Consider the following 42436-nt stretch of genomic DNA (forward strand, 5'->3'; position numbering starts at 1 on the left):
CCACCCCTCACATCCCCCGCACCGCCCCCGCCAGCCGCGTCCCCGCCGCCGCCCGCGGCCCGTTGTCGGGGACGGGGCGCCGCCGCGGATGCACCGCGTTCGTCAGCAGCACCAGGAACGTGTCCGTTGCCGGGTCCAGCACCAGTGACGTACCCGTGAAGCCCGTATGCCCCGCCGCCCCTCGCCCCGCCAACTCCCCCATGAACCAAGGCTGGTCGAGCGCGAAGCCCAGGCCCGGTGGGATGAACAGCAGCTCGACGTAGTCGGGGCCGAGAATGCGGGCCGTACCGTACGAGCCGCCCGCGAGCAGTGTGCGGCAGAAGACCGCCAGGTCGCGGGCCGTCGAGAAGAGGCCGGCGTGGCCGGCGACGCCGCCGACGGCCCAGGCGTTCTCGTCGTGGACCACGCCGCGCAGCATGCCGCGGTCCGCCTTGGCCCAGGGTCTTCGCTGGTCCTCGGTGGCCGCCGCGCCCGGGCACGGCCCGAAACCGGTCGCCCTCATCCCGAGTGGCCGGGTGATCCCCTCCCGTACGAGGACGTCGAGCGGGCGCCCGGTGATCCGCTCCAGGACGTGCTGGAGGAGGAGCATGTTGAGGTCGGAGTACACGTACGCCTCGCCGGGCTCCGACACCGGCTCCTCCGCCCGCAGCAGCTCGAGCCGTGCCGCGTCGCTGCGGCAGTCGTACAGCGGGAGTTCGGGGCGTAACCCGGAGGTGTGGGTGAGTAACTGCCGTACGGTGACGCCGTGTTCGGCCGCGGCCGTGAAGTCCGGGAGGTACGCCGCCACGCGCGCGTCGATGCCGAGCGTGCCGCGTTCCAGCTGCTGGACGGCGGCGACGCTGGTGAAGAGTTTGGTGAGGGACGCGAGGTCGAAGGGCGTGTGCACACTCGCCGGCACCCATGCGCTGTGCGGCAGTTCGAGGCCGCGGCCGGTGTCCTCGTCGTAGGCGGCGTAGCGCACCGCCCAGCCCGCCGCCTCCTCGACGGCGATCACAGGACCGCGTCCGGCGATCACCACGGCGCCGGCGGCCCAGGGCGGATCCCCGCTGGTGAGTTCGCGGACCTCCCGTACGAGTTGAGCCAGTTCATCGGGATCGAGCCCGGCACGTTCCGGTGTGCCGGGGCGCAGTCTCGGTGCGCTCAGCTGTCTGCTCCCTTTTTCTCGGCTGCGCTCGAAAAGGGGGAACCCCCACCCTTCGCGTCCGCGCGTCGCTGCCAGGGACGGCACAGTCCCATGAAGCAGCCCACGGCCACCAGTGCGCAGGCCAGTTGGACGACGGCCATCGGGACAGCCGTGTGTTCCCCGGCGATGCCCACGAGGGGTGTGGCGATCGCGCCGACGAGGAAGGAGGAGGTGCCGAGCAGGGCGGACGCGGAGCCCGCGGCGTGCGGGGTGCGCATCAGGGCGAGCGCGTTGGTGTTGGGCAGGCACAGGCTCATCGCGGACATCAGCACGAACAGGCCGACGGAGATCGGTACGAGGCCCACCTCGCCGAAGACTCCCGCCGCCATCAGCAGCAGCGCGGCCGACGCGGCGGTGATGATCACGAGTCCGGCCATGAGCACCTTGTCGAGGCTGACCCGGCCGACGAGGACCTTGCCGTTGATCTGGCCGACCAGCACGAGGCCGACCGAGTTGACGCCGAAGAGGATGCTGAACGTCTGCGGAGAGGCGCCGTAGATCTCCTGGATCACGAACGGCGAGGCCGAGACGTACGCGAAGAGCGCGGCGAAGGCGAAGCCGCCGGTGAGCATGTAGCCGGTGAAGACGCGGTCCGCGAGCAGTCCGCGCATGGTGCGCAGGGCCTCCGCGACGCCGCCGCTGTGGCGTTGTTCGGGCGCGAGCGTCTCGGGCAGGAAACGCCAGACGACGACGGTCAGTACGACGCCGACGGCCGCCAGGATGTAGAAGACGCCCCGCCAGTCGGTGATCCGCAGCACCTGCCCGCCGATGAGCGGCGCGACGATCGGGGCGACTCCGGAGATCAGCATGAGCGTGGAGAAGAACCGCGCCATGTCCACGCCGTCGTACAGATCGCGTACGACGGCCCGCGCGATGACGATCCCGGCCGCGCCCGCGAGCCCCTGGAGCAGCCGGAAGGCGACGAGGAGTTCGATGGTGGGCGCGAACGCGCAGACGGCGGTGGCGACGATGTAGATCAGCAGCCCCACCATCAACGGCCGCCTGCGTCCCCACTTGTCGCTCATCGGCCCGACGACCAGCTGCCCGAGCGCCATCCCCGCGAGGCACGCGGTCAGCGTCAACTGCACGGTGGCCGCGGGCGCGTGCAGCGAGTCGGTGACCTCCGGGAGTGCCGGGAGGTACATGTCCATGGACAGCGGCGGTACGGCGGTGAGGCCACCGAGGATGAGCGTGACGAGCAGACCTACGGAGCGGCGGGCGCCCGGCGACCGCACGTCTGGCTTCACACTCGATGGGGGGACAGGGGGCACGTCCGCGGCGGTCACTCCCGTGACCGAAGCGATCACCGCACCCGGCATGTGACCCTTTCCGCCCTCCTGGCTGCTCTGCCCGTCCTCGTCCCGTCTTGTACCGCCCTGCTCGGGCATGTGCCCCTCCCTGTCGGTTGAACCTTCCACCTATGCTCTCAGCTCGGACAAGCTGGCGAATCACAGATTCATGGAGCGAGGGTTCGGGGATGGCGGAAGTGGCGGCAGAACGCGTGCGCTGGGGTGTGCTGGCGACCGGAGGGATCGCGGCGGCGTTCACGGCGGATCTGGTGGATCTGCCGGACGCGGAGGTCGTGGCGGTGGCCTCGCGGACGGAGGAGTCGGCGAAGGCGTTCGCGGACCGGTTCGGGATACCCAGGGCGTACGGCGACTGGGGCGCCCTCGCGCAGGACGAGGACGTGGATGTGGTGTATGTCGCGACGCCGCACTCGGCGCACCGGGCCGCGGCCGGGCTGTGCCTGGAGGCGGGGCGCAACGTGCTGTGCGAGAAGGCGTTCACGCTCAACTCGCGTGAGGCCGAGGAGCTGGTCGCCCTCGCGAAGGAGCGCGGCAGCTTCCTGATGGAGGCCATGTGGATGTACTGCAATCCGCTGATCCGGCGCCTCAAGGAGCTCATCGACGACGGCGCCATCGGTGAAGTCAGCACGGTGCAGGCCGACTTCGGCCTTTCTGGCCCCTTCCCGCCCACTCACCGGCTGCGTGACCCGGCGCAGGGTGGTGGCGCGCTGCTCGATCTGGGCGTCTATCCGGTGTCGTTCGCGCAGTTGCTGCTCGGGGAGCCCTCGGAGGTGATGGCGAGAGCGGTGCTCTCCGACGAGAGCGTTGATCTCCAGACGGGAATGCTGCTCTCCTGGGAGAGCGGCGCTCTCGCTTCGCTGCACTGCTCCCTCGTCGGCGGCACGTCCACCTCCGCCTCGGTCACCGGGTCCGAGGGCCGTATCGACATCCCGTACGGCTTCTTCCACGCCGACCGCTTCGTACTGCACCGCGACGGCCGCGACCCGGAGGAGTTCACCGCCGCCGACGCGACACGGGCCGGCCTCAAACACGAGGCCGTCGAGGTCATGCGCTGCCTGCGCGCGGGCGAGACCGAGTCGCCGCTCGTCCCGTTGGACGGCACCCTCGCGGTGATGCGGACGCTGGATGCGGTACGGGACCGCATCGGCGTGACCTATCCAGGAGAGACCAGCTGAAGGGGCGCCCTTATAAAGGAGGCCGCAGGCCTTCCTTTAGGGGCGCGGGGAACTGCGCGACCAGCCACGACGAACCCGCGGCTTCGAACCACCGGCAGTTCCCCATCCCTCCCAGCACCTACGCCGGCTTGAGGCCCTGATCGCCCACCTCGGTAACAAAAGACGCGGCGGTCGTGATCGCCGCCCCTGGCGTCGTCACTGCGGACACCGTCTTGAAGTCCACGTTCGCCGCGCCCTGGCCAAGGGCAACGGTCACATACCCCCGCTGCCCGTTGTAGTGCTTCATGTGCGGGTTGGCGGCCAGGTAGCCCGCCCAGTTCGGCGGCTGGGCGGCGCCGTTCTGCCCGCTGGAGATCGACGTAGTAACGATCTCCGTCCCCATCGTGCGGGAGCCCTGGTTGTCGAAGTCGCGCTTGATGTCGAAGCCGTACGACACATGGACATCGCCGGTGAGCACCATCAGGTTCTCCACACCGGCCGCCTCGGCACCCTTGAGGAGCCGCTCGCGGGAGGCCGGGTAGCCGTCCCAGGAGTCCATGCTGCGGGTGGTGTTGCCGGGGGTGGCGTGGTTGCGGCGGGCGAAGACGACCTGCTGCGGGAGGACGTTCCACAGCGCGTTCGACTGCTGCCAGCCGTCGGTCAGCCAGCGCTCCTGCTCCAGGCCGGGCAGCGTCTGCGACTCGGCCTCGGACTCGGGCGTCGGCGTCTTCCAGCCGTCGCCGTTGGCCTGGTTGGTGCGGTACTGCCGGGTGTCGAGGATGTCGAACTGCGCGAGCCGGCCCCAGCGCAGCCGCCGGTAGAGCCGCATGTCGGGACCCTGCGGCTGCTGCGGACGGCGCAGCGGCTGGTTCTCCCAGTACGCGCGGTACGCGGCGGCGCGGCGCAGCAGGAACTCCTCCGGCGGTACGTCGTTCTCGGGGGTGTCGTCCGCGTAGTTGTTCTCGGTCTCGTGGTCGTCCCAGGTGACCACGAAGGGGTGCGCGGCGTGCGCGGCCCGCAGGTCCGGGTCGGACTTGTAGAGGGCGTACCGCAGCCGGTAGTCCTCCAGCGTGACCGTCTCGCGGTTGAAGATGTCGGGCAGCGTGCGGTCCGTGTAATTGCGGGCGCCGCCGACGGAGTTGACGGCGTACTCGTAGAGGTAGTCACCGAGGTGGAAAACGATGTCGACGTCGTCCTCGGCCAGGTGCTGGTACGCGGTCCAGTAGCCGTCGTGGTACGCCTGGCAGGACACGGCGGCCAGCGTCAGTTCGGCGACGCGGGCGCCGGTCGCGGGCGCGGTGCGCGTACGGCCGGTCTCGCTGACCCAACGGCCCGTACGGAAGCGGTAGTAGAAGGTGCGGTCGGGGTCGAGGCCGGTCACCTCGACATGCACGGCGTGGTGGAACTCGGGGTGCGCGGCGGTGGTTCCGCGTCTGGCGATCCGGCGGAACTTGGCGTCGTGGGCCAACTCCCACTGCACGGGGACGCGTTGCCGGGGCAGTCCGGAGTCGGCCTCGAACGGGGCCGGCGCGAGGCGTGTCCACAGCAGTACGGAGCCGGGCTGCGGGTCGCCGGAGCCGACGCCGAGGGTGAAGGGGTCGTCGGCGATCTTCGCCGCGTCGAGTTCGGCGGCGCCGGCCACGCCCGCGGTCGGCAGGTTGGTGGCGAAGGCGAGCGCGGCGGCGGCGCCGGTGACGGTGAGAAAGCGGCGCCGGCCGAGGTGACGGGCTGCGGCGCGGAGCTCGGGGGCGTGCCGCGAAACGCTTTCCTGCGACGGTAGTTGACGGGCTGCGGGTGTCATCTGGCCCTCCCCTGACGGTTGTTGTACGACGCATTGGAGTGGCCGGGGTCGACGGCAACCCGTCGTGTACACAACAGAGGGGTGTCGGGAGGATGAGTTCCGGATGCCGGGCCCTCCCGTACGCTGCGGGCCCATGAACGACAAGAAAACGAAGATCGCACTGGTCACCGGGGCGGGCTCCGGCATCGGCCGCGCCGTGACCGTGGAACTCCTGCGCACCGGCTGGTCCGTGGCGCTCGCGGGCCGCCGCGCACAGACCCTGGAGGAGACGGCGGCCCTGGCGGACACCCAGGCGGAAAACGGTGCCTCCCTCTGCGTACGCGCCGACGTCTCACGGCCCGACGACGTGGCCGGACTCTTCACCGCCGTACGGGAGCGCTTCGGGCGGCTCGACCTGCTCTTCAACAACGCCGGTACGTTCGGCCCTGGCGGCGTCCCGTTCGAGGAACTCCCCTACGACGCCTGGCGCCACGTGGTCGGTACGAATATCGACGGCGCGTTCCTGTGCGCGCAGGCGGCGTACCGGCAGATGAAGGAGCAGGACCCGCAGGGCGGCCGGATCATCAACAACGGTTCGATCTCGGCGCACACGCCGCGCCCGCACTCGGCGGCGTACACGGCGACCAAGCACGCGCTGACAGGTCTCACCAAGTCACTGTCCCTGGACGGCCGTCCGTACCGGATCGCCTGCGGTCAGATCGACATCGGCAACGCGGCCACCGACATGACCGAACGCATGCAGACGGGGGCCCTGCAGGCGAACGGCGAGGTGGTTCCGGAACCCGTGATGGACGTCGCGGACGTGGCCCGGACGGTGCGGCACATGGCGGAGCTGCCGCTGGAGGCGAACGTGCAGTTCGCGACGGTGCTCGCGACGACGATGCCGTTCATCGGCCGCGGCTGAGCGCGCCGGAACCTGCACAAACGGAAGCTGCACAAACGGAAGTTTTACGTCCGGTGCATTTCTGCCGGTGGAGAGATTATGCTCAACTCACCTCCACCGGAGCTTCACATTTGGAGCACAAGACTTCCTCGGCCACACTCAAAGGGGAGGCGGCAGCCGTTCCGGGATACGGGTGGGGTGGGAGGGGGCCCCGCGTGGGATCGCGGGATGACCCGGGCCGCGGAACGGCTGCCGCACAACGAACACCGATGCCCCGTCACGAGACGGGTCGGGCTCAGCGGGTCAGGATTTCGTCGATCTCGGTCAACTGCTCTGTGATGAACGGACCTTGGACGAGTGCCCCGGCATTCTCCCCGGGAGGCGGGCTTCCCGTGCCCCGGTCATATGACATTGACGGCATCTAGGAAGCGGGCGGCAAGCTCGGTGTCGCCGGTGACCGTCACGTCGCGGTCGCGCCAGGACGAGCGCTGCGTGCCCCAGTCGGGGAAGGTCAGCGCGGGGGCGGTGACGTGCGCGGCGACCGCGCCGTCGGAGGGAGCCAGGCCGCCCGCCTCGTCGAACCACCAGGTCCCGCCTCCGGGGCCGGTGAGAGTCAGTGCGACACGGGCGTCGAGCCCGGCGACCGGCGCCTTGGCGACCTGGTTGCTCAGTACGGCGATCATCCAGGTCAGGACCGCGCGCATCCGGTCCGCATCGGTGGGCGGCACGGGCCGGCCGAGCGCTGGGGCCATGTCGTGGCGCAGGTGGGTGTGGTGGTCGAAGACGAGCGCGCCGCCGATCATCAGACCCAGGGGGTGGCGGCCGAGGTCGGCCAACTGTGCCCGTACTCGGGTGGCGGGTGTGCGTCTGACGACGTCGAGGAGCGTGGTGGCTCGCCGACCGGCGCGCCGGTACTCGGCCATCACCTTGGCGCGGCTCCAGTCCCGCCGCCGGTCGACGGGGTCCTCGTTCGCCTGCTCGAGGCTGGCGGCGAAGCTCGTGCGCAGCCCGGCGGGTGTGTAGAGGCTCCGCGCCGTCGCACCGATGTGGGCGACGACGTCGGCGATGCGCCATCCGGCTGCGGCGCTGGGCGCGGTCCATTCGTCGTCGGTGAGGCTGCTGGTGAAGTCCAGCATCTCGGTGCGTTCGGCGCGCAGGGCGGCGGCCATGTTGCGCAGGTCGGCGGGGGGCAGGCGCTTGCTCATGGCGTTGTCTTCTCTGGTGGTGAGGCGGGGCGGCGGATGGCCTGTACGGCCGCGTCGTACAGGTCGAACTGGTCGGCCTGTCCGCCCAGGCGCATCCACTCTTCTGTGGCGGCCTGGAGGCAGGTGATCGCCGCGGCCGCGATCGCGCGCGCCTGCAGGGCGCGGTGGTCGGAGTCGGGCAGTCGCGGCTCGATCAGCGGTGCGAACAGGTCCTGCCAGCGAGCCTGCTTCTCGGCGTGGCCGGCGCGCAGGGATTCGTTGCCGAACAGCAGCGTGGTCATCTCGAGCCGGCGCTCGGCGGTGAGGTCGATCTCCTCGAGTACCTGGAACGCCGCACGCAGCGACGTCCACGGGTCTTCGTCGGCCGGGCGCTCGGCGAGCCGCGCGGCGATCAACTCCCCCTGCTCGGACAGGCCGTTGAGCGCGAGGTCCTCCTTGTTGCGGAAGTAGTTGAACAGGGTCCGTTTGGAGACGCCCGCCGCGGCGGCGATCTCCTCGAGTGTCGTGTCGTCGTACCCCTTGGCCGCGAACAGTTCGACGGCGGTTTTGGTGAGGAGCGCGCGAACCACCGAGCGGGTCTGTTCCCGGAGGGGTGCCGGTTTCTGAGCCATGCACCGATGGTACATCTCTTCTCGAGATGCAGCTACTTGCACTCAGTGCAAGAGAGTGCGTAGAGTGCAGCCATGAGCAAAATCGACTATCGCCGCCAGACCGTCATCGTCACCGGAGCCAGCTCCGGACTCGGCGCGGAATTCGCCCGCCAACTGGCCCGTCGCGGCGCGGATCTCGTACTCGTCGCCCGCCGCGCGGACCGGCTCAAGGACCTGGCCGACGAACTCACCCGCGCCCACGGCGTCACGGTGACCGTCGTCGCCCGCGACCTCGGCCGGCCCGACGCCGGCCGCACGCTGCGCGCCGAACTCGAATCCCGCGGCATCCACGCCACCGGCCTGGTCAACAACGCCGGCTTCGGCACCCACAACGCCCTCACCGACGAGGACCCGGACCGCCTGCAGAGCATGATCGCGCTGAACGTCAGCGCGCTGGTCGACCTCAGCCGCGCCTACATCGACCCGCTGACCTCCACCGACACCGGCATCCTGATCAACGTCGCCAGCCTGCTGGGCTTCCAGCCGACCCCGTACCTGAGCGTCTACGGCGCCACCAAGGCCTTCGTCCTCAGCTTCACCGAATCGCTGTGGGAAGAAAACCGTGGCACCGGCCTGCGCGTCCTCGCCGTGTGCCCCGGCGCCACGAAGACCGAGTTCTACGACGCCGCCGGCAGCGAGACGGCCGACTACGGCGCGAAGCGAGTCACCGCCGACCACGTCGTCAAGATGGCCCTGGACACGCTCGACCGCCGCTCCGCGCCCCCGTCGGTGATCACCAACGGCCGCCCGCTCGCCCTCGCCGGCAAGATCCTGCCGCGCCGCCTGATCGTCCGGTTCATGGGCCGCATGGCCCGCCCCTAGCCGGCACTGCTCCTCCGCCCCCCGGCCCAGCAGTCGCCCCCCATTAGCAGCGGTCGCCCTCACCCGCAGCAAAGGACCACCATCGTGACCATCACAGAAGTCACCCCACAGCCCACCGACGCGGAGCGCTTCGGTCACATCCTCGCCGTTCAGCGCGCCGCCTACCGCCGCGACGGAGCGCCCTCACCGGCGGCGCGGCGCAGCGACCTGAGCAGGTTCAAGGCGGCGCTGATCGCCCGGCGCAGCGCCATCGAGGAGGCGATCAACGCCGACTTCGGAAACCGCTCGCGCCACGAGACCGCGATGATGGAGCTCGGCGGCGTCGTCCAGGGCATCGACTACCTTCAGCGCAATCTCCGCCGGTTCATGCGCCCGACCGGCCGCCACACCGCCTGGCACATGCGTTTCGGCACCAACCGCATCGAGTACCAGCCGCTCGGCGTGGTCGGGGTCATCTCACCGTGGAACTATCCCGTCAACCTCTCCCTGATGCCGGTCGTCACCGCGATCGCCGCCGGCAACCGCGTCATGCTCAAACCGTCGAAGTTCACCCCGGCGACGAACACCGTGCTCGCGTCGATGCTGAGCGAGCTCTTCCCGCAAGAGCAGGTCACGATCGTCAGCGGCGACGGTGCCGCGTTCTCCTCGCTGCCCTTCGACCATCTCGTCTTCACCGGAAGCACCGAGGTCGGACGAGCCGTGATGAAGGCGGCGAGCGAGCACCTCGTCCCCGTCACGCTGGAGTTGGGCGGCAAGTCCCCGACCATCGTCGCCAAGGGACACGTAACCGACCGGACCGTGTCCGACATCGTCTTCGGCAAACTCCTCAGCGGCGGGCAGACCTGCATAGCCCCCGACTACGCCCTGGTGCACGAATCCGAGATCGACACCTTCATCGACAGCTACGACCAACTCGTGAAGGCCGCCTACCCCGACGGTCCGAACAGCAAGGACTACACCTCGATCATCAACGACAAGCAGTACGCGATCCTCACCGACCTGATCGAGGACGCCCGTAGCCGCGGGGCACGGATCATCGAGGTCGGCCACCGGCCGGGCGAGGCCGCCCACCGCCCGCACACCCTCGCACCGACCGTCGTGCTCGGCGTCACCGACGAGATGCGGATCGCCCACGAGGAGATCTTCGGCCCCATCCTGCCGATCTTCCCCTACCGCGACACCGACGAGGCCATCGACCACGTCAACGCCCGGCCACGACCGCTCGCGCTCTACTACTTCGGCAGCAACGACGCGGACCGGCGCAAGGTCCTCGACCGCACGACCTCCGGCAACGTCACCGTCAACGGCACCATCATGCACGTCGGACAGGACGACCTTCCCTTCGGCGGCGTCGGCGCGAGCGGGATGGGCCAGTACCACGGCGTCGAGGGCTTCCGGACGCTCAGCCACCCCAAGGGCATCTACGTGCAAGGCCGCTTCAACGCCGCCCGCCTCCTGTACGCCCCCTTCAGCAAGCGCACCGACGCTCTGCTCAACTTCTTCCTTCGATGACCGGCGGGTCACTTGTTCCCTGGTGTCCGAGCCAGGACTACGGGGGTGCGTCCCGGGCCCATGGCACGCTGGCCGCCATGAGTGATCACGACACAGCGGCAGCCTCGGCCACGTACGACGACATGTGGGACACGGTGGGCCGCCTCCAGGAGTGGCTCGTACGTGCGCAGCCCTCGCGTCCCCCTCAAGAGGCCCTGCTCCTGCGGATGTTGAAGCTCTCCGAGGAGGTCGGCGAGGTCGCCGAGGCGGTCATCGGTGCCACCGGCCAGAACCCGCGCAAGGGTACGAGCCACACCTGGGACGACGTCCAGGCGGAGCTGTGCGACGTGATCATCACGGCGGCCGTCGCGCTGCGCACGCTGACACCCGACGCTCGTGAGGTCTTCACGAGCCACTTGGAGCAGGTGCGGAAGCGTTCGCTCGGGTCGGGGCAGCTCCCCTGACGTCCGCCCTCAAAAGTTGATCATGTGTCCGGCGAGCCCGTGGACCGCCTCCTTGACCGCCTCGCCGAGCGTCGGGTGGGCGTGGACGTTGCGGGCCACCTCGTGGACGGTCAGGTCCCACTGCTGGGCGAGGGTCAGTTCGGGGAGGAGTTCGGTGACGTCGGGGCCGATGAGGTGGCCGCCGAGGAGTTCGCCGTACTTCGCGTCGCTGATCAGCTTCACGAAACCGGTCGCGTCGCCCAGGCCGTGCGACTTGCCGTTCGCGGTGAAGGGGAACTTGGCCACCTGGACGTCGTAACCCTGCTCGCGGGCCTGTGCCTCGGTGTAGCCGAAGCTGGCGATCTGCGGCTGGCAGTAGGTGGCACGCGGAATCATCACGTACTCCAGCTCCATGGTCTCCGCGTCCGCGATGGTCTCGGCGGCGACGATGCCCATCGCCTCGGCGGCGTGCGCGAGCATCAGCTTGGCGGTGACGTCGCCGATGGCGTAGATGTGCGGGACGGAGGTGCGGCAGCGGCCGTCGACGTCGATGGCGCCGCGGTCCGTGACCCGTACGCCCGTCTTGTCCAGGCCGTAGCCCTCGATGTTCGGGGCGAAGCCGATCGCCTGGAGGACCTTGTCAGCCTCCAGGACCTGCTGGCTGCCGTCCTTGGCGGTCACCGTGACGCGGACCTGGGGGCCGGACTCGTCGATCGCGTCGACGCGGGTGGAGGTGAGCACGTCGATGCCCAACTTGCGGTACTGCTTGGCAAGTTCGGTGGAGACCTCGGTGTCCTCCAGCGGCGTCATACGGTCCAGGAACTCGACGATCGTGACCTTCACGCCGTAGTTGTGCAGCACGTAGGCGAACTCGACGCCGATCGCGCCGGCGCCCGCGATCACGATGGAGGCCGGCAGGTCCTCGGCGAGGATCTGCTCCTCGTACGTCACCACGCGGGAGGTGCGGCGGGTGCCGGGCAGGAGCTTCGGAGTCGCGCCGGTGGCGATGATGCAGTGGTCGAAGGCGATGGTGCGGGTGTTGCCGTCGTAGTCGGCCACCTGGAGGGTGTGCGCGTCGAGGAAGGTGCCGCGACCGCTGAGTTCCGTGATCTTGTTCTTCTTCATCAGGTAGTGGACGCCCTTGACGCGGCCGTCCGCCACCTTGCGGCTGCGGCGGAAGGCCTCGCCGTAGTCGAAGGAGACCTGCCCGTCGATCTTGATGCCGAAGGTCTTCGCCTCGCGCGTGACGATGTGCGCGAGTTCGGCGTTGCGCAGCAGGGCCTTGCTGGGGATGCAGCCCACGTTCAGACAGACGCCGCCCCAGTACTTCTCCTCGATCACCGCGACGCGCTTGCCCAGTTGGGCGGCGCGGATGGCGGCGACGTAGCCGCCGGGGCCCGCTCCGAGTACGACGACGTCGAAGCGCTCGCCCTGCTCGTCCATGGCGTTTCCTTCCGATGAGGGGTGGCGACCGGGCACCTCGCCGCGACCGCCCTCAGCCTCAAACAGCATGCGCCATGGGGGGCGATGGCCCGTCACCCTGGTCACCCGTACGGCGCAAACGCCCGGTAGGACCACCCCCACCCACGGTCACCTACAACCCTCCCCCGGCCGGAGGCGCAGCCACCCCGTAAGAAAAGATCACGCCCGGGTTCGACGGGGCCTGGTTGAGGACCCAGAGGCCGATCAGGGTGGCGAGGGTGAAGACCACCGCTATCAGGACGGCCAGGACCAGGCGGCGGCGGCGTTCGCGGCGGAGCCAGTCGCCGCGGGCCGTGCGGTAGGCGTCGGGGGCGGCCTGGACACCGCCGGCCAGCGTTCCGAGCGCTTCGCGCAGCGCCTGCTCCGTACGATCGACTTCGTTCATCGCCGGGCCTCCATCGCCTGGGTCAGGGCGGCGATACCGCGCGAGGTGTGGGTCTTGACCGATCCGGGGGAGATTCCCATCGCGGCGGCTATCTCGCTCTCCTTCAGTCCGAGCCAGTGCCGCAGCACCAGCGCTTCCCGCTGCCGGGCGGGCAGTTGCTGCAGGGCGTCGATCAGTACGCGCTGGTCGTCGCGGAGCAGCGCCGTGCTCTCGGCGGAGGCGACGACGTCGCTCGGCGGCTGCTGGACGTGCTTGCGGGCGACCTGGAGGTGGCGGATGCGCATACGGGTCAGATTGCACACCGTGGAGCGCAGATACGCCTCCGCCGCCTCGGCATCCCTGAGGCGCCGCCACTTCCGGTAGATCTGGTAGTACGCCTCGGCCACCACGTTCTCCGGGTCGTCCGCGCCGAGCAGTACGGCCAGGCGCAGCATCGAGGCGTAGTGCAGCTCGAAGAGGCGGGCCAGGGCGGCCTCCCGCTCGAGGTCGGCCGGATCGCTCACGGGTGGGGACAGCACCTCGTCGGCAGTCGGGTCGCCGGTCGGCGGGGATGCCGTCGTCTCGCCGGTGGCGGCGGACTGCGGGATGTGATCGGTCGCGGCGGGCCGCGGGACGCGGGGATCCGGGATACGGGGATCGGTGACGGCGGCCGGAGCGGCCTGCGGCGCCGGCAGTCGCGTGTGCTGTCTGCGTCTCACGGGTTGCTCGCTCCCGTCTCGGGGCGCCGCCTGACGGTCAGGCGGGACGGTAGGTCGGTGAGGTCGGCGCCACGCGGAACGCCGAAGCGTTCGAGGGCCGCGGTGCCGGCCACGGCGACGGTCAGGTTGAGCAGCAGGGCGACGAGCCCGGCGTAGATCTCCAGCGGCTGATCGCCGCCGCCGAACGGCACGATGGACGAGAAGCCCTCGCGGACCACCAGGAAGGTGCCGGCCACCATGCCCACGGCCCACCCGGCCAGCAGCGCCCGCGGATGCAGCCGGCCCGTGAAGAGCCCTATGGCCACCGCTGGAAATATCTGCAGGATCCATACGCCGCCGAGGAGTTGGAGGTTGATGGCGTCCTGGTCGCGCAGCCCGAACACGAACGCCACCGCCCCCACCTTCGCGGTGACCGAGACCGCCTTGGCGATGCGCACCTGTCGTTTGGGCGTGGCGGTGGGGTGGACGTACTCGACGTACACATTGCGTACGAAGCAGGTGGCGGCCGCGATCGACATCACGGCCGCCGGGACCAGCGCCCCCACGGTGATCGCCCCGAAGACGAGTCCCGCCAGCGGGCCCGGCATCAGCCGGTCGACCAGCATCGGTACGGCGGTCTCGGCGCCGCCCTCGGGCGCCCGTACCCCCGCCGCGAGTGCCGCGATACCGAGGAGGCCGAAGAGGGCGAGCAGTCCCGTCCAGGCGGGCAGCGCCACGGAGACCTTGCGCAGGGTGCGCGGGCCGTCGGCGGCGAACCCGGCGGTGAGGACGTGCGGATACATCAGCAGGGCCAGCGCCGAACCGAAGGCGAGCGTGGCGTAGGCGGGCTGCTGCTCGGGGGAAAGGAGCAGGGCGGAGTCCGTCACGCCGGTGCCGCCGAGCCGTCGCGCCGCGCCCTCGAAGACCGCGCCGGGTCCGCCGAGCCGGGCGAGGACCAGCCAGCACACGGCGGTGAGCGAGACGAAGACGGCCACCGCCTTGAACGCGGAGATGACGGTCGGCGCCCGCAGCCCGTGCCGGTACGTCGCCACCGCGAGCCCCGCGAAGAGCGCGATCAGCACGAGATCGCCGCCCGCGCCCCGCGGATAGACACCGCCGGCGGTGAGCACCGCGCGGATGCCCAGCAGTTGCAGCGCGAGGTAGGGCATCGTCGCGAGGATCCCGGTCAGCGCCACCACCAGGGCGAGCGGCGGCGAACCGTACCGTCCGCGCACGAAGTCGGCGACGGTGATGTAGCCGTGCCGGCGGGCCACCGCCCACAGGCGGGTCAGCAGGACGAAGGCGAGCGGGCAGACGATCACCGTGTAGGGCACGGCGAAGAAGGCGGGCGCTCCGTTCCCGTACGCCAGTCCCGGTACGGCGGTGAAGGTGTACGCGGTGAAGATCGTGCCGCCGAGCAGCATCCAGGTCCAGACGGGACCCAGGCTCCGGTCGGCCAGTGCCCAGCCCTCCAGGGACGGCAGCCGGTCGGTGGGACGCAGCCGACGCGCGGTGACGGCGAGAAGCGACGCTCCGCCGATCACGGCGAGGAACGTCGCGGTCATGGCGCCGTCCGCCATGGGTCACCGTCCTTGGTGTGCCTGAGGTCCTATGGCCTGTCCGCCGGACAGGCCATAGCCCGAGCCCTTGCCGGAGAGTTGCGCGGGCAGTCCGTCCGGTTGACACGGTTGACGGAAAACCGGCGGGAAATCTTCTGGAAATTCTCTGTCAACCAGTTCCGGCCGGCGGGCAACTCTTGCACAGACCGACAGCCAGCGGGAGGGGAGCGCAGGTCATGACATCCAGTGGTCAGCACCGGCTACGGCGCGTCGCGATCGCCGTACTGCTTCTCGCGCCCGCCGCGGGACTGCTGTGGGTCCCCTTGTACGCCGGGGCGGACCCGCGGCTCGCGGGGACGCCGTTCTTCTACTGGTACCAGCTCGCCTGGGTGCCGGGGTGCGCCCTGTGCCTGCTCGCCGCGTACGCGCTGACCAGGCACGACCGCGACGACCGGCACGATCCCTGAGCCACTTTCCCGCCACTTCCCCACCGCGTACCGCCCGGCACCACCACCCAGTAGCGCCGCACACGATCACCCCGTAGCGCCGCACACCATCACCCAGCACCACGGCCAGGAGCCGCCATGCCTACGTCAGCCATGCCCGAATCCGCTCCCCCGGCACCGGAAAGCCCACCCCCCTCCGGATCCGCCCGGCCCCGTATGACCCCACGCTCCATCCTCCTGTGGACCACCGTCGCCCTGGTCGGCGCCGTCTGCTGGGGCGTCCTCGCCCTCTCCCGGGGCGAGGAGATCTCCGCCGTCTGGCTGGTGCTGGCCGCCCTCGGCTCGTACGCCATCGCCTACCGCTTCTACGCCCGCTTCGTCGCCCGGCGCGTACTGAAGCCGGACGACCGACGGGCCACTCCCGCCGAACGCCTCGAGGACGGCGTCGACTTCCAGCCCACCGACCGCCGGGTGCTGCTGGGCCACCACTTCGCGGCGATCGCCGGGGCCGGACCACTGGTGGGGCCCGTACTCGCGGCGCAGATGGGCTATCTGCCCGGCACGATCTGGATCGTGGCCGGCGTGATCTTCGCCGGGGCGGTGCAGGACATGGTGGTGCTGTTCCTGTCGATGCGGCGGGACGGGAAGTCGCTCGGGCAGATGGCCCGTGACGAGATCGGCCGGGCGGGCGGGGCAGCGGCCCTGATCGCGGTCTTCGCCATCATGATCATCCTGCTCGGTGTGCTGGCCCTGGTCGTCGTCAACGCCCTCGCGCACTCCCCCTGGGGCACGTTCTCGGTCGCCATGACCATCCCCATCGCCCTGTTCATGGGCTTCTGGATGCACGTCATCCGCCCCGGCCGGGTCGTCGAGACCAGCCTGATCGGTGTGGCGCTGCTGCTGCTCGCGATCATCGGCGGCAGCTGGATCCAGGAGTCCTCGCTGGCCGACACCTTCACCCTGAGCCCGACGACCCTGGTGTTCTGCCTGGTCGGGTACGGCTTCGTCGCCTCCGTGCTCCCCGTGTGGATGCTGCTCGCGCCGCGCGACTACCTGTCCACCTTCATGAAGATCGGCACCATCGCGCTGCTCGCGGTCGGAGTCGTCGTGGCCACACCCGTCATGCGTGCGGAAGCGGTCAGTGACTTCGCGTCCTCGGGCGCGGGCCCGGTCTTCGCGGGCTCCCTCTTCCCCTTCCTGTTCATCACCATCGCCTGCGGCGCGCTGTCCGGCTTCCATGCGCTGGTCGCCTCCGGGACGACGCCGAAGCTGATCCAGAAGGAGTCGCAGGTCCGGATGATCGGCTACGGCGCCATGCTGATGGAGTCGTTCGTCGCGATCATGGCGCTGATCGCCGCGGCCACCCTCGAACCCGGCCTGTACTACGCGATGAACGCGCCCGCCGGGCTCCTCGGTACGACGGCCGAGTCCGCCTCGCAGGCGGTGGCGAACCTCGGCTTCACCATCAGCCCTGACCAGTTGACGCAGGCGGCGAAGGACGTCGAGGAGTCGACGCTCATCGCCCGTACCGGCGGTGCGCCCACCCTCGCGGTCGGTATGTCGGAGATCTTCTCCGGGGTCTTCGGCGGGGCCGGGATGAAGGCCTTCTGGTACCACTTCGCGATCATGTTCGAGGCGCTGTTCATCCTGACGACGGTCGACGCGGGCACCCGGGTCGGACGCTTCATGCTCCAGGACATGCTCGGCAACGTCTGGAAGCCGATCGGCCGGGTCAACTGGAAGCCGGGCATCTGGCTGTGCAGCGGCCTCGTCGTGGCCGCGTGGGGCTACTTCCTCTACACCGGTGCCACCGACCCCCTCGGCGGAATCAACCAGCTCTTCCCGCTCTTCGGCATCGCCAACCAGCTGCTCGCCGCCATCGCCCTCACCGTCTGCACCACCGTGCTGATCAAGTCCGGGCGGCTGCGCTGGGCCTGGGTCACCGCGATCCCGCTGGCCTGGGTGGTCGCGGTCACCTTCGTCGCCGGCTGGCAGAAGATCTTCTCCGACGACCCGCGGATCGGCTTCTTCGCCCAGCGCGACCGGTACGCCGACGGCATCGACGCCGGCGAGGTCATCGCCCCCGCCAAGACCCTCGACGACATGCACACCGTGGTCACCAACTCCACAGTCGACGGCGTCCTGATCGCCGTGTTCCTGCTGCTGGTCGCCGTGGTGATCGTCAACGCAGCGGTGGTCTGCGTACGGGCCATCCGCTCTCCGGGGTCGTTGGCGACGACGGAGGCGCCGTACGTCGAGTCCCGTATCGACATCCCCGAGCAGGCCGGCGAACCGCTGGTGGGAGCCCGTTCATGAACGCCCCGTCCATGAACGCCCGGCCCTGGGCGCGGACCGCGCGTTGGGTGCGCTGGTATCTGCGCGAGCTGACCGGTGAGTCGGAGTACGACCGCTACTGCGAGCGCCACCGCCGCCGGCACCCCCACGCTCCGCCGCCCAGCCGACGGGAGTACGAGGTCCTGCGGACGCACCACCGGGAGAACCATCCGCAGAGCCGCTGCTGCTGAATGCGCGGACCGCACCCCGTGTGCGGTCCGCGGACTGCGGGACGACGACCGGACCGCGGAACGGGCAACCGGACCGCGGGACCGGCAACCGGACCGCGGGGCGGGCGCGCCTCCCAGCCCTGACGCCGCCGCCCGCCCCGCACCGCAACCACTTCCTGTCCCCGACTCCGCCTGCCCACCGAGCCGTCCGCGAGACCGAGATGCTGAGACGCCGCCCCTCCCTGCTGATCCGGCCCGAACTCGACGACCACCCACTGCACGCCATCCTGGCCGAACTGCGCCCCGCCCAGCAGCTCCACGGCCTCGGCGCGGGCCGTATCCGCCCACTCTGGGAGCCGGTCGCCGACCTGCTGCGCGCCACCGGGCGCGACTGGGACCGCCGGGTGCACCGGATCTCCGTACTGGCGGGGAGCCTGCCCGCGGCGGTCTCGCAGCGGTGGGTCACCGACCGGCCCGGTGACGGGGACGCCCTGGTCCTGCGGGCGTTCGCCCTGTCGGAGCGTGCCCCGGACGAAGGGCCGGCCGCCGCCCGGCGGGCCGAGCAGGCCTGCCTTCGAGCCGCGCAGGCCTGTCCCGAGGACCCCACGCCCTGGCTGGCGCTGCTGTCCCTGCTGCAGTCCTTCGCGGCTCCTCCCAAGGACGCCGTGCCCGTGTGGACCGAGGCCGTCAACCGCGCCCCGTGGAACAGGACCGCCTATCACCGGCTGCTGCGCTATCTGTCCCCGCGCGGACACGGGACGGTCCCCGACATGATGGACTTCGCCCAGCAGGGCGCCGCCCGCGCACCGTATGGGTCACCCCTGGTCCTGCTGCCCGTGGCGGCCCGCGTGGAACTCGTCGCCCACCGTCAGCGGCAGGACCCCCTCGTCGCGTTCGGGGCGAGCGGCCACTGGAACGACCCACGGGCGGCCGAGGAGGTCGACACGGCCTTGACCGGCTGGTTCCACACCGCCGCCGCACCGCACGCGGAAGCCGTCACCGACCTCAACGTCCTCGCCTTCGCCCTGACCCGCACCCACCGGCCGGCCGAGGCCACCGCCGTCTTCCACCGCATCGGCCGCCATATGACACACCACCCGTGGGACCTGCTGCCGGACCCGGAGCGCACGTTCCTCTACTGGCGGGATCGAGAGGCCGGCCGCCGCCGGACGTGAAGGGCCGTGAACCGACGGGCCGGCGTGGGACGGGAGACTCCCGCCAGAGCGGCCTGTTGTGCAAAACGTTTTGGATATCTAGCTTGTGCGCCATGAGTGAGCGCCATGAGTGAGAGAGCGCCCGCGTCGGCGGGCGGCCTGCTGGTGTCCGGCTGCGATGTGCTGCGTGTTCCGCCGGAGGGCGAGTGCGAGATCCTGCGGGCGCAGGACATCGTCGTGACGGACGGTCTCATCGAGGACGTACGGCCGACCGGTACCGCCGGCGCGAAGGGCGGAGCGGGCACGCGGGAGGTGATCGACGGGCGTGGTCTGCTGGCCGTCCCCGGCCTGGTCAACGCGCACACGCACAGCGCCATGGTGCTGATGCGCGGCGCGGCCGAGGACGTGACGGTCGAGGGCTGGTTCAACGACCGCGTCTGGCCGATGGAGAGCAACCTCACCCCCGCCGACGTACGGACCGGCGCCCGGCTTGCCTGTGCCGAGATGATCCGCTCGGGTGTCACGACCTTCGCCGACCACTACTTCTTCCCCGAGCAGATCGCCGAGGCGGTCGCCGAGACCGGTCTGCGGGCCGACATCGCGCCCACCTACTTCAGCAGCCGGGGCCGGGAAGCCCTGGAAGCGACCGTGGAGTTCGCGGAGCGGTGGCACGGCGGAGCCGAGGGCCGGGTGACCGTGTCACTCGGGCCGCACGCCCCGTACACCGTGGACGACGAGGACCTGCGGATCCTGAGCGAGCACGCCCGGCGCCTTGGCCTGCGCATGCACATTCACGCCGCCGAACACCTGGAGCAGACCCGGTCCAGCCTGGAGCGGCGCGGCCTGACACCCATGCGAGTGCTGTACGAGACGGGGGTGCTGGAGGCCGGAGCACTGATCGCGCACGGTTGCGGGATCGTCGAGCAGGATCTTCCGCTGCTGGCCGAGTACGCCGGCACGACCGCGGTGGCCTGCTGCCCCAAGGTGTACCTGAAGCACGCGCTGTCCCCGCTCACTCCGGTCCGCGAACTGCTCGGCGCCGGCGTCACGGTGGCGGTCGGTACGGACGGCGCCGCCGGTCACAACACGCTCGACGTGTGGGAGGCGCTGCGGCTGGTCGCCCTCACCCAGAAGCAGGCCGTGCGGGACGCGACCTGGATGACCGTCTCCGACACCCTGCGCCTTGCCCTGCGCGGCGGGGCCCGCGCGCTCGGCCTGCAGGACCGCATCGGGGCGCTGGAGCCGGGCATGCGCGCCGACATCGTCCTCACCGACCTGACCGGGCTCCACTGCCGCCCGCTGCACGACCCCCGTGCCGCGCTGGTCTACAGCGCCCGTGCCAGTGACGTGCGGACGGTGGTCGTCGACGGCCGGGTGCTGATGCGGGACGGCAGGCTGCTCACCGTGGACGAGCCCGCGCTGCTCGCCGAGGCCGACGCCCGGGTGGCCCGGATCCTGGACACGTCCCACGGACGGGCGGTGCAGCACTATGACCCATGAGTCCTACGGGGCCTACGAGTCCCACGGGCCCGGCCGCCGGTCGGCCGTCCGCAGACCCGCGTCCATCAAGGACGTCGCCGCGGCGGCCGGGGTCAGCGCCACCACCGTCTCCCATGTCCTCAGCGGCAACCGGCCGGTCAACGAACAGACCGCCGCCCGGGTCCGCAGCGTCGTCAACCGGCTCGGGTACGTCCCGGCCTCGCTCGCCCGCAGCCTCCAGGCCGGTTCCACCTCGGTGATCGGCCTGCTCATCCCCGACATCAGCAACACCTTCTTCGCCGAACTCGCCAAGGGCGCCGAGGACGCCGCCCACGACCTGGGCTACGGACTGATCCTGTGCAACACCGAGTTCGACGCCGACCGCGAGGACCGCTACCTCGGCATGATCCGCAGCCGGTTCATCGACGGCATGGTGTACGCCTCGGGGTCCCCGCCGTCCCGGCGGCGGCTGGAAGCCCTGATGGGCAAGTTCCCGATCGCGCTGGCCGACGAGGAGGTCGAAGGGCTCGAGCGCGCCCTCATCGCGACCGCCGACCATGAGGCGGGCGGGCGGCTCGTCGGCGAGCACCTGCGGGCGCTCGGCCACCGCCGGGCCCTGATGCTGACCGGTCCACGCGCCCTGAAGAGCGGCGTCGCCCGGGCGAACGGCTTCGTGCGGGCCTTCCGCGGCGAAGTCGTCGAACGCGCCGGTGACTTCAAGGAAGGCTCCGGCTACCGCCTCGTCGCCGAACTCGTCCAGGAGGGTGGTCTCCACGGGGACTGCACGGCCGTCTTCGCGGCCAACGACCTCATGGCGTTCGGAGCCCTCACCGCGCTCAGGGAGGCGGGGCTGTCGGTTCCGGGGGACATCTCCGTGGTCGGCTTCGACGACATCCGGGCGGCCTCGCTGGCCCATCCGCCCCTGACCACCGTCCACCAGCCGGCCTACGACGTGGGCCGCACCGCCACCGCGCAACTGCTCCAGTACGTCACCCGGGGCGAGGTCCCGCCCGCCTCCCGCCACACCCTTCCCGTCGAGCTCAAGGTACGGGGCAGCACGGCGCCCATCGCCCGCTGACCTCAGGCCTTTTGCCTCGAGTTGCTCCGAGCTGCTCCGAGTTGCCCCGAGACCTTTTGCCCCGCGCTCCCCGAAAAGGCGGTTCGCCATGCCCAGAGTCCTCGTCGTCGGCGAGTCCTGGTTCACGTACACGGTCCATCAGAAGGGCTTCGACGCCTTCCACACCTCCGAATACACCGAAGGGGGAGGCGTCTTCCTCGACGCGCTCCGTTCCCGGGGCCATGAGGTGACGTACGTCCCCTCGCACGAGATCCCCACCCGGGTGCCGGCTTCCGCCGACGGATTCGACGCGTACGACGTCGTGGTCATCAGCGATGTGGGCGCCAACAGCTTCCAGCTTCCACCCGAGACCTTCAGCCGCTCCGTGCCCTCCCCCGACCGCTCGGAGCTGGTGCGCGCCTTCGTGGAGCGAGGCGGCGGGGTGCTGATGATCGGCGGCTATCTCACCTTCAGCGGCATCGACGCCCGCGCGCGCTGGGGGCGCTCTCCGCTCGCTGCCGCCCTGCCGGTGCTGATCGCGGACCGCGACGACCGCGTGGAACTCCCGTCCGGTGCCGTGCCCGAGGTGGTCGGCAAGCATGGAATCGTACGAGGACTTGAGCGTTCCTGGCCCGCACTGCTGGGCCTCAACGAGGTCACGGCCCGGCCGGAGGCGTCGCTGCTGGCCGAGTGCGCCGGGCATCCGCTGCTCGTGGTCGGTGACCACGGGGCGGGCAGGTCGGCGGCGTTCACCTCCGACGTGGCACCGCACTGGGCACCACCATCGTTCCTGGCCTGGGACGGCTACGCCGAACTCTGGGACCGCCTGGTGCACTGGCTCGCCGGAGCGGAACTGTGACGCCGGTCCCGGCCTCCGGGCCCCTGCCCGACTCCGGCTCCGGCTCCGGGCCAGTACCGCACCAGCCCGGCCCCGGCTCCCCACCTGCGCCACACCAGCCCGACTCCGAGCCCCTGCCCGGCTCCGGACCTGTGCCTGGCTCCGGGCCAGTGGCGCACCGGGCCGGCTCCGACTCCGGACCTGCGCCACACCAGCAAGGCTCCGGCGCCGGGCCTATGCCCGGGCACGCGCGCTCGCCCAAGCCTGGACCCGCGTCCGGGCTCGCGTCCTCGCATCCGGCCGACCCCGCGCCCTTGCCGACATCCTCGCCCGCGCCCTTGCCCGCGCCCGGGCAGAGGCAGGAGCGCGGGCCGGGCGCCGGCGTCGGCACCCCGCACATCGCCGCCGCCCCGGGCGACTTCGCTCCGCTGGTGCTGATGCCGGGCGACCCGCGCCGGGCCCGGCGGATCGCCGAGACGTTCCTTCAGGACGCCCGGCTGGTCACCGACGTGCGCGGCATCCTCGGCTACACCGGAACCCACCAGGGCGAGCCGATGTCGGTCCTCGCCTCCGGCATGGGCATTCCCTCCGTCTCCATCTACGCGACCGAACTGTTCCGCCACTACGGCGTCCGCCGGATCGTCCGGGTCGGTACGGCCGGTGCGATCACGGAGTCGGTCGCGGTACGGGACGTGGTGATCGCCTCCGCCGCGCACACCGACTCCAGCCTCAGCCGCATCCTGGTGGACGGCGTGACCCTGTCGCTGGCTCCGTCCTACCGGCTGCTCCACGCGGCGGCGGAGGCCGCCCGGCAGCGGGGGCGGTCCGGTGGGGAAGCGGTCCACATCGGCCCGGTGTTCACCAGCGACCACTTCTACCTCGACCGTCCCGCCGTCTTCGACGCCCTGGAACGCAGGGGCACGCTCGCGGTCGAGATGGAGGCGGCGGGACTGTACGCCGTGGCGTCCGCGGAGGGCGGCGAGGCCCTCGCCGTGCTGACCGTCTCCGACCACCTCCGCACCGGTGACGTCCTCACCGCCGAGGAACGCGAGACGGACTTCGACCGGGCGCTGCGCATCGCCGCCACCGCGCTGCTCGCCGATGCCTGAAATTCCCACACCGGAAATCAAACAGAAACCGGGCAACGTAGCCAAAACGTTTTGCACTTCCTACTGTCAACGCAGCCGCTCACTCAGCAAGAAAATGATCAGGAGATCCATGATGCGATACGGAAGAAGCGCCGCCCTCGCGGTGACGGGCATGCTCGCATTGACCGCGTGCGGAGGATCGGACGGGGACGATTCCGGAGCGGCCGCCTCCGACAAGCCGCGCATCAAATTGGTGATCAATGGCGGGCTGGGTGACAAGTCGTTCTTCGACTCCGCCTACGAGGGGCTGAAGAAGGCCGAGAAGGACCTGGGCTACGAGCTCAAGGTGGTCGAGCTGGGTTCCGACCGCACCAAGTGGGAGCCCGGATTCGAGGACGCCGCCTCGGCCGACGACTACGACATCCTGGCGGCCGGCACCTTCGACGTCACCGACTACATCGGCGAACTCGCCCCGGAATTCCCGGACAAGAAGTTCTGGGTGTTCGACGCCCCCGTCGACTACAGCGGCAAGAACGGCACCTGTTCCAACAAGTGCGAGAACGTCTACTCCGTCACCTTCAAGCAGAACGAGGGAGGTTATCTCGCCGGGTTCCTCGCCGAGAGGCTGGTGGCCGAAAAAGCCTTGAAGGGAACCGAATCCCAGAACAAGGTCGGCGTCGTCGGCGGCGTGAAGATCCCGGTCATCGAGGACTTCGTCGTCGGCTTCAAGGCGGGCTTCAAGGCCGCCGGCGGAAAGAACTCCGACGTCCTCGTCCAATACGTGGGCGGCGACAAGCCGTTCGGCGACCCCGCCAAGGGCAAGGAGATCAGCACCTCCATGTACGGCCAGGGCGCCGCACTCGTGTGGCCGGTCGCCGGACTCTCCGGGCTCGGCACCTTCGAGTCGGCGGTCACCGCCAAGCGGTACACCTTCGGCGTGGACTCCAACCAGTACCAGACGCTCACCGACCAGGCGCAGAAGGACACCGTCGTCACCTCCATCCTCAAGAACGTCGGCAACGCCCTGGTCAAGGCCGCGGAGGCGGACCAGAAGGGCTCCCTGAAGTACGGCGCCGTCGACACCGTCGGCCTCGCCGAGGACGCCGTCGGCTATGTGAACGACGAACACTTCCGGGAGTTGGTGCCCGAGAAGATCCGTACCGAGGTCCAGGAAGCCGCCGACAAGGTCAAGTCCGGCTCCGTCACGGTCCCCAGCGCCTTCTAGCCGAACGGCCTTCACGATGAACGAGCCATGGGGCAAGGACGGTCCGGCCGTCGCCGCCCGTGCGGTCACCAAGACCTACGCCAACGGGGTGCGCGCGGTGCGCGGCGTGGACCTGGAGGTCCCACCGGGCGAGATCCGGGCGGTCGTGGGTGAGAACGGCGCGGGCAAGTCGACACTGATGAAGCTGTTCTACGGTCTCGAGCAGCCCTCCTCGGGCGAGATCCTGATCGGCGGACGGCCCCGGACCTTGCGCGGCCCGGCCTCGGCGATCGCCCTGGGCGTGGGCATGGTGCACCAGAACCTCATGCTGGTGCCCTCCTTCACCGTCGCCCAGAACGTCGTCCTCGGCGTCGAACCGGGCCGTCGCGGTCTGGTCGACCCGAAGGCGGCCGTGGAGACGACCGCCCGGCTCGCGGCGGAGGCGGGGCTCTCCGTCGACCCCGGGGCGCGCGTCGACGAGGTGTCGGTCGGGATGCGGCAGCGCGCCGAGATCCTCAAGGCGCTCCACCGGCAGGCGAAGGTGCTGATCCTGGACGAGCCGACCGCCGTGCTCACCCCGCAGGAGACCGAGGACCTGTTCGCGGCGGTGCGACGGCTGCGCGACGGCGGGATGACCGTGCTGTTCATCTCGCACAAGCTGCGCGAGGTACGGGAGATCAGCGACCAGGTCAGCGTGATGCGCGCCGGCTCCCTGGTGGGGACGGTCGCCACCGCCGACGCCACCGAGCGGTCCCTCGCCTCCATGATGGTCGGCCGCGACCTGTCCCTGGACGTGGACCGCTCTCCCGCCCGTACGGCGCAAGTCACCCTCCGGGTACGGAATCTCGGGTACGAGACACCGGTCGGCCAGTCCCTGCACGGCCTGGACTTCGACGTGGCCGCCGGGGAGATCGTCGGCGTGGCCGGTATCGAGGGCAACGGCCAGAGCGAACTCGCCGAGATCCTCGCCGGGTTGCGCCGCCCCACCGAGGGCACGGTCCACGTCGGCGGCACCGACACGGCCGGGCTCGACGTGGCCGGGCACCGCAGGGCCGGCATCGGCTACGTACCGGAGGACCGGCTGCACAACGGAGCCGCCCTCGACGAGTCGATCGCCGACAACCTCGTCGTCGACCGGCACGACCGCCCGCCCCTCGCCCGCCGCGGCATCCTGCACCCGAACGCCGTACGCGCTCACGCGGAACGGTTGATCGAGGAGTACGCGATCCGCACCCCCGACCCGTCGGTCCCGGTGCGCGCCCTGTCCGGCGGCAATATGCAGAAGGTGATCGTCGCCCGCGAACTCTCCGCGGGGCCACGGCTGTTGATCGCCTCTCAGGTCACCCGCGGGGTGGACGTCGGCGCGATGCGGTTCATGTACGAGCAGCTGATCGCCGCGCGCGACGCGGGCGCCGCCGTCCTGCTGTTCTCCGCCGACCTCACCGAACTGCTCGCCCTCTCCGACCGGTTGCTCGTCCTCAGGGACGGCCGCCTGGTCGGCCGGTTCGACGACACCACCGGCCTCACGGAGAAGCGCGTCGGCCTCTACATGCTCGGCGTCGAGGAACACGACCGCGCCCACCTCACGACGGGCCTCGGCCTGACCGGGACCGGTACCGGGGAGGCACCCACCGCATGACCACCACCCCCATGACCGCGATCGAGGCCGAGGACCGACGCCAGTACCGCACGACCCGGCGCCGTGACCTCGCGGTCGACCTCAGCATGGCCCTCGCCACGATCCTGGCCGCCCTGGCCATCGGCTTCCTCGTCATGCTCGCCACCGGCAACGACCCGGTACGGGCGTACGAAGTGATGCTCACCGGCCCGCTGGACCGCTCCTTCCGTGTCGGCCGCTGGCTGGAGGACGCCACCACGCTCACCCTGCTCGGGCTGTCGGTGGCCATCCCCTTCCGCGCCCGGCAGATCAGCCTCGGCGCCGAGAGCCAGCTCTACGCGGGGGCGCTGGCGGCCGCCGCCGTCGCGATCTTCCTGCCGCTGCCCGCGGTCGCCGCCGTGATCGTCCCCATGGTGGCGGCGGCCATGGCGGGCGCCGGAATGGGCCTGGTGCCGGGATCGATGAAAGCTCGCCTCGGCGCCAACGAGATCGTGGCCACGCTGATGCTCAACGCCATCGCCGTACGCGTCTACGACTACCTGGTCAACGGCCCGCTGAAGGAGCCGGGCAGCAGCGCCGTGCACTCCAAGCCCATCCAGCAGGACTCCGCGCTCACACCGCTGAGCGAATGGTTCGGCATCCCGATGGGCCGGGCCAACGTCGGTCTGGGGCTGATGCTGGTCACCGCCGTCGCGCTGTGGCTGCTCATCACCCGTACCCCGCTCGGCTACCGCATCCGGATGACAGGCTCCAACCCCGACTTCGCGGCGTACGGAGGCATCAAGGTGCCCCGCGTCATCGAATGGAGCTTCGTCATCGGCGGCGCGGTCGCCGGCCTCGCCGGAGCGCACCTCGTCCAGGGCGTGTACGGGCGCCTGGAACCGGGCCTGGCCGGAAGCCTCGCCTTCGAAGGGATCGTGGTGGCCCTGCTGGCCCGCAACAACCCGCTGGTCGTCGTGGTCGCCGGCCTCTTCTACTCCTACTTGCGCGCCGGGGGCGACATCATGGAACAGCAGACGGACGTCGGTACGGAGATCGTGGTCGTGATCCAGGCGGTCATCGTGCTGCTGGTGACCGCCCAGGCGCTGCCGGACCTCCTCAAGCGCCGGATCGCGCGGAGGCAGGTGGGCGTCCGATGAGTTCCGTCGTCGACGTCGTCCTCAGCAGCGCCTTCCTCGCGGCGGTGCTGCGGGTCGCCACCCCGTACCTGCTCGCCGCCTTCGGCGGACTCGTCGCCGAACGTGCCGGCGTCAGCAACATCGCCCTGGAGGGCCAGATGCTGAGCGCCGCCTGCACGGGCGCCCTGGTCGCCGGTTACAGCGGGTCGGTCGCGGCCGGGGCGGTGTGCGGGGTCGCGGTGGCCGTGCTGCTGGGGGTTCTCCTGGCCGCGCTCCGGCTGGAGCTGGGCGCCGACGCGATCATCGCGGGCATCGGCATCAACCTGCTCGCCTCGGGCGCCACCGCCTACGCCGTCTACACCCTCCTCGACGACAAGGGCGGCACCTCCGGCCTGAAGAGCGGCACCCTGCCGACGGTCACGCTGCCGGGCATCGAGAGCATCCCCGTGGTGGGCGATGTGCTGAGCGGCCAGAACCTGATCACCTGGCTGGCCTTCCTCGCCGCACCGTTCGTCGCCTGGCTTTTCTACCGCACCCGCTTCGGCTTCCATCTGCAGGCGGTCGGCGAGATGCCGGACGCGGCGGCGTCGGTCGGGATTCCGGTCCGCCGCGTCCAGTACGCGGGGCTGGCTCTCAGCGGTGCCCTCGCCGGACTCGCGGGCGTCTTCCTGAGCATGGGCTACGTCTCCTTCTTCGTACGGGACATGACGGCCGGCCGCGGCTTCATCGCCCTCGCCGCCGTCTTCCTCGGCGGCCTGCGGCCCTGGGGCGTCTTCCTCGCCGCGCTCGGCTTCGGCGCGGCGGAGGCCCTGGCCGTACAACTCGGCACGCTCGACGTGCCACCGCAGCTGGTGTCGACGATTCCGTACGCGATGACGCTGGTGGCGCTCGCGGTGTACGCGTGGCGGCGAAAGCGGCGCGGCACGACCACGGAGGTCGCCGCCTCACTCTGACGACTGCCGCGGCCTTTCCACTTCCTTTCCACTGCCTTTCTCTCAACTCGGCGGCATCGCCTACCCGTTGGGCCCCTGAAGGGGCTTGCCACCCATGCCCGCACCCACCCACACCCCCGCCGGAATCCTGCTCGCCGGGGCGTACCCCGCTGCGCCCTCGGCTCCCCCGCACCTCCACTCCCCCGCTCCCTCACTCCCTCCGGAAGGACATCCATGCGACACAGATCCCGAGCGCGTCGCGGACGCGCGCTCCTCGGCGCCCTCACCGTGGCCGGACTTCTCGGCAGCCTGTCCCTCGCGAACGGTTTCGCGGCGGAGACCGGCGCGGACACCGCCGAGAGGTCGCAGGCCGTGCGACTTCTCGACACCCTCACCGTGCCCGCCGGGACGACGGAGTTCGACATGCCGTTCGGCGGGCTGTCGGGGATCGACTACGACAAGGGATCCGGCGAGTACGTCGCCCTCAGCGACGACCGTTCGGAGAACGGCAAGGCACGCTTCTACACTCTCCGACTGCCGCTGGACGGGGCCGCCTTCGCCGACGCCAAGCCCGCCCTCGACGGCCTGACCGTGCTCGACGACACCACCGGCGACCCCTTCGCCCCCAAGGCGGTCGATCCGGAAGCGATCCGCTGGACACCGGGCGGCAAGAGCCTGCTGTGGACCAGTGAGGGCGCCTCCTCGTCCGGACAGCCCGCCTTCGTCCGGGAGGCGACCACCTCCGGCGGGTACGTACGGGAACTGCCGCTGCCCAAGGCGTACGCACCGGTCAGGTCCGCATCCGGCGCGCTCACCGCGGGCGTCCGCAACAACCAGGCCCTGGAAGGGCTGACCCTCTCACCGGACGGCAGCAAGGCCGTCACCATCACGGAGAACGCCCTCGTCCAGGACGGCCCGGCGGCCGGGCTCACGGTCAAGAGCCCGTCCCGGTTGCTGGTGACGGACCGCAAGACCGGAGCCGCGCAGGCCGAGCACGTCTACGAGGTCGACCCGATCTCGGATGCGCCCACCGCCCCGCTGCCGCCACCGGTCAGTACGTACTCAGCGGACCGGGGAGTCACCGAGATCCTCACCGTCAACGAGACCGACTACCTCACCGTCGAGCGGTCCTTCGCCTCCGGTGTCGGCTTCGCCATCCGCCTCTACTGGACCAGCACGATCAGCGCCACCGACGTCAGCGGCAAGGAGGCGCTGTCCGGCACCGAGAAGCCGATGCCGAAGAAGCTGCTGTACGACTTCACCACCTCCGGCACCGACGCCGACAACGTCGAGGGCATCACCTGGGGGCCGGCCCTGCCCGACGGTTCCCGTTCCCTCGTCCTCGTCGCCGACGACAACTTCGGCTTCAACGGCAGTGTCACCAAGTTCCACCTGTTGTCCGTCCGCCCGGGACTGCTGGCGACCCGTACCCCCGACATCAACGGCGACGGCGCCGTCAATGGCAAGGACCTGGCGGCCCTCACCACCGCGGGTGCCGCCGGTGACCTCGACGGCAACGGCCGTACGGACGGCAGGGACGTCAGGGTCTGGACCGCGTACACCCGGGCCTTTCCCACCGCTTCCCGGCTGCTCTGACAGCGGCTCCTCCGTAATGTTCCGGCCATGGATTCCCAACAACAGCCGTCCGCACGGCACTTCGACCACTGCCCCTGGCTGTTCGCCGACGAGGCGACCGAGGAGCAGCTCACCGCGCAGCTCAAGCGGCAGGAGATGATCGGCGGAGACCGCGGGATCGGCGAGCGATGCTATGTCGCCGATTCCGCGGCGGTGTTCACAGACCGGCTGTGGCTGGGGGACGACTCGTACATCGCCGCGCATGCCTATGTCACCGGGGAGTTGACGACCGGGGCGGACTGCACGCTGAACCCGTTCAGCGTGGTGCGCGGCACCGTGACGCTGGGGAACGGGGTGCGGATCGGCGCGCACACCTCGCTGCTCGGCTTCAACCACGGCATGGCCCCCGATCGGCCGGTGTTCCAACAGCCGCTCACCAGCCGGGGGATCACTGTCGGCGACGATGTGTGGATCGGTTCGCATGTGGTCGTGGTGGACGGGGTGACCATCGGCGATCACTGTGTGATCGGCGCGGGGGCGGTGGTCACCAGGGATCTTGCGGACTGGACGGTGGCCGCCGGGAATCCGGCACGGCCGCTGCGCGACCGGCGGGACACCGTTGTGCGGCCGTCCCGCACGGACCGTGCCCATGCCGGTGACCCCCTGGCCCGGTTCGCCGACACCGCCCGCGCTCAGGTGGCCGACATCCTCGGCCGGTGCTGGGACGGCGAGAGGTATGTGGACCGCCCCGGGGCGGCGCCCACCGTACGGGCGCACTGCGACGCCGTTGAGGTCGCCGACCTTCTGCTGGGCGCCGCCCCCGGCCAGTTGACCGCCGAGGAGCATGCCGAGCGTCTGAGGGGCGTCCAGGATCCGTACACCGGGCTGGTACCGGAGTTCGACGAGCCGCTGCCGACGGCGGACGAGGACGGCTTTATCGGTGAAGGAGCCGCCCTGTACCACGTACTGTCCGTCGGCTACGCCCTCGATCTGCTCGGCACCTCCTTCGCGCATCCGGTGCGCGGCGTACGGGAGATGACCGCGCGTCAACTGGTCGCGCGCCTGGAGGAATTGCCCTGGCGGGACGGTGCGTGGGGTGCCGGGGCCTGGATCGATTCCTGGGCGACGGCGGCCCATTGGAACCTGCGGCACGCAGACGTCGGCGGTGACCGTTCCGGCGTCGAACCGGGCGCGCTGGAGGCGCTGTTCGGCTGGCTGCTGACGAGGGCCGACCCGTGGACCGGGATGTGGGGCAGCCCTTCGCCCGAGGCCGGCCAGCTCCAGGTGGTCAACGGCTACTACCGGCTGACGCGCGGTTCGTTCGCCCAGTTCGGGCTGCCGGTGCCGCATCCGGAGCGGGTCGTGGACGCGGTCCTGGACCACGCCCGCGACGCCCGCTACTTCGGGGCGGGGCAGGAGAACGCCTGCAATGTGCTGGACGTCGTCCACCCGCTGTGGCTGTGCACCCGGCAGCTCGGCGGGGGTACGGGGGCGGGCGGTTACCGATCGGCCGAGATACGCACCTGGGCCGAGGGGCAGTTGGCCGCCGCCCTGCCGCGCTGGCAGGACGGCAGGGGCTTCGGCTTCGGTCCCGGTTTCGCCGGTCCTGGACCGGAACCGGGGCTCCAGGGCACCGAGATGTGGCTGGCCATCGTCTGGCTCCTCGCCGATCTGCTGGGCCGTTCCGACACCCTCGGCTACCGCCCACGCGGCGTTCACCGCCCGGAGCCGGCCCGCGCCCGGACACCGTAGCGGCGTACCCGATCAAGGAATATCCCGAACGAGGCGCTGGTTGGGGCTGCTGCGACAGGTTCGTACGACAGCGCACAGCGTTCGGAAGGAGTCGGAGCCGATGACGGACGACGTCACGACTGGGGTTCGCGACAGTTCACCCAAGGAGGCAGTCGGACGGTACGGCATCTGGAGTGTCGGACTGCGTTCGGAGGACCCGGCGCAGCAGGGCGAGCTCGCCGAGGCCGCCGCCGAGCTCGAAGAACTCGGCTTCGGCGCCGCCTGGTTGGGCGGCAACAGCGCGGTGCAGCACGCTGCACCTCTCATCGAGGCGACCTCGCGGCTGACCGTGGCGACCGGCATCCAGAGCATCTGGCAGTACGAGGCCGCCGACACCGCCGCGCGTTTCGCCGAGCTGGACGCGGCCCACCCCGGCCGGTTCCTGCTGGGCCTCGGGGTGAGTCACGCCAAGCTGGCGGACCAGTACCGGCGCCCCTACTCGTCCATGGTCGAGTATCTGGACGCCTTGGACGCGGCCGGAGTCCCCGCCGAGCGCCGGATTCTGGCCGCCCTCGGCCCCAAGATGCTGAAGCTGTCCCGCGACCGCGCCGCCGGCTCGCACCCGTACCTGGTCACTCCCGAGCACACCGCGGACGCCCGCGAGATCCTCGGCGAAGTACCGCTGCTCGCACCGGAGTTGAAGGTCGTCCTGGAGACGGACCCGGACCGCGCACGCTCGCTCGCCCGCGACAGCCTCGCCATGTATCTCACCCTGCCGAACTACACCAACAGCTTCCTGAGGTTCGGCTTCACCGAGGACGACTTCGCGGACGGCGGCAGCGACCGCCTCATCGACACGCTCTTCGCCTGGGGCGACGACGACCGCATCCGCGAGCGGATCGACGCCTTTTACACCGCGGGCGCCGACCATGTGGCCTTCCAACTGGTCACCGACCAGGACCGCTTGGCCCTCCCCCGCCCCGAATGGCGCCGCCTGGCCGGACTGTTGGCCTGATGACGTGAGCGACATACGACGGGCTTCGCCCCGCCCGGCTCTTGAGTACTGGACGGCCGGGCGGGGCTGGATCCCGTGGGGGCCTTGGTTAAAGTCCGGTGCGGCCTCGCGCCCCTAAAAAGGAGGCCGCAGGCCTTCCTTTTTAGGGGCGCGGGGAACTGCGCGACCAGCCACAACAAACCCGCAGCTTCAAACTGCCCAACCAGCGGAGCTACTCCGCGTAGTACGTCGCGTCCTGCCGGTCGAGAGCCGTACTGATCGGCTGGATGTGCAGCAGATTCTCGTAGTGCCGGATGTAGCGGCCCGGGAAGTTGTACGACTCGAAGGAGACGCCGCTCACGGTGTCGGCGAGGCCCGCGCGCCGCGAGAAGGTGGCGTCGTTCTTGAAGGTGGTCGAGCCGTCGTTCTTCTCCACCCACAGCTCGTAGTTCTTGTGGCGGAGGTAGTAGCCGGGGAAGTTCGCCGACTCCAGGGAGACGGTGCCGCTGCCGGCGAGGCCGGCGACGACGCGGAACTGGGAGTCGGCGAGATTGGTGACGTTCGGTTCGAGCTTCGCCCGGTACTCCCAGTGGCGGATGTAGCGGTCCGGGAAGTTGTACGAGGAGAAGCGGACCGGAGTCAGGCCGTCCGCGACCGGGATGCCGAAGTTGGGCGTGCCGTCGGCGTTCCAGTACAGCTTCTGGTAGCGGGTGCGCCGGTTGGGGTCGTTGAGCGGATCGCCGCTGATGTCCTTGTAGTTGCGGTCGTGGTAGACGATCACGTCCGACTTGCCGTCCTCGGAGACGGTGAAGCAGTTGTGGCCGGGCCCGTACTGACCGGTGGCGTCGTTGCTCCTGAAGACCGGCTGCGAACTCTTCGTCCAGGACGCCGGGTTGAGCAGATCGGCCGAGGCGGAGGCGGTCAGCAGGCCGAGGCAGTAGTTGGCGTCGGTGGCGGCGGCGGAGAAGGCCATGAAGACCTTGCCGTTCCGCTGGATGACGGCCGGGCCCTCGTTGACGCGGTGGCCCACGGTCTCCCAGGCGTGCGTCGGCGTGGAGATGCGTACCGGCGTGCCGGAGATGGTCCACGGGTTGGACAGCTTCGCGAGATAGAGGTTGGTTCCACTGCCCACGGCCGGATCGTTCTGCGCCCAGCTCAGATAGCGGCTGCCGCCGACGACGAAGGTCGTCGCGTCGAGCGAGAAGGTGTCCAGCGGCAGGGCGATCCGCCCCTTTTCCGTCCACGTCCCGGTCAGCGGGTTGGCGGAGCTGCTCTCCAGGACGTACGGCCGGATCTTCCAGATGTCGCTGGTGGAGCCGGCGGCGAAGTAGATGTACCACTTGCCGTCGATGAAGTGGATCTCCGGGGCCCAGATGTGGGCGCCCATCTCACCGCTCGAGTGCTTGGTCCAGATGGTGGTCTCCGAGGCGGTCGAAAGGCCCTGGAGGGTGGTGGACCGGCGCATCACGATCTTGTCGTACGCGGGCACGGTGGCGGTGAAGTAGTAGTAGCCGTCGGTGTGTTTGTGGATGTGGGGGTCGGCGCGCTGCAGGGCGATCGGGTTGGTGAAGGTCACGGAGGGCGAGGCGGGGGCGGCGGCGTGGGCGGGTCCTGCGGTGGCCAGTACGGCCGACCCGGCGGCCATCGCCGTGGCCGCCGCCCCGGCGAGGAAGGTTCTGCGTCTCATGGGGGTCTCCTGATCAGGCAAGGTCAGACGGTGGTCAGGCGGGAGTCAGTCGGAGGGGTCAGGCGGTGGTGGGCTGGATGCGCCACTGCTGGCAGTTGTTGTTGAGCCAGGTCCACTGGCGTACGTCGGAGCCGTTGGCCGTACCGCAGTTCGCCACGTCGGCGACCTTGCCGCTGTTGGCGTTCACGATCCGTACGTGGTCACCGGTGGCGGTGTGGACGAGGCGGAACTTCTGGCAGGCGTTGTTCAGCCAGGCCCACTGCTGGATGTTGGCGCCGTCGGCGGTGGAGCACTCGGCGGTGTCCATGACCTTGCCGGTGGCCACGTTCACCAGGCGGCTGGTGTCGTCGCCGAGGTCCTCGATCCGCCACTTCTGGTTGGCGCCGCCCGTGCAGGTCCACTGGAAGATGTCGGTGCCGTTCGCGGTGTTGCCGCCCGCGACGTCCAGGCACTTGCCGCTGTTGCGGTTCACCAGCGTGTACGCGGTCGGAGTGGCCGCCGTCTCCCCGGCCGGACCTGGCCTGGTGGTGCCGAGCGCAAGCGGGGTCCCGAAGTTCGGCGTGCCGTCGGCGTTCCACGTGAACTTCTGCGCCCGCGTCGTACGGCCGTTGCCGCAGCCGCCGTTCGCGGAGTCGTTGCCGTGGTAGACGATCCAGTTCTCGGTGCCGTCCGGCGAGGTGAAGAACCCGTTGTGGCCGGGCCCGTAGACCCCGGCGGCGTCATCGCGCTGGAAGACCGGCGTCTGCTTCTTCGTCCAGGAGGCGGGGTCGAGCGGGTCGCTGCCGGTCAGTTCGAGCTGGCCGAGCTTGTACTCCGGGGTCTGGCAGGAACTGGCGGAGAAGCTCACGAAGGTCCGGCCACTGCGGTAGAGCGGCTCGGGTCCCTCGTTGACCGAACCGCCCTGGGTCTCCCAGCTCAGCGTGGGGCTGGAGATGATGCGGAAGGTGGAGCTGCTGAGCGTGTACGGGTTGCTCATCGGCGCGATGACCAGGCTCTGCGTACTGCCGTTGATGAAGCCGCTGCCCATCAGATACAGCCGGTTGTCGTGCTTGAGCACACTGGCGTCGATGAGCCAGCCGCCGGGGCTGAGGTTGGATCCGGTGAGGGTGTTCTTGTACGTGTACGGGCCCATGGGATCGGAGCCGGCGCTCTCCAGCACGTGCGTGCGCTGGGAGTCGCAGCAGGCTTCTCCGCGCTGCCCGGCCGAGTAGTACAGGTACCACTTGCCGTCGAGGAAGTGGATCTCCGGCGCCCAGATGTTCCAGTTGCGGCCGGCCGTGGTGTCCGACCACACCTGGACGCTGGGGGCCGTGGCCAGCCCCGCCAGCGTGGGCGACTTGCGCATGGTCAGCTCGTTCGTGAACGAGGTCGTCACCAGGTAGTAGTTGCCGTTGTAGTACTCCAGCCAGGGGTCGGCGCCCTTCTGCGTCTTGACGGGGTTGGTGTACGGGCGGCCTTCGGCGGCGGCACCTGGCTGGGCGGTGACGAGCGACCCCAACAGGGCCAGTAGCGCCGCCCCGAGCATGAACCAGTGACGTGTGCGGAACACGGTGAATCCCTTCCGGGGCGGCAGGTGGGGCAGGTTGGGCATGTCGAGCGGGCTCGGCGGACGTGACTGCGGATGCGGCTGCGGCAGCTCGTTCGAGATCACGAACACTGTGCGTAACTTCGACCAGAAGGTAAAGGTGGGGCGTACGGAGCGTCAATGGATGCGGCGGGTTTGATTTCGATCAGTTTTCCGGAGCGTGACGCCGACTTTTTGTTATCGCCCGCGAGACCACGCGTCTCCTATCCGAACTCGTACGCAACTTCGCACTCGTACGCATCGGCACGCACCCCACCCCTGAGGACCGAAGCCGTGAAAGCAGAGATCAACCGTCGGAGCATGCTGAAGATCGCCGGTACGGCCGCGGGCGCGGCAGCCATCGGCGCCGCCGTCCCCACGGCCTCCGCGTCAGCGGCAGGCACGGCGTTCGCGCACCCCGGACTGCTGCACACCCGAGCCGACCTCGACCGCATGGCGGCCAAGGTGAAGGCGGGCGCGACGCCGTACACGGCGGGCTTCGCCAAGCTCACCGCAAACCGCCACGCGCAGACCGACTGGAAGCCCAACCCGCAGGCCACGGTCTACCGGGGCGTGGGCTCGCCGCAGAACTACGCGATCCTCTACAACGACATCCACGCGGCGTACCAGAACGCCCTGCGCGGCCATGTCACCGGCGAGGACGCACACTTGGACACCGCCGTCGCCATTCTCAACGCCTGGTCGGCGAAACTGACCGGCGTCGAGGGCTCCGCGGACCGCTTCCTCGCGGCGGGCCTGTACGGCTACCAGTTCGCCAACGCCGCCGAACTCGTCCGCGACCACGCCGACTTCGACCTGCCCCGCTTCCAGAAGATGATGCTGGACGTCTTCGCCCCGCTCAGCGAGGACTTCCTCAAGAACCACAACGGCGCCGTCGTCTCCAACTACTGGACCAACTGGGACCTGACGGCCATGTGCAGCGTCCTCGCCATCGGCATCCTCTGCGACGACAAGGCCAAGGTCGACACCGCGGTCGAGTACTTCAAGCACGGCGAGGGCCTGGGCGCCATCAAGAACGCCATACCCGTCGTGCACCCCGACGACGGCCTTGCCGAGTGGGTGGAGGCGGGCCGCGACCAGGGCCACGCCCTGCTGGGCATCGGCCTGATGGGCACCTTCTGCGAGATGGCCTGGAGCCAGGGCATCGATCTGTACGGCTACGACGACAACCGCTTCTTCAAGGCCGCCCAGTACGTGGCGAAGTGGAACCTGGGCGGGGACGTGCCGTTCACGCCGAACACCCGCGACAAGGGCGCGATCAACGGCTGGTCGGGCACGGAGACCGTGAGCGAGGAGGCGCCAGTGGATCCGGCCATGACGCGCCCGGTCTGGGCCATGATCGCCAACCACTACACCAAGCGTCGGGGCCTGTCGGCCTCCTACCTCACCCGTATCGCGGCGAAGTCGGCCCCGGAGGGCGGCGGCGGCGACTACGGCCCCAACAGCGGCGGCTACGACCAACTCGGCTTCGGCACCCTGGCGTTCACCCGAGACCGCTCCACCAAGCCGGAGTCCCCGGCCTCCCCGCCGGCGTCGCCATCCCCCGCGTCAGGCTCCGACTCCGGCGCCGCGCCCGCCACCACCCCCTCCCCCTCGTCCAGCCCCCAGGGCGGCAGGAACGGCGACCTGGCCGCCACCGGCTCCTCCGACCTCCCGGCCTGGACCGCCGCCACCGGCCTCACCGCCGTCGCGGGCGGCCTGCTCCTTCTACGACGCCGGGCCCGCGCGAACCGCGACGCCCAGTGACCGGGCACCTGAGCCCCTGAAAACCGAACCGCACACGCGAGGGCTCTGCCCAGGCCATACGACCTGGGCAGAGCCCTGCTGGCGTGATCTGCGCCACTTCCCGCTGCCGAGCAGTGATGTTTCCCAGGCAGGACACGCTTGATCAAGCGCCACCTGAGTGACAGGTGGTTCTTTTGTGAGGCATTTTTAGGGGTGGGGCAGTTGAGTCCACGCAAGACCCATGCGTACACGCCGCTGAGTTTGAAGCGAAGAGCATGGTTGACGATCGGTGCCGTCCTCGTGGGTGGCGCGGGAGTCGTCACGTACGCCATCGCCGACCCGGCGGCGAAGCCGGACGACGCCAGGGCCGCGCGCAAGCCCGCCGTGCACACCGTGAAGCTGAAGGACAAGGGGGCGGGGCGCAAGGGCCTGGACAAGCAGGGCACGGACCGTTACAGCGCGGTCATGCTGACCTGGGACAACCCGCACGCGAAGCTGAAGGGCACGCCCGAGGTCCGCTACCGCGCCACCGAGAGCGGTGACTGGTCCGGGTGGCAGAAGGTCGCGGGCGAGGAGTTCTCCGCCGACGGAGCAGAGGCCGAGCGGGCCGGCACGCGCGGCGGCACGGCCTCCGTGTGGACGGACGACGCGGACGGCCTCGAGGTACGGGTCGTGAACGCGGACGGCACGCTCGCCACCGGCCTTCCGGCCGGTCTGGATGTCAAGCTGCTCGATCCCGGCACAGACCCCAAGGGCACCGGGGAGGTGAGCGCCGAACCCGCCGCGTACGCCGAGGACACCACCGCCGCGCCCACGACGACCGATACGCAGACCCCCGGCGACCCGGTCACGACCACCAGCGACACCCCGCCCCCCACCGAATCCATGACCGAACCCCCGTCACCCCCCGACACCATCCCGGCCCCCCGCCCCTCCACGGTCGTCAAGCCGCCGGTCATCACCCAGGCCGAGTGGGGCGCCTCCACCGACTACGACGGCACGCCCTCGTACGGCGCCGAGATCAAGGCGGCCGTCATCCACCACACGGGCGTGAACAACGACAACACGATCTCCTGCGGCCAGTCCCGCGCCCGGATGCGGACCATCCAGCAGGAGCACTTCTCCCGCGGCTACTACGACATCGGCTACAACTTCGTCGTCGACAAGTGCGGTCAGATCTTCGAGGGCCGCAGCGGCGGCATGGATCTGCCGGTGATCGGCGCCCACGACGTGGGCTTCAACACCAACACGGTCGGCATCTCGTACATCGGCAACTACGAGACCGCCAAGCCGAGCCGCGCCGGCCTCGAGGCCATCTCCCGGATCGTCGCCTGGAAGTTCGGCATGTACGGCATCGACCCGAACGGCCAGGTGACACTGACGTCCGGCACCGCCAAGGGCCAGGACGGCAACCTCGTTGCGAAGGGCACGTCGATCACGCTGCCGCGGGTCTTCGGCCACCGTGACACCAACGCGACCGCCTGCCCCGGCGCCAACCTCTACCCCAAGCTCGCCGAGATCCGCCGGTACGCGGCAAGCGCCGGCAAGAACTCCGCTGCTCCGACCGCCGACTTCAACCGCGACGGCATCACCGACCTGGTCGCCGGAGTACCGAAGGCCTCGGGCAGCGTCGGAAACGTCGTCGTCATCCCCGGCGGCACCGACGGGCCGGTCGCCGGCGCCAAGGTGAAGCTCACCCAGTCCAGCCCGGGCGTGCCCGGCAGCTCCGAGTCCGGCGACAACTGGGGCGCGTCGACCGCCTGGGGCGACATCAACGGCGACGGTCACGCCGACCTCGCCATCGGCGCGCCGGGCGAGGACGACACCTCCGGCAACGCCGACCGCGGCTCAGTCACGGTCCTGTACGGCCCTGGCCTGAACTCCGGCTCCTCGTACGCTACTTCGGGCGTCACGGCGGCCGGCGCCAAGCTGGGCTCGGCCGTCACGGTCGGAGACTTCAACGCCGACGGCAAGGCCGACGTCTTCGCGGCCGGCACCGGCAAGGGCGGCAACTGGAACGTCCACCTGACCGGCGGCGCCACCCAGTACGGCACGCTGACCACCGCGACCGGGGCCGTCGCCTACCTGGACAGCGCCACGGGTGACTTCAACCGCGACGGCTACGCGGACGTGGCGCTCAACTACCGTGACACGTCCGGCATCGGCCGCGTCACCTGGTTCAAGGGCTCGGCCGCCGGTCTGGTCAAGGTGAGCACGATCTCCGTCAAGGGCGGCCGCTCCCTCGCCGCGGGCGACGTGAACGGCAACGGCTACGACGACATCGTCATCGGCCAGCCGTACGCCGCCGAGTCCGGCGGGGTCTCGGGCGGCCAGGTCACCATGGTCCCCGGCACGTCCACCGGCTTCACCACCACCGGCATGCGCACCGTCCACCAGGACACCACGGGCGTCCCGGGCGCCAACGAGTCCGGCGACGCCATGGGCTGGTCCGTCTCCGTCGGCGACCACAACCTCGACGGCTACGCGGACGTCCTCACCGGACTCCCGAACGAGGACATCACCCGCAGCGGCGCCAACCAGTCCAACGCGGGCACCACTCTGCTACTGAAGGGCACCTCAACGGGCCTGACCGGCTCCGGCGCACTCGCCTTCTCCCAGGACACGTCCGGCATCACCGGCTGGACCGAACCCAACGACAAGCTCGGCTCCTCGGTCGTACTCCAGGACCTCTCCGGCTGGGGCCGCGCCGACCTCGCGATCGGCGCCGAGGGCGAGAACGGGTACGACGGCACGATCCTGCAACTGGACTCGGGCAGCACCGGCGTCGACACCACGAAGGGCGTGTACTACGGCCGCGACGGCCTGGGCACTCCTGGGGGCGCATACCTTGGCCAGACCCTGACCCCGTAAACAGCGCCCGCACACAACGCGACGAGCAGACACCGGATGGGGCCCTCCACTATGGAGGGCCCCATCTTGGCCACTCCGGGTTGCCCCGGCGGGCAGCGACCGCTTCTTCAGCCGGACACCGTTTCCGTACCGGACGTGGACCCCTTGTCCAGCAGTTCGGACAGCTCACCGAGCAGTTCCACGGCTCGGGCCGCGCTCGCCGCGTCGAGGTGGGGGAAGGCGTCTGCCAGTGCCGCGTCGACCGGGCGCCTTCCGTACTCCTCGAAGGTCTGCCGGTGGGCGGTGGGGTGGAGGCGCACCCGGGTCTGCCGTCGGTCGTTGGGGTCCTTGCCGGACTGGAGTACGCCCGCCTCGGTCAGTTCGTGAACGACCTTGGAGACCCTGCTCTGCGCCAGGCCGACGCTCCGGCTGATCTCGCTGATGGCGCTGTTCGGATTGCGGGCGATGGTCTCGAGGACGGCAAGATCGCCGACCGAGATCGGCAGCTCAGCTCCGTCCTGACTGGCCTTGAGCGCGATCTCCCGGAGCTGTCTGGCCAGCCGGTGCAGTCGGAGAACGTCCACCTGACGGATCGTACACGTGCGGGCGACGCCGCTTTTGCGGGTTATTGACCTCGTGATTCACCTCCCGTCAACAATGCATCACCTAAGATGCATCACAGGTGATGCTTTTGGGAGGGGGATCATGACCTGGACCGACTGGGCCATCTCGCTCGGGCTGATCGCACTGGTCCTGCGACAGATTCGCGGAAAGAAGCTGACCGTGGCCGGCCTGCTGTGGCCGGTGGCCCTGGTGGCGTGGGCCGGGTTCGAGTACCTGGGCGGCTTCCCGGCGTACACCTCCGACTGGGTCTTCGCCCTCTGCCTGGCCGCGGCGGGTCTCGCACTCGGACTCGGTTGTGGTGCGTTGACGCGGGTCCACCACGATGGCGAGAAGGTGGTCGCGCGGGCGACCGTCCCGGCCGCGGCGCTGTGGATCACCGGCATGTCCAGCCGGCTCGCCTTCGGCATCATCGCCCTCAACGGCGGTGCCGAGGCGATCGGACGGCTCAGCAAGAAGCTCAACCTGCACTCGGAGAACACCTGGCCGACCACCCTGATCCTCATGGCCCTGTGCGAGGTGCTGTCCCGCACGGTCCTGTTGCTGCTGAAGTACCGCACGGCGCTGAAGCAGCCAGGGCAGCCCGCTGATGCCAAGAACCCGCAGGCCTCTGTGAGTTGAGGTCCAACAGGACACAGTCCGACGCTCAAACGAGCGGTGTGAGCCCGCGTGACTATGGCGCACTTGACTATGGCGTACTTGACTATGGTCAACATGAGTTAGGCGTGAACCAACTCCGTCCGGCCGGGTCACCTCAGGGATCGCGCTCTGACCAACGCGCCGTGCGAGCTGACACCAGACGCCGCCGTGCGGTTCCGGCACCCCCGGAACAGACACCCTCCCCTCCCGCCCCCGGCGGCAATCTCCTGATGCAACGCCCTTGACACGCTCTGGGAAACGAGCCGATAGTACCAGAACTTAAAGCGCTTTAAGTAAAGGTCGCCGGGAAGCCCACCCTTCCAGAAGCCGCAGGTCACCGGCCCTGCCACCACCTGCCCAGCCGCACAGTGAGGTGCACGAACCATGAACCGAACGTCCCCTCCCCGCTCCCGCAGAGTCACGCCCGCCAAGCCCCTCTCCGTCGCGGTCATCGGCGCCGGCATGGCCGGCCGCAGTCACGCGGCCGGTTACCGCAACGTCAACACGGTCTTCGGGGCCGGTCTGCCGCCCGTCCGGCTGGCCGCGATC

General features: G+C 70.0%; 35 protein-coding genes. 23 read left to right on the forward strand and 12 right to left on the reverse strand.

The window, feature by feature from the left end:
- Positions 1 to 7: 7 nt before the first annotated feature.
- Both OP79_RS39965 and OP79_RS39970 read right to left on the reverse strand, forming a co-directional pair.
- Positions 8 to 1129 carry a serine hydrolase domain-containing protein gene (locus tag OP79_RS39965; protein ID WP_063742083.1) on the reverse strand — a complete coding sequence of 374 codons (1122 nt, stop codon included), beginning with the start codon at positions 1127 to 1129 and terminating at the stop codon, positions 8 to 10.
- An 11-nt stretch (positions 1130 to 1140) separates the two neighbouring features.
- On the reverse strand, positions 1141 to 2571 hold the full coding sequence (locus tag OP79_RS39970; protein ID WP_245685611.1) for a Bcr/CflA family multidrug efflux MFS transporter: 1431 nt from the start codon (positions 2569 to 2571) through the stop codon (positions 1141 to 1143).
- Positions 2572 to 2660: 89 nt separating this feature from the next.
- Here OP79_RS39970 and OP79_RS39975 point away from each other — a divergent pair, with 89 nt between their 5' ends.
- Positions 2661 to 3665 carry a Gfo/Idh/MocA family protein gene (locus OP79_RS39975; protein WP_033327750.1) on the forward strand — a complete coding sequence of 335 codons (1005 nt, stop codon included), beginning with the start codon at positions 2661 to 2663 and terminating at the stop codon, positions 3663 to 3665.
- A 118-nt stretch (positions 3666 to 3783) separates the two neighbouring features.
- Here the strand turns inward: OP79_RS39975 and OP79_RS39980 are convergent, their stop codons facing one another.
- On the reverse strand, positions 3784 to 5445 hold the full coding sequence (locus tag OP79_RS39980) for an alkaline phosphatase D family protein (protein WP_033327751.1): 1662 nt from the start codon (positions 5443 to 5445) through the stop codon (positions 3784 to 3786).
- 133 nt (positions 5446 to 5578) lie between these two features.
- Here OP79_RS39980 and OP79_RS39985 point away from each other — a divergent pair, with 133 nt between their 5' ends.
- Positions 5579 to 6349, forward strand: coding sequence for an SDR family oxidoreductase (locus OP79_RS39985; RefSeq protein ID WP_033327783.1), 771 nt, complete (start codon positions 5579 to 5581; stop codon positions 6347 to 6349).
- Positions 6350 to 6729: 380 nt separating this feature from the next.
- Here OP79_RS39985 and OP79_RS39990 read toward each other — a convergent pair whose 3' ends face one another.
- Entirely contained in the window at positions 6730 to 7533 is an 804-nt protein-coding gene (locus tag OP79_RS39990) for a maleylpyruvate isomerase family mycothiol-dependent enzyme (protein ID WP_033327752.1), read from the reverse strand.
- Positions 7530 to 8144 carry a TetR/AcrR family transcriptional regulator gene (locus tag OP79_RS39995; RefSeq protein WP_033327753.1) on the reverse strand — a complete coding sequence of 205 codons (615 nt, stop codon included), beginning with the start codon at positions 8142 to 8144 and terminating at the stop codon, positions 7530 to 7532. The genes OP79_RS39990 and OP79_RS39995 overlap by 4 nt, the downstream gene beginning before the upstream one ends.
- A gap of 72 nt (positions 8145 to 8216) precedes the next feature.
- Between OP79_RS39995 and OP79_RS40000 the strand changes: the two genes are divergently transcribed.
- The 3 genes from OP79_RS40000 (at position 8217) to OP79_RS40010 (ending at position 10960) form a co-directional block, all read left to right on the forward strand.
- On the forward strand, positions 8217 to 9005 hold the full coding sequence (locus OP79_RS40000) for an SDR family NAD(P)-dependent oxidoreductase (RefSeq protein WP_033327754.1): 789 nt from the start codon (positions 8217 to 8219) through the stop codon (positions 9003 to 9005).
- 84 nt (positions 9006 to 9089) lie between these two features.
- On the forward strand, positions 9090 to 10517 hold the full coding sequence (locus OP79_RS40005) for a coniferyl aldehyde dehydrogenase (protein WP_211270952.1): 1428 nt from the start codon (positions 9090 to 9092) through the stop codon (positions 10515 to 10517).
- Positions 10518 to 10594: 77 nt separating this feature from the next.
- Positions 10595 to 10960, forward strand: a complete 366-nt coding sequence (locus OP79_RS40010; RefSeq protein WP_033327755.1) for a MazG-like family protein — start codon at positions 10595 to 10597, stop codon at positions 10958 to 10960.
- 9 nt (positions 10961 to 10969) lie between these two features.
- Here the strand turns inward: OP79_RS40010 and lpdA are convergent, their stop codons facing one another.
- From lpdA to OP79_RS40030, 4 genes are all read right to left on the reverse strand, one after another.
- The gene (lpdA, locus tag OP79_RS40015) at positions 10970 to 12382 is read right to left on the reverse strand and encodes a dihydrolipoyl dehydrogenase (RefSeq protein WP_033327756.1); all 1413 of its coding nucleotides are present in this window, start codon (positions 12380 to 12382) and stop codon (positions 10970 to 10972) included.
- 151 nt (positions 12383 to 12533) lie between these two features.
- A complete protein-coding gene (locus tag OP79_RS40020) occupies positions 12534 to 12806 on the reverse strand; it encodes a hypothetical protein (protein ID WP_033327757.1) in 273 nt (90 codons plus the stop codon).
- A complete protein-coding gene (locus OP79_RS40025; protein ID WP_033327758.1) occupies positions 12803 to 13504 on the reverse strand; it encodes a SigE family RNA polymerase sigma factor in 702 nt (233 codons plus the stop codon). The genes OP79_RS40020 and OP79_RS40025 overlap by 4 nt, the downstream gene beginning before the upstream one ends.
- Positions 13501 to 15063, reverse strand: coding sequence for a sodium:solute symporter family protein (locus OP79_RS40030; protein WP_033327759.1), 1563 nt, complete (start codon positions 15061 to 15063; stop codon positions 13501 to 13503). Before OP79_RS40030 ends, OP79_RS40025 begins: the two co-directional genes overlap by 4 nt.
- Positions 15064 to 15278: 215 nt before the next feature.
- Here OP79_RS40030 and OP79_RS40035 point away from each other — a divergent pair, with 215 nt between their 5' ends.
- The 15 genes from OP79_RS40035 to OP79_RS40105 all read left to right on the forward strand — a co-directional run bounded on the left by OP79_RS40035 (position 15279) and on the right by OP79_RS40105 (position 32801).
- Positions 15279 to 15509, forward strand: a complete 231-nt coding sequence (locus OP79_RS40035; protein ID WP_033327761.1) for a DUF3311 domain-containing protein — start codon at positions 15279 to 15281, stop codon at positions 15507 to 15509.
- Positions 15510 to 15626: 117 nt separating this feature from the next.
- Complete coding sequence (locus tag OP79_RS40040; protein WP_033327762.1) at positions 15627 to 17804, forward strand: carbon starvation CstA family protein; 2178 nt, start codon at positions 15627 to 15629, stop codon at positions 17802 to 17804.
- Between the two features lie 11 nt (positions 17805 to 17815).
- Positions 17816 to 18013 carry a YbdD/YjiX family protein gene (locus OP79_RS40045; RefSeq protein ID WP_033327786.1) on the forward strand — a complete coding sequence of 66 codons (198 nt, stop codon included), beginning with the start codon at positions 17816 to 17818 and terminating at the stop codon, positions 18011 to 18013.
- 20 nt (positions 18014 to 18033) lie between these two features.
- Positions 18034 to 19167, forward strand: coding sequence for a tetratricopeptide repeat protein (locus tag OP79_RS40050; RefSeq protein WP_245685612.1), 1134 nt, complete (start codon positions 18034 to 18036; stop codon positions 19165 to 19167).
- A gap of 105 nt (positions 19168 to 19272) precedes the next feature.
- Positions 19273 to 20646 carry an amidohydrolase gene (locus OP79_RS40055; protein ID WP_033327764.1) on the forward strand — a complete coding sequence of 458 codons (1374 nt, stop codon included), beginning with the start codon at positions 19273 to 19275 and terminating at the stop codon, positions 20644 to 20646.
- On the forward strand, positions 20636 to 21703 hold the full coding sequence (locus OP79_RS40060; protein ID WP_051745354.1) for a LacI family DNA-binding transcriptional regulator: 1068 nt from the start codon (positions 20636 to 20638) through the stop codon (positions 21701 to 21703). Before OP79_RS40055 ends, OP79_RS40060 begins: the two co-directional genes overlap by 11 nt.
- An 88-nt stretch (positions 21704 to 21791) precedes the next feature.
- The gene (locus OP79_RS40065; RefSeq protein ID WP_033327765.1) at positions 21792 to 22541 is read left to right on the forward strand and encodes a glutamine amidotransferase; all 750 of its coding nucleotides are present in this window, start codon (positions 21792 to 21794) and stop codon (positions 22539 to 22541) included.
- Positions 22542 to 22834: 293 nt separating this feature from the next.
- On the forward strand, positions 22835 to 23629 hold the full coding sequence (gene deoD, locus OP79_RS40070) for a purine-nucleoside phosphorylase (RefSeq protein ID WP_245685613.1): 795 nt from the start codon (positions 22835 to 22837) through the stop codon (positions 23627 to 23629).
- Positions 23630 to 23738: 109 nt separating this feature from the next.
- Positions 23739 to 24833, forward strand: coding sequence for a BMP family lipoprotein (locus tag OP79_RS40075; RefSeq protein ID WP_033327767.1), 1095 nt, complete (start codon positions 23739 to 23741; stop codon positions 24831 to 24833).
- A gap of 16 nt (positions 24834 to 24849) precedes the next feature.
- Positions 24850 to 26451 carry an ABC transporter ATP-binding protein gene (locus tag OP79_RS40080; RefSeq protein ID WP_051745361.1) on the forward strand — a complete coding sequence of 534 codons (1602 nt, stop codon included), beginning with the start codon at positions 24850 to 24852 and terminating at the stop codon, positions 26449 to 26451.
- A complete protein-coding gene (locus OP79_RS40085) occupies positions 26448 to 27569 on the forward strand; it encodes an ABC transporter permease (protein WP_033327769.1) in 1122 nt (373 codons plus the stop codon). Before OP79_RS40080 ends, OP79_RS40085 begins: the two co-directional genes overlap by 4 nt.
- Entirely contained in the window at positions 27566 to 28501 is a 936-nt protein-coding gene (locus OP79_RS40090; protein WP_033327771.1) for an ABC transporter permease, read from the forward strand. Before OP79_RS40085 ends, OP79_RS40090 begins: the two co-directional genes overlap by 4 nt.
- A 213-nt stretch (positions 28502 to 28714) precedes the next feature.
- A complete protein-coding gene (locus OP79_RS40095) occupies positions 28715 to 30076 on the forward strand; it encodes an esterase-like activity of phytase family protein (protein ID WP_051745362.1) in 1362 nt (453 codons plus the stop codon).
- Positions 30077 to 30103: 27 nt separating this feature from the next.
- On the forward strand, positions 30104 to 31807 hold the full coding sequence (locus OP79_RS40100; protein WP_033327773.1) for an acyltransferase: 1704 nt from the start codon (positions 30104 to 30106) through the stop codon (positions 31805 to 31807).
- 100 nt (positions 31808 to 31907) lie between these two features.
- Positions 31908 to 32801, forward strand: coding sequence for an LLM class F420-dependent oxidoreductase (locus tag OP79_RS40105; protein WP_033327774.1), 894 nt, complete (start codon positions 31908 to 31910; stop codon positions 32799 to 32801).
- 211 nt (positions 32802 to 33012) lie between these two features.
- Here the strand turns inward: OP79_RS40105 and OP79_RS40110 are convergent, their stop codons facing one another.
- Complete coding sequence (locus OP79_RS40110; protein ID WP_033327795.1) at positions 33013 to 34425, reverse strand: family 43 glycosylhydrolase; 1413 nt, start codon at positions 34423 to 34425, stop codon at positions 33013 to 33015.
- A 100-nt stretch (positions 34426 to 34525) separates the two neighbouring features.
- Positions 34526 to 35992, reverse strand: a complete 1467-nt coding sequence (locus tag OP79_RS40115) for a family 43 glycosylhydrolase (RefSeq protein ID WP_245685616.1) — start codon at positions 35990 to 35992, stop codon at positions 34526 to 34528.
- 360 nt (positions 35993 to 36352) lie between these two features.
- Here OP79_RS40115 and OP79_RS40120 point away from each other — a divergent pair, with 360 nt between their 5' ends.
- Both OP79_RS40120 and OP79_RS40125 read left to right on the forward strand, forming a co-directional pair.
- Positions 36353 to 37798: an alginate lyase family protein gene (locus OP79_RS40120; protein WP_033327799.1), complete on the forward strand. Its 1446-nt coding sequence runs from the start codon at positions 36353 to 36355 to the stop codon at positions 37796 to 37798.
- A 258-nt stretch (positions 37799 to 38056) separates the two neighbouring features.
- Complete coding sequence (locus tag OP79_RS40125) at positions 38057 to 40648, forward strand: FG-GAP-like repeat-containing protein (RefSeq protein ID WP_245685614.1); 2592 nt, start codon at positions 38057 to 38059, stop codon at positions 40646 to 40648.
- Between the two features lie 107 nt (positions 40649 to 40755).
- On the opposite strand, the gene OP79_RS40130 is transcribed toward OP79_RS40125, so the two are convergent.
- Positions 40756 to 41211 (reverse strand): MarR family winged helix-turn-helix transcriptional regulator, encoded by a 456-nt coding sequence (locus OP79_RS40130; RefSeq protein WP_033327776.1) that lies wholly within the window; start codon positions 41209 to 41211, stop codon positions 40756 to 40758.
- Positions 41212 to 41332: 121 nt separating this feature from the next.
- Here OP79_RS40130 and OP79_RS40135 point away from each other — a divergent pair, with 121 nt between their 5' ends.
- Positions 41333 to 41869 (forward strand): hypothetical protein, encoded by a 537-nt coding sequence (locus OP79_RS40135; RefSeq protein WP_033327778.1) that lies wholly within the window; start codon positions 41333 to 41335, stop codon positions 41867 to 41869.
- The last annotated feature ends 567 nt before the right edge of the window (positions 41870 to 42436 follow it).

Source organism: Streptomyces yerevanensis (assembly GCF_000716805.1).
GTDB classification, from domain to species: Bacteria; Actinomycetota; Actinomycetes; order Streptomycetales; family Streptomycetaceae; genus Streptomyces; species Streptomyces flaveus.

Coding starts and splice junctions, on each gene's coding strand:
- OP79_RS39970 (WP_245685611.1), bottom strand. CDS start 2,571: ATGCCCGAGCAGGGCGGTACAAGACGGGACGAGGACGGGCAGAGCAGC.
- OP79_RS39975 (WP_033327750.1), top strand. CDS start 2,661: ATGGCGGAAGTGGCGGCAGAACGCGTGCGCTGGGGTGTGCTGGCGACC.
- OP79_RS39980 (WP_033327751.1), bottom strand. CDS start 5,445: ATGACACCCGCAGCCCGTCAACTACCGTCGCAGGAAAGCGTTTCGCGG.
- OP79_RS39985 (WP_033327783.1), top strand. CDS start 5,579: ATGAACGACAAGAAAACGAAGATCGCACTGGTCACCGGGGCGGGCTCC.
- OP79_RS39990 (WP_033327752.1), bottom strand. CDS start 7,533: ATGAGCAAGCGCCTGCCCCCCGCCGACCTGCGCAACATGGCCGCCGCC.
- OP79_RS39995 (WP_033327753.1), bottom strand. CDS start 8,144: ATGGCTCAGAAACCGGCACCCCTCCGGGAACAGACCCGCTCGGTGGTT.
- OP79_RS40000 (WP_033327754.1), top strand. CDS start 8,217: ATGAGCAAAATCGACTATCGCCGCCAGACCGTCATCGTCACCGGAGCC.
- OP79_RS40010 (WP_033327755.1), top strand. CDS start 10,595: ATGAGTGATCACGACACAGCGGCAGCCTCGGCCACGTACGACGACATG.
- lpdA (WP_033327756.1), bottom strand. CDS start 12,382: ATGGACGAGCAGGGCGAGCGCTTCGACGTCGTCGTACTCGGAGCGGGC.
- OP79_RS40020 (WP_033327757.1), bottom strand. CDS start 12,806: ATGAACGAAGTCGATCGTACGGAGCAGGCGCTGCGCGAAGCGCTCGGA.
- OP79_RS40030 (WP_033327759.1), bottom strand. CDS start 15,063: ATGGCGGACGGCGCCATGACCGCGACGTTCCTCGCCGTGATCGGCGGA.
- OP79_RS40035 (WP_033327761.1), top strand. CDS start 15,279: ATGACATCCAGTGGTCAGCACCGGCTACGGCGCGTCGCGATCGCCGTA.
- OP79_RS40040 (WP_033327762.1), top strand. CDS start 15,627: ATGCCTACGTCAGCCATGCCCGAATCCGCTCCCCCGGCACCGGAAAGC.
- OP79_RS40045 (WP_033327786.1), top strand. CDS start 17,816: ATGAACGCCCGGCCCTGGGCGCGGACCGCGCGTTGGGTGCGCTGGTAT.
- OP79_RS40055 (WP_033327764.1), top strand. CDS start 19,273: ATGAGTGAGAGAGCGCCCGCGTCGGCGGGCGGCCTGCTGGTGTCCGGC.
- OP79_RS40060 (WP_051745354.1), top strand. CDS start 20,636: ATGACCCATGAGTCCTACGGGGCCTACGAGTCCCACGGGCCCGGCCGC.
- OP79_RS40065 (WP_033327765.1), top strand. CDS start 21,792: ATGCCCAGAGTCCTCGTCGTCGGCGAGTCCTGGTTCACGTACACGGTC.
- OP79_RS40075 (WP_033327767.1), top strand. CDS start 23,739: ATGATGCGATACGGAAGAAGCGCCGCCCTCGCGGTGACGGGCATGCTC.
- OP79_RS40080 (WP_051745361.1), top strand. CDS start 24,850: ATGAACGAGCCATGGGGCAAGGACGGTCCGGCCGTCGCCGCCCGTGCG.
- OP79_RS40085 (WP_033327769.1), top strand. CDS start 26,448: ATGACCACCACCCCCATGACCGCGATCGAGGCCGAGGACCGACGCCAG.
- OP79_RS40090 (WP_033327771.1), top strand. CDS start 27,566: ATGAGTTCCGTCGTCGACGTCGTCCTCAGCAGCGCCTTCCTCGCGGCG.
- OP79_RS40095 (WP_051745362.1), top strand. CDS start 28,715: ATGCGACACAGATCCCGAGCGCGTCGCGGACGCGCGCTCCTCGGCGCC.
- OP79_RS40100 (WP_033327773.1), top strand. CDS start 30,104: ATGGATTCCCAACAACAGCCGTCCGCACGGCACTTCGACCACTGCCCC.
- OP79_RS40105 (WP_033327774.1), top strand. CDS start 31,908: ATGACGGACGACGTCACGACTGGGGTTCGCGACAGTTCACCCAAGGAG.
- OP79_RS40110 (WP_033327795.1), bottom strand. CDS start 34,425: ATGGCCGCCGGGTCGGCCGTACTGGCCACCGCAGGACCCGCCCACGCC.
- OP79_RS40115 (WP_245685616.1), bottom strand. CDS start 35,992: ATGCTCGGGGCGGCGCTACTGGCCCTGTTGGGGTCGCTCGTCACCGCC.
- OP79_RS40120 (WP_033327799.1), top strand. CDS start 36,353: ATGCTGAAGATCGCCGGTACGGCCGCGGGCGCGGCAGCCATCGGCGCC.
- OP79_RS40135 (WP_033327778.1), top strand. CDS start 41,333: ATGACCTGGACCGACTGGGCCATCTCGCTCGGGCTGATCGCACTGGTC.